The sequence below is a fragment of the Roseomonas sp. KE2513 genome, from assembly GCF_016107305.1.
GTDB lineage: Bacteria > Pseudomonadota > Alphaproteobacteria > Acetobacterales > Acetobacteraceae > Roseomonas.
Genome location: NZ_RCVR01000008.1, coordinates 54,509 through 109,746, shown reverse-complemented (window position 1 = coordinate 109,746; position 55,238 = coordinate 54,509). Strand labels below are relative to the sequence as shown.

The 55,238-nt window shown below is 71.2% G+C and carries 56 protein-coding genes and 1 riboswitch (2 of these 57 running past the window's edge); of the genes, 29 read left to right on the top strand and 27 right to left on the bottom strand.

Annotated features, from left to right (window positions below; all coding sequences use genetic code 11):
* The 5 genes from D9599_RS10455 to D9599_RS10440 form a co-directional block, all read left to right on the top strand.
* Positions 1-808, top strand: partial view of a ring-opening amidohydrolase gene (locus D9599_RS10455; RefSeq protein ID WP_198381173.1) — the 3' portion only. It extends 230 nt beyond the left edge of the window; 808 of the gene's 1,038 nt are visible here — the last part of the coding sequence; its start codon lies beyond the left edge, outside the window; the stop codon is at positions 806-808.
* Positions 808-2,001, top strand: a complete 1,194-nt coding sequence (locus D9599_RS31300; protein ID WP_232480352.1) for a hypothetical protein — start codon at positions 808-810, stop codon at positions 1,999-2,001. Before D9599_RS10455 ends, D9599_RS31300 begins: the two co-directional genes overlap by 1 nt.
* A gap of 118 nt (positions 2,002-2,119) precedes the next feature.
* Positions 2,120-2,788, top strand: coding sequence for an SDR family NAD(P)-dependent oxidoreductase (locus D9599_RS31295; protein WP_309228601.1), 669 nt, complete (start codon positions 2,120-2,122; stop codon positions 2,786-2,788).
* Between the two features lie 58 nt (positions 2,789-2,846).
* Positions 2,847-3,983 carry a hypothetical protein gene (locus D9599_RS10445; protein WP_198381171.1) on the top strand — a complete coding sequence of 379 codons (1,137 nt, stop codon included), beginning with the start codon at positions 2,847-2,849 and terminating at the stop codon, positions 3,981-3,983.
* Positions 3,980-5,248 carry a hypothetical protein gene (locus D9599_RS10440; RefSeq protein ID WP_198381170.1) on the top strand — a complete coding sequence of 423 codons (1,269 nt, stop codon included), beginning with the start codon at positions 3,980-3,982 and terminating at the stop codon, positions 5,246-5,248. Before D9599_RS10445 ends, D9599_RS10440 begins: the two co-directional genes overlap by 4 nt.
* A gap of 14 nt (positions 5,249-5,262) precedes the next feature.
* On the opposite strand, the gene D9599_RS10435 is transcribed toward D9599_RS10440, so the two are convergent.
* The 8 genes from D9599_RS10435 to D9599_RS10400 form a co-directional block, all read right to left on the bottom strand.
* Positions 5,263-6,171, bottom strand: coding sequence for an alpha/beta hydrolase (locus D9599_RS10435; RefSeq protein WP_198381169.1), 909 nt, complete (start codon positions 6,169-6,171; stop codon positions 5,263-5,265).
* Between the two features lie 20 nt (positions 6,172-6,191).
* Positions 6,192-7,178, bottom strand: coding sequence for a tripartite tricarboxylate transporter substrate binding protein (locus tag D9599_RS10430; RefSeq protein WP_198381168.1), 987 nt, complete (start codon positions 7,176-7,178; stop codon positions 6,192-6,194).
* A 52-nt stretch (positions 7,179-7,230) separates the two neighbouring features.
* Positions 7,231-8,223, bottom strand: coding sequence for an ABC transporter substrate-binding protein (locus D9599_RS10425; RefSeq protein WP_198381167.1), 993 nt, complete (start codon positions 8,221-8,223; stop codon positions 7,231-7,233).
* Positions 8,224-8,227: 4 nt separating this feature from the next.
* Complete coding sequence (locus D9599_RS10420; RefSeq protein WP_198381166.1) at positions 8,228-10,372, bottom strand: molybdopterin cofactor-binding domain-containing protein; 2,145 nt, start codon at positions 10,370-10,372, stop codon at positions 8,228-8,230.
* Entirely contained in the window at positions 10,369-10,842 is a 474-nt protein-coding gene (locus D9599_RS10415; RefSeq protein WP_198381165.1) for a (2Fe-2S)-binding protein, read from the bottom strand. Before D9599_RS10415 ends, D9599_RS10420 begins: the two co-directional genes overlap by 4 nt.
* Before the next feature lies 1 nt (position 10,843).
* Complete coding sequence (locus D9599_RS10410) at positions 10,844-11,824, bottom strand: tripartite tricarboxylate transporter substrate binding protein (protein ID WP_198381164.1); 981 nt, start codon at positions 11,822-11,824, stop codon at positions 10,844-10,846.
* A gap of 20 nt (positions 11,825-11,844) precedes the next feature.
* Complete coding sequence (locus D9599_RS10405; protein ID WP_309228600.1) at positions 11,845-12,822, bottom strand: tripartite tricarboxylate transporter substrate binding protein; 978 nt, start codon at positions 12,820-12,822, stop codon at positions 11,845-11,847.
* 96 nt (positions 12,823-12,918) lie between these two features.
* Complete coding sequence (locus D9599_RS10400; RefSeq protein ID WP_198381163.1) at positions 12,919-13,833, bottom strand: fumarylacetoacetate hydrolase family protein; 915 nt, start codon at positions 13,831-13,833, stop codon at positions 12,919-12,921.
* Positions 13,834-13,923: 90 nt separating this feature from the next.
* Here D9599_RS10400 and D9599_RS10395 point away from each other — a divergent pair, with 90 nt between their 5' ends.
* Positions 13,924-14,598 carry a FadR/GntR family transcriptional regulator gene (locus D9599_RS10395; protein ID WP_232480351.1) on the top strand — a complete coding sequence of 225 codons (675 nt, stop codon included), beginning with the start codon at positions 13,924-13,926 and terminating at the stop codon, positions 14,596-14,598.
* 33 nt (positions 14,599-14,631) lie between these two features.
* Here the strand turns inward: D9599_RS10395 and D9599_RS10390 are convergent, their stop codons facing one another.
* From D9599_RS10390 to andAc, 4 genes are all read right to left on the bottom strand, one after another.
* The gene (locus D9599_RS10390; protein WP_198381162.1) at positions 14,632-15,669 is read right to left on the bottom strand and encodes an acyltransferase; all 1,038 of its coding nucleotides are present in this window, start codon (positions 15,667-15,669) and stop codon (positions 14,632-14,634) included.
* Between the two features lie 160 nt (positions 15,670-15,829).
* The gene (gene andAb, locus D9599_RS10385) at positions 15,830-16,138 is read right to left on the bottom strand and encodes an anthranilate 1,2-dioxygenase ferredoxin subunit AndAb (protein ID WP_198381161.1); all 309 of its coding nucleotides are present in this window, start codon (positions 16,136-16,138) and stop codon (positions 15,830-15,832) included.
* 15 nt (positions 16,139-16,153) lie between these two features.
* Positions 16,154-16,633: an anthranilate 1,2-dioxygenase small subunit AndAd gene (gene andAd / locus D9599_RS10380; RefSeq protein ID WP_198381160.1), complete on the bottom strand. Its 480-nt coding sequence runs from the start codon at positions 16,631-16,633 to the stop codon at positions 16,154-16,156.
* The gene (gene andAc / locus D9599_RS10375; protein ID WP_198381159.1) at positions 16,630-17,913 is read right to left on the bottom strand and encodes an anthranilate 1,2-dioxygenase large subunit AndAc; all 1,284 of its coding nucleotides are present in this window, start codon (positions 17,911-17,913) and stop codon (positions 16,630-16,632) included. Before andAc ends, andAd begins: the two co-directional genes overlap by 4 nt.
* A 180-nt stretch (positions 17,914-18,093) precedes the next feature.
* Between andAc and D9599_RS10370 the strand changes: the two genes are divergently transcribed.
* Positions 18,094-18,798 (top strand): PIG-L deacetylase family protein, encoded by a 705-nt coding sequence (locus D9599_RS10370; protein WP_198381158.1) that lies wholly within the window; start codon positions 18,094-18,096, stop codon positions 18,796-18,798.
* On the opposite strand, the gene D9599_RS10365 is transcribed toward D9599_RS10370, so the two are convergent.
* The 3 genes from D9599_RS10365 to D9599_RS10355 form a co-directional block, all read right to left on the bottom strand.
* Complete coding sequence (locus D9599_RS10365) at positions 18,795-19,544, bottom strand: N-formylglutamate amidohydrolase (RefSeq protein WP_198381157.1); 750 nt, start codon at positions 19,542-19,544, stop codon at positions 18,795-18,797. The two genes, D9599_RS10370 and D9599_RS10365, sit on opposite strands and share 4 nt — an antisense overlap.
* Positions 19,541-20,362 (bottom strand): transglutaminase family protein, encoded by an 822-nt coding sequence (locus tag D9599_RS10360; protein WP_198381156.1) that lies wholly within the window; start codon positions 20,360-20,362, stop codon positions 19,541-19,543. Before D9599_RS10360 ends, D9599_RS10365 begins: the two co-directional genes overlap by 4 nt.
* A 65-nt stretch (positions 20,363-20,427) precedes the next feature.
* Entirely contained in the window at positions 20,428-21,357 is a 930-nt protein-coding gene (locus D9599_RS10355; RefSeq protein WP_198381155.1) for a transglutaminase family protein, read from the bottom strand.
* Between the two features lie 181 nt (positions 21,358-21,538).
* Here D9599_RS10355 and D9599_RS10350 point away from each other — a divergent pair, with 181 nt between their 5' ends.
* Positions 21,539-22,507, top strand: coding sequence for a tripartite tricarboxylate transporter substrate binding protein (locus D9599_RS10350; protein WP_198381154.1), 969 nt, complete (start codon positions 21,539-21,541; stop codon positions 22,505-22,507).
* 17 nt (positions 22,508-22,524) lie between these two features.
* On the opposite strand, the gene D9599_RS10345 is transcribed toward D9599_RS10350, so the two are convergent.
* Positions 22,525-24,195 (bottom strand): formate--tetrahydrofolate ligase, encoded by a 1,671-nt coding sequence (locus tag D9599_RS10345; RefSeq protein ID WP_198381153.1) that lies wholly within the window; start codon positions 24,193-24,195, stop codon positions 22,525-22,527.
* A 127-nt stretch (positions 24,196-24,322) separates the two neighbouring features.
* Here D9599_RS10345 and D9599_RS10340 point away from each other — a divergent pair, with 127 nt between their 5' ends.
* Together D9599_RS10340 and D9599_RS10335 are read left to right on the top strand one after the other, a co-directional pair.
* Positions 24,323-25,303 carry a tripartite tricarboxylate transporter substrate binding protein gene (locus tag D9599_RS10340; protein WP_198381152.1) on the top strand — a complete coding sequence of 327 codons (981 nt, stop codon included), beginning with the start codon at positions 24,323-24,325 and terminating at the stop codon, positions 25,301-25,303.
* A 99-nt stretch (positions 25,304-25,402) separates the two neighbouring features.
* Positions 25,403-26,071 carry an OmpW family protein gene (locus tag D9599_RS10335; protein ID WP_198381151.1) on the top strand — a complete coding sequence of 223 codons (669 nt, stop codon included), beginning with the start codon at positions 25,403-25,405 and terminating at the stop codon, positions 26,069-26,071.
* Between the two features lie 41 nt (positions 26,072-26,112).
* Here the strand turns inward: D9599_RS10335 and D9599_RS10330 are convergent, their stop codons facing one another.
* The gene (locus D9599_RS10330; RefSeq protein WP_198381150.1) at positions 26,113-27,225 is read right to left on the bottom strand and encodes a 2-aminoethylphosphonate--pyruvate transaminase; all 1,113 of its coding nucleotides are present in this window, start codon (positions 27,223-27,225) and stop codon (positions 26,113-26,115) included.
* A 94-nt stretch (positions 27,226-27,319) separates the two neighbouring features.
* Positions 27,320-27,982 (bottom strand): DUF1194 domain-containing protein, encoded by a 663-nt coding sequence (locus D9599_RS10325; protein WP_232480350.1) that lies wholly within the window; start codon positions 27,980-27,982, stop codon positions 27,320-27,322.
* A 150-nt stretch (positions 27,983-28,132) separates the two neighbouring features.
* Between D9599_RS10325 and D9599_RS10320 the strand changes: the two genes are divergently transcribed.
* From D9599_RS10320 to D9599_RS10310, 3 genes are all read left to right on the top strand, one after another.
* A complete protein-coding gene (locus tag D9599_RS10320) occupies positions 28,133-29,005 on the top strand; it encodes a tripartite tricarboxylate transporter substrate binding protein (RefSeq protein WP_232480349.1) in 873 nt (290 codons plus the stop codon).
* 107 nt (positions 29,006-29,112) lie between these two features.
* On the top strand, positions 29,113-29,754 hold the full coding sequence (locus tag D9599_RS10315) for an exopolysaccharide biosynthesis protein (RefSeq protein ID WP_198381149.1): 642 nt from the start codon (positions 29,113-29,115) through the stop codon (positions 29,752-29,754).
* A 57-nt stretch (positions 29,755-29,811) separates the two neighbouring features.
* A riboswitch (cobalamin riboswitch) is annotated at positions 29,812-30,036 on the top strand.
* A 139-nt stretch (positions 30,037-30,175) separates the two neighbouring features.
* Positions 30,176-32,143, top strand: a complete 1,968-nt coding sequence (locus D9599_RS10310; protein WP_198381148.1) for a TonB-dependent siderophore receptor — start codon at positions 30,176-30,178, stop codon at positions 32,141-32,143.
* Positions 32,144-32,203: 60 nt separating this feature from the next.
* Here D9599_RS10310 and D9599_RS10305 read toward each other — a convergent pair whose 3' ends face one another.
* The 4 genes from D9599_RS10305 to D9599_RS10290 form a co-directional block, all read right to left on the bottom strand.
* The gene (locus D9599_RS10305) at positions 32,204-32,788 is read right to left on the bottom strand and encodes a helix-turn-helix domain-containing protein (RefSeq protein WP_198381147.1); all 585 of its coding nucleotides are present in this window, start codon (positions 32,786-32,788) and stop codon (positions 32,204-32,206) included.
* A 112-nt stretch (positions 32,789-32,900) separates the two neighbouring features.
* Positions 32,901-33,239, bottom strand: a complete 339-nt coding sequence (locus tag D9599_RS31290) for a Dps family protein (protein WP_232480348.1) — start codon at positions 33,237-33,239, stop codon at positions 32,901-32,903.
* Between the two features lie 118 nt (positions 33,240-33,357).
* Entirely contained in the window at positions 33,358-37,434 is a 4,077-nt protein-coding gene (locus tag D9599_RS10295; protein ID WP_198381145.1) for an ATP-binding protein, read from the bottom strand.
* Positions 37,431-37,805: a response regulator transcription factor gene (locus D9599_RS10290; protein WP_198381144.1), complete on the bottom strand. Its 375-nt coding sequence runs from the start codon at positions 37,803-37,805 to the stop codon at positions 37,431-37,433. Before D9599_RS10290 ends, D9599_RS10295 begins: the two co-directional genes overlap by 4 nt.
* 384 nt (positions 37,806-38,189) lie before the next feature.
* Here D9599_RS10290 and D9599_RS10285 point away from each other — a divergent pair, with 384 nt between their 5' ends.
* The 6 genes from D9599_RS10285 (at position 38,190) to D9599_RS10260 (ending at position 44,017) form a co-directional block, all read left to right on the top strand.
* Positions 38,190-39,011 (top strand): alpha/beta fold hydrolase, encoded by an 822-nt coding sequence (locus D9599_RS10285; RefSeq protein ID WP_198381281.1) that lies wholly within the window; start codon positions 38,190-38,192, stop codon positions 39,009-39,011.
* Between the two features lie 110 nt (positions 39,012-39,121).
* Complete coding sequence (locus D9599_RS10280; RefSeq protein ID WP_198381143.1) at positions 39,122-39,772, top strand: hydrolase; 651 nt, start codon at positions 39,122-39,124, stop codon at positions 39,770-39,772.
* 27 nt (positions 39,773-39,799) lie between these two features.
* The gene (locus D9599_RS10275; RefSeq protein WP_198381142.1) at positions 39,800-40,075 is read left to right on the top strand and encodes a DUF1427 family protein; all 276 of its coding nucleotides are present in this window, start codon (positions 39,800-39,802) and stop codon (positions 40,073-40,075) included.
* Entirely contained in the window at positions 40,075-42,030 is a 1,956-nt protein-coding gene (locus D9599_RS10270) for an amidohydrolase (RefSeq protein ID WP_232480346.1), read from the top strand. Before D9599_RS10275 ends, D9599_RS10270 begins: the two co-directional genes overlap by 1 nt.
* Before the next feature lie 2 nt (positions 42,031-42,032).
* Positions 42,033-42,425, top strand: a complete 393-nt coding sequence (locus D9599_RS10265) for a DoxX family protein (protein WP_198381141.1) — start codon at positions 42,033-42,035, stop codon at positions 42,423-42,425.
* Positions 42,422-44,017, top strand: coding sequence for an MFS transporter (locus tag D9599_RS10260; protein ID WP_198381140.1), 1,596 nt, complete (start codon positions 42,422-42,424; stop codon positions 44,015-44,017). The genes D9599_RS10265 and D9599_RS10260 overlap by 4 nt, the downstream gene beginning before the upstream one ends.
* Here the strand turns inward: D9599_RS10260 and D9599_RS10255 are convergent.
* Entirely contained in the window at positions 43,998-44,930 is a 933-nt protein-coding gene (locus D9599_RS10255) for a LysR family transcriptional regulator (RefSeq protein ID WP_198381139.1), read from the bottom strand. The genes D9599_RS10260 and D9599_RS10255 overlap by 20 nt on opposite strands.
* A gap of 75 nt (positions 44,931-45,005) precedes the next feature.
* Positions 45,006-45,437, bottom strand: a complete 432-nt coding sequence (locus D9599_RS10250; RefSeq protein ID WP_198381138.1) for a DoxX family protein — start codon at positions 45,435-45,437, stop codon at positions 45,006-45,008.
* A gap of 187 nt (positions 45,438-45,624) precedes the next feature.
* Between D9599_RS10250 and D9599_RS10245 the strand changes: the two genes are divergently transcribed.
* The 4 genes from D9599_RS10245 to D9599_RS10230 all read left to right on the top strand — a co-directional run bounded on the left by D9599_RS10245 (position 45,625) and on the right by D9599_RS10230 (position 48,292).
* Complete coding sequence (locus D9599_RS10245) at positions 45,625-46,548, top strand: ring-cleaving dioxygenase (protein ID WP_198381137.1); 924 nt, start codon at positions 45,625-45,627, stop codon at positions 46,546-46,548.
* A gap of 54 nt (positions 46,549-46,602) precedes the next feature.
* A complete protein-coding gene (locus tag D9599_RS10240; protein WP_198381136.1) occupies positions 46,603-47,220 on the top strand; it encodes an alpha/beta hydrolase in 618 nt (205 codons plus the stop codon).
* A gap of 83 nt (positions 47,221-47,303) precedes the next feature.
* Positions 47,304-47,954 carry a response regulator transcription factor gene (locus tag D9599_RS10235; protein WP_198381135.1) on the top strand — a complete coding sequence of 217 codons (651 nt, stop codon included), beginning with the start codon at positions 47,304-47,306 and terminating at the stop codon, positions 47,952-47,954.
* A gap of 167 nt (positions 47,955-48,121) precedes the next feature.
* Positions 48,122-48,292 carry a hypothetical protein gene (locus D9599_RS10230; protein ID WP_198381134.1) on the top strand — a complete coding sequence of 57 codons (171 nt, stop codon included), beginning with the start codon at positions 48,122-48,124 and terminating at the stop codon, positions 48,290-48,292.
* An 18-nt stretch (positions 48,293-48,310) separates the two neighbouring features.
* On the opposite strand, the gene D9599_RS32265 is transcribed toward D9599_RS10230, so the two are convergent.
* Both D9599_RS32265 and D9599_RS10220 read right to left on the bottom strand, forming a co-directional pair.
* A complete protein-coding gene (locus tag D9599_RS32265) occupies positions 48,311-49,756 on the bottom strand; it encodes a sensor histidine kinase (RefSeq protein WP_198381133.1) in 1,446 nt (481 codons plus the stop codon).
* 86 nt (positions 49,757-49,842) lie between these two features.
* Positions 49,843-50,985 (bottom strand): M20 family metallopeptidase, encoded by a 1,143-nt coding sequence (locus D9599_RS10220; protein ID WP_198381132.1) that lies wholly within the window; start codon positions 50,983-50,985, stop codon positions 49,843-49,845.
* A gap of 84 nt (positions 50,986-51,069) precedes the next feature.
* On the opposite strand from D9599_RS10220, the gene D9599_RS10215 reads away from it, so the two are divergent.
* From D9599_RS10215 to D9599_RS10190, 6 genes are all read left to right on the top strand, one after another.
* Positions 51,070-51,519: a MaoC family dehydratase gene (locus tag D9599_RS10215; protein WP_198381131.1), complete on the top strand. Its 450-nt coding sequence runs from the start codon at positions 51,070-51,072 to the stop codon at positions 51,517-51,519.
* Between the two features lie 41 nt (positions 51,520-51,560).
* On the top strand, positions 51,561-52,145 hold the full coding sequence (locus tag D9599_RS10210; protein WP_198381130.1) for a TIGR00730 family Rossman fold protein: 585 nt from the start codon (positions 51,561-51,563) through the stop codon (positions 52,143-52,145).
* 11 nt (positions 52,146-52,156) lie between these two features.
* Positions 52,157-53,086 (top strand): bifunctional riboflavin kinase/FAD synthetase, encoded by a 930-nt coding sequence (locus D9599_RS10205; RefSeq protein ID WP_198381129.1) that lies wholly within the window; start codon positions 52,157-52,159, stop codon positions 53,084-53,086.
* Between the two features lie 174 nt (positions 53,087-53,260).
* Complete coding sequence (locus tag D9599_RS10200; RefSeq protein ID WP_198381128.1) at positions 53,261-53,584, top strand: HU family DNA-binding protein; 324 nt, start codon at positions 53,261-53,263, stop codon at positions 53,582-53,584.
* A 13-nt stretch (positions 53,585-53,597) separates the two neighbouring features.
* Complete coding sequence (locus tag D9599_RS10195; protein ID WP_198381127.1) at positions 53,598-54,296, top strand: DUF2161 family putative PD-(D/E)XK-type phosphodiesterase; 699 nt, start codon at positions 53,598-53,600, stop codon at positions 54,294-54,296.
* Positions 54,297-54,701: 405 nt separating this feature from the next.
* A complete protein-coding gene (locus D9599_RS10190) occupies positions 54,702-55,010 on the top strand; it encodes a hypothetical protein (protein ID WP_198381126.1) in 309 nt (102 codons plus the stop codon).
* Positions 55,011-55,150: 140 nt separating this feature from the next.
* Here D9599_RS10190 and D9599_RS10185 read toward each other — a convergent pair whose 3' ends face one another.
* On the bottom strand, positions 55,151-55,238 hold the final stretch of the coding sequence (locus D9599_RS10185) for a Gfo/Idh/MocA family protein (protein ID WP_198381125.1). It continues 836 nt past the right edge of the window; the window shows 88 of its 924 coding nt (coding positions 837-924); its start codon lies beyond the right edge, outside the window; it ends in the stop codon at positions 55,151-55,153.

Here is a 55,238-nt window from a genome sequence, read left to right as displayed (position 1 = left end):
CATCCCCTGCGTGCTCTCGGGCGGGACGGAGGGGGTGCTCTCGCCGCACTACATGGTCTTCGCTGCCGAACCCGGTGGTGGCGCGGAGGGCTTGGCCATCGGCACCGCCTTCGGCCCGTTCGTCGTGCCGGGGGATGTCGGCAACGACGCCCAGATCGCCCGCGTCGCCGAAGCCACCCGCGCTGCCATGGCCGATGCCGGGATCGACGACGCTGCCCGGGTGGCATTGGTGCAGGTGAAATCCCCTGCCGGCGGGCCGGGCCTGTTGCTGCGCTCCGTCGCCGGCGGCGCCATGGGCGCGGCCCTCGCCCTCGGCGACGTGTCCGCGGGGGCCGCGCGCGGGACGGCGCTGCTGGAGGACCTCACCCTCTTCTCCTCCCGCGTCAGCGCCTCTGCCGGGGTTGAAGTGGTGCGGGACGAGGTGGTGGTGCTCGGCACCGCGCCCGGCTGGGGGCCGGGCCTCACCATGGCCGTGCGCCCGATGGCGGATGCGCTGGATCTCGCGGCCATCCAGTCTGCCTTTCGCGGGGCCAACCTTTCGGCCGATCCGGACGTGCCGCCCGCCCAGCGCCCGCGCATCCGCGCCGTGCTGGCGAAGGGCGAGCCAGACCGAGGCCTGTCCGTGCGCGGCCAGCGGCACACGATGCTCGGCGACACCGACCTCGACGCCCAACGGCACCTGCGGGCGGCGCTCGGCGCGGTGATTGCTTCGGTCGCCGGCGACGGGCGCGTCTTCGTATCGGGCGGCGCGGCCCACCAGGGACCACCAGGCGGCGGACTGATCGCCGTTATCGCGGAGGGTGCGTGATGCGCATCGGAATCATCGGGAGCGGCGTCGCAGGCTCGCTCCTGGCAGAGGGGCTGCTCGGTTCCCCGCATCACGACGTGGTTGTCTTCGAGCGCGCCGCGGCGGGCGAGCACGCGGAGGCCGGCACCGGCCTGAACCTCGGCCCCAACGCGCTGAAGGCGCTGCGCCTGCACGCCCCCGCCCGCCACGACGCCCTCCGCGCCGCCTCCCTCCCCTGGCGCCGCTGGCTGGTGGAGCTGACGGACGGCACGCCGCTACTCGACCTCGACCTGCTCTCGGTGGCGGAGGAGCCGGGGGTGCGAATCCGCTGGTCCGAGCTCTACCGCGCGCTCCGCGCCCCGGTCGCCCATATGACGCGCCACGGCCGCGCGCTGGAGGCGTTGGAGGAGGACGCGGCGGGTCGCCTCGTGCCCGTCTTCCGCGCACCCTTCGGCGCCCTGATCAGGGAGGGCGGCTTCGACCTTCTCATCGGCGGGGACGGCCGCTACAGCCGCCTCCGGGCACTGACCGCGGGGGAGCCGGTGCCGGAGCATCTCGGCCTCTGCATCTGGCGGCTGCTCGTCACCGAGGCGGATGATTGCCCCTTCGACGACTACGGCCAGTGGTTCCGGGGCAGCAACCGCCTCCTCGCCTTCCGCGTGCCGGGTAACGCCGTCTACATCGCCGGCACCTTCCGCCTCGGCGGCGACGTTCCCATCCCCGAGGAGGCCCGGACCGCCGCCCACCAGCGCGCCCTCTTCACCCCCGAGGGCGCCGCGCCCTCCCCCGCCGTCTCCTGGATGCTCGGCCGCATCGAGGCGGACCTCGGCGGCATCCACTGGGCCCGCACGCAGGAGGCGCCGATGCTCCGCCATGCGGCGGGCGGGCGCGCCCTGTTCCTGGGAGATGCCGCCCAGGCCATGGTGCCCACCCTCGGGCAGGGCGCGACCCAGGCGATCGAGGATGGCACCATCGCCGCCGCCATCCTCCGCGCCGGCGGGGATGCAGCGGCGGTCGCGGCCTGGCGCGACCCGCGGGTGGACTTCGCGCGGCGTCTCTCCCTCGCGGCGAGCGACACGATCCTCGGCACCGATCCGGTGGAGGGCACCCTCGAGAAGGGGCGCGCGCCCTTCCTTGCCGAACTGCACCGCCTTTACACGGAGGTGCCTGGACCGGAAGAGCTGGCCCTCCCCGCGCGGGTCGCCGCCGCGTGAGCGGTGCGCCGCTTGCGCAACGGCGCGGCGGCGCAATCTCCCGGCGTATGAGCAGCACCCGCCCTCCCGACGCGCCGGCAGCCCGGCGCGGCCCCTCTGTGTCGCCAGACGGCCGGCGGTGAGCGCGGTCGTCATCGGCGCGACGGGGGGGATCGGCTCGGCCCTCGCGGACCTGCTGGAGGAGCGCGGCACCCCCGTGCTGCGCCTCGGCCGAGGGACGACGCCCCGACTCGACCTGCTGGACGAAGCGAGCATCGCCGCCTGTGCGGCCGCGGCTGGGGATGGGCTGCGCCTGGTGATCGACGCCACCGGCTTCCTGCACGACGCTCGCTTCGGGCCCGAGAAGTCGCTGCGCGCAATCGACCCTGCGGCGATGGCGCACAGCTTCGCCGTGAACGCCACAGGCCCGGCGCTGCTGATGAAGCACTTCCTGCCCCGGCTGGGGCGGGAGGGGCGCGCGGTCTTCGCCACCCTCTCGGCCCGCGTGGGCAGCATCGCCGACAACCATCTCGGCGGCTGGTACAGCTACCGCGCCTCGAAGGCAGCGCTGAACCAGCTCCTGCGAACCGCCGCGATCGAACTCTCCCGCACGCACAAGGAGGCGGTCTGCGTAGCGCTGCATCCGGGCACGGTGGACACCGGACTCTCCGCGCCCTTCGCCAGAGCAGGGCTGGAGGTGCAGTCCCCGCGGCAGGCGGCCGAGCGCCTCCTCGCCGTCATCGACGGGTTGGCGACCCGGCAAACGGGCACGCTGCTCGATCACAGGGGGGAGACGATTCCCTTCTGATAAGTCACATCATCGGGCCGCCCATTCTCTGTTAATCGGTCCGGGCGACACTATTGCCATGTCCGCATCGACCGATGTGCAGCTCTCCCGTTACGCCGTGGAGGACGCGCGCCCCACGACCTTCCTCGAACGGGGGGTAACCGTGCCGTTCACGACGCCGATACTGCTCGGCAGCCGCGTCCGGCCCGCGCAGCGCCGCAACCTCGAGGTTGCCATCCCGAGCCCGGCGGGCGTGCGGGGCTTCTACATCCTGCCGCTGCAGGGGATCTGCGATATATGCGCCCCCACCCTGCACGACCGGCTGATGCTCGATGTGATGGGGAGCCTGTCGACCGTCGCGCCGAACACGATCCTCCGCATCGCGAGGGCGGCCGCGCAGGAGGGCCTGGCCGGCCGCGCCGCTGCCGCGGCAGCACTCGCCGCCGAAAGGACAGTCTCAGGCCAGAAGACGCTTACCAACTACCTTCTCCTGCTGCGTCTCGTCGCTCAGCTTGAGCATCCGTCGGAAGGCTGCGCCTCCCCTGAAAGGGACACGCCGGCGGACGTGCAGGCCCGCGCCAAGCGCGCCGTCGCGCGGCTCGCGCAGTCGCTTGGCCTCACGCCGGAACGGGTCTTCGCCGCACTCGAAAGCCTCGCGGAAGCCTATCTGGACCTCGGGCTGCCGGGCGATCCCACGAAGGCGCGCTATCAGCAGCAGCTCTCCCAGATCGAGGCTCTCTCGGCCGAGGCGGCAAGCTGGGCGGAAACGGCGACCGACGCGCATCTCGCCAGCTCCGCCTCCCTCATCTCGCGCTCGGCCTTCTTTACGCTCAACTGCGGCCGGGTACTGCTGGCGGACCTACTGGCCCTGATCGACGATCTATCGCCCCTCGTGCAGCGCTGGACCGCCAATCCGGACGTGATCCTCGCCGAACTCGGCAAGCTCGCCTGGCTGCTGGATGGCTGGTCGATCATCGCCAGCATTTGGGAAACCGCCGAGCAGATCGGGGTTCCCGCCGCGATCCGGGAAATGTCGGTCATGGTCCCTTCAATGCCGCTCGAGGTGAACCAATGGGTGAGAGGCCCCGAGAAGGACTACTTCGCCGAGGCGCACAGGCGACACAGCCGATTGGTATCGCGGCTGGAGGAATGGCGCACCGGGCGTCTCCTGGAGCTCATCCAGCGCAACGAGATCATCGTGAAGAGCTTCGTTTGAGCACGCCCGGCCTTGCCCATTTCCGCCAGCTCGGCGGCGCGCTGTCGCAGGCCTCGCCGCAACAGCTCGCGCGCGTGATCTCCGTGATTGACGCCCTGCCCGACCGCGCCGAGGCCGACACCATCCTCAGCCGGGTGCGGCCGAGGCTGCGCGGAAAGGGTTTCCCGCGCCCTTTGCGCTTCGCCCGCCTGCTCTTCACGCCGCTGGACGGCGTGATCGTGGCGCCCATGGATTGGCGGCCGGGCATGATCACCGTGCCGCGTTCGGCACTTACTTCCCTGGCCGAAGCGGTGCACCGCTCCCTCGGAAAGTTCGCCGAACGGATCGCGGCCGGCTGCGACGGGCATCAACGGGAGGATTCCGCCACCGTCCTCGAGCTTGGTCGGCAGCTCTGGCCCGCCGCGACCGCCGCCCTGCCCGCAACCCCTCCCGATGGCTGGCGCCGGACGGGGCTGGCCGATAGCGATTACGCGCCGATTCGCGCCAGTTGTGAAGCCGGCTGGCGCCACGGCATCGCCCTCTGGCCAGCCTTGCGCGGCGCTGCCGAGGGCCCGCCCCCCGAACTCTGCCGCGAGCCGCTCATGGCCGCCGCTGCCGAGGGACTCCAGGCTTTCGAGATCGTGCTGCGCCTCGTGCTCATCGACGCGGCGTGCCCGGCCGGCGTAGCCGCCCTGGCAATGGAAATCGCCAGCGGGTGCGGGCACCACCTGGTGCTGGCGGCGCAGCGCGCCACCGATCAGGCACTGGCCGCTTCCATCGCCCGTGTCTCCGCCGCCAGATCCGCCCCGGAGGACGACAAGGGGAATGCCGCCGCGGCTGCCGCGAGAGCCGCCTGGGCGCTCATCGAGGATTTCGAGAGATCGGCCCTGGTGGGGACGCCCCAGCGCCGGGAGAAGCTGCTCGCGCTTCGCCAGGTGGCCGACGAGGCGTGCCGCGCCGGCTTCTCGGAAACGCTGGCGGACGGGTTCCTGACGCCCGTCACGTCCTGGGTCCGCAACATGCCCGCCGACCCCTCCCTGGAGATCGCGAAGGTGGAGGAAGCCGCGCGCTGCCTCCGCCGGATCGAGGCCGCCGGCCGCCGGCTGGGCGGCGCGGAAACCTACGACCGGGCCCTCAGATCTGCCGCCCAGACCGTCATGGAGGAGGCGCGGAGCGGCGGCGAGGCCAGTCCCCTCCGCCGTGCCGATGTCATGCGTCTGGCCGAGATCCTGATCGGTCCCGATGCGGCCGAGCGCCTGTTGGGCGGATTGCGCCCGCCGCGCTGAGTAGCCTCGCCCGCTCAGAGAGCGCGGGCGGGCGGGCGCAGGAACTCCTCCATCGCCTGGAAGAAGATCGCACGGTTCTTCGAGAGATAGGAGACATGCGCCATGCCCGGGATCACCACGAAGCGCCGGTCGTTGGTGCCGAGCTTGGCGAAGTAGTTCAGCAGATCCTCCTCCGTCGCGATGCCGTCGTGCTCGCCGCGCACGATCATCACGGGGCAGGTCAGCTTCTCCGGCGTCACCACCGGCAGGTTCGCGCACATGTCGAGATAGGTGCCGGTCGGCATCGTGTCGCCCAGCGCCAGCTCGTAGTCGGCCAGCGCGTCCGCGATGCCCTCCTCGGAGGTGCCGGGCAGGTCGCGGTTGAAGATGGAGTGGAAGAAGGCGCGGTCCACCTTGCGGATGTGGGAGGACCGCCACTCCTCCAGCCGCTCGCGCCGCTTGATCAGCGTCGGCGCGCCCTCCCCGGTATAGACGAAGGCGTCGAGGATCACGCGTTCGACGCGCTCCGGATGCGCCTCACCGAAGAGCGCCGCCCTCAGGGCGCCGGAGGAGGAGCCGTAGAACATGGCGGAGCGGCGGCCGGTGCGCTCGAACACCACGTCGGTCGCGGCGCGCAGGTCCTCGGCGGCCATGGAGAGGTTCGAGTTCGACGTTGTGCGCGAGGAGCGGCCGTAGCCCTCGAAATCCATCGTCCAGACATCGAAGCCGCGGCGCGCGAATTCCTCCATGAAGGAGTAGCCGGGCTTGCCGGGCACATCGAGGTCGAAGCCGCCCTCGCCGCCGAAGGAGGAGCCGTGGACGAGGAAGAGGATCGGCTGATCCCCCGCCCCCGCCAGGCGCTTGCGATAGACGGCGAGGCGAACGTCGCCTTTCATCGCCCAGTGCTGCTCGGCCTCGATGGTGCCGCCGGTGTTCGTGTCCACGCCCGTTCTCCCGATGGTGCTCATTCGGCCCGGAGGCCCGCGTCGCGGATGAGGTTGCGCCAGCGCGGCACACTGTCCCGCACCAGTGTGCCAAGCTGCTCCGGCGGTCCGCCAACGATTTCGAAGCCGTTCTCCAGCAGGGTCTGCCGCACGGCCGGCTCGGCGAGCGCGGCGTTAGCCCACTCGTTTAGCTTTGCGATGATGGGTGCCGGCGTGCCGGCGGGGGCCAGCAGACCATACCAGTTCGGCACGTCGTAGCCGGGGATCGATACCTCGGCGACCGTCGGCACATCCGGCAGCAGTGGGAAGCGCTGCGGCGTGGTGATCGCCAGCGGCACCACCTGTCCGCCGCGGATGAGGCCGATCACCGCACCGAGCGTCACGAAGGCTGCGTCCACGTTGCCAGCCATGAGGTCGTTCATCGGCGTCGATCCGCCGCGATAGGGGATGACGGACCAGCGCGCCCCCGTCTCGTGCTGGATCACCGCGCCCGAGAGATGCCCGCCGCTGCCGAAGCCGGAGATGGCCACCTGCAACCGGTTGGGGTCGCGCTTGGCGATCTCCATGAACTCCGCGAAGGTCTTCGCCGGGCCGTTTCGATGCGTCACCAGCACGTGCGGGATGCGCGCCATCAGCGTGACAGGCGCGAAGTTCGCGATCGGGTCGTAGCCGGCATCGCGGAACAAGCTCGGGTTCACCGTCAACGAGTCCACGGCCACCAGCAGCGTCTGCCCATCCGGCGCGGATTGGGCGACGAGCTGGTAGGCGAGGTTGCCGCCTGCGCCGGGGCGGTTCTCCACGAAGAAGGTGCCGCGGCCCTTCTTCACCAGCTCGTCCGCGAGCACGCGGCCGATCGTGTCGGTCGAGCCGCCCGGCGCCACCGGCAGCACGATCCGCACGGGACGGGCCGGATAGGCCTCCGCTCCTTGCGCCCTTGCCGCGCGCGGTGCGATCAGCCCCGCCGCGGCCAGCGTCGCGAAGCCGCGGCGCCCCATCCTCTCACGCATGCCCGTTCACTCCCATCTGTCCCGTCTGTCGCGGGTTCGTTCGCCCTGCACATCACGGCACGGCATCCAGCACGCTCGCATGGAAAAGGTCTTCCGGCGCGATCTCGCGCGCGGCCAGGCCGTCGGCGAGGGCGTAGCGGATCATGGCGGCCAGTTCGTCGCGGTTGCGGCGGAAGCCATAGGGCCAGGGATCGCCGCCCATGATCCGCGTCTGCGCCTCCGCCTCTGCTGCGATCCAGGGGAGCGAGGCGCGGAGGACATTCACCAGCGAGAGGTCGGCGACTGCCATCGCCCGCGCGCGGGAGAAGGCGCGGAACAGCTCCAGCGGCAGCCAGGGATGCTCGGCCGCGAGTTCCTTGCGCAGCGCCATGCAGTGCATGATCGGGAAGAAGCCGGTCGCGCGGTAATAGGCTTCCTCCTCCGTCCGGTAATCCGGATAGAGGCGGTCCACCGGGGCGGATCGGTTCAGGAAGCAGGAGGGCGGACGCGGCCCGATGATCGCGTCGATCCCGCCCGAGGCGAGAAGCCCGTTCAGCGTCTCCTCCGGCCCGATCGGCCGCACGTCCAGCTCGGGCGGCAGCTTCAGCGCCACGCGCTCGCTGCCGCCGGTCTCCTCCAGCCCGCCGGTGCGCCAGGCGATGCTGCGCGTGTCCACGCCGTAGTACTCGCGCAGCGCCCCGCGCACCCAGAGCGCCGCGGTCTGCTGGTATTCCGGCAGCCCGATCCGCTTGCCCGCGAGGTCCGCCGCCGTGCGGATGCCGCGGTCCGTCCGCACATAGATCGCGGCGTGGCGGAAGGAGCGGGAGGGAAAGACGGGAATACCGATATAGGGCGCGTCGCCGCGGGCCGTGGTGACGATGTGGCTGCTCATCGACAGCTCCGTCACGTCGAAGGCGCGGTCGCGAAGCGCGCGGCGGAAGATGTCCTCCGGCTCCCCCGGCAGCACCGTGAGCGTGACGCCCGCAACCTCCACGCGGCCGTCGATGATGGGCCGCGTGCGGTCCGAGCTGTGGCAGGCGAGGGTAAGGCGGAGATTCTCGGGCAAGTGTCTATTCCATGGCGGCGGCGAGGTTATCGGGCGTGAAGGGCATGGCGCGTGGGCGGATGCCGAGGGCGGCGTGGATGCCAGCAGCGATGGCCGCCACCGTCGGCCCCAGCGAGGGCTCGCCCGCGCCCAGCGGCGGCGCGTCCTGCGGGCCAATCAGGCGCAGCTCCACCGCCGGCACCTCGGAGAAGCGCAGGATCGGGTAGGTCTCCCAGGAATCGCTGGTCACGTTCAGCCGGTCGAAGCGCAGGGCCTCCTTCAGCGCGATGGAGACCGCCTGAAGCGCGCCCCCTTCGAGCTGGTTGGCCGCGCCGTCGGGGTTGATGATCTCGCCAAGATCGGCCGCGATCCAGAGGTGGCGGCAGCGCACCACTTCGGCCGCCTCCACCTCCGCCGCGACCGCGCACCAGCCGCCCGTGCCCTTGTAGCGGGCGACGGCGATGCCGGTGCCGATTCCCTCCCCCGCCGCGGCGCGCGGCCAGCCACACATGGTCGCCACCTCGCGCAGCACGGCGGCGGCGCGCGGGTCGTCCTCAAGGTGGCGCAGGCGGAAGGCGACGGGATCCTGGCCGGTGCGCGCGGCCAGCTCGTCCATCACGGACTCGGTCGCCCAGACATTCAGCAGCGCGCCCAGGCCCCGCAGGGCGGAGCTGCGAATGGGCATTTCCAGCAGCCGGTGCATCGAGACGTCGAGCGAAGGCACGCGGTAGCCCGGCACCGAGTTCCGCTGCCCCCCGCCCCCGCCGGCCATTGGCGCGTCGATCGCCACCGGCAGCGGGAAGGGCGGGTCGAGATAGCCGGCCGAGAGTAGCGTCGGGTCCTTCGCCCGCCCGGGACGCGAGGAGTGCCCGTTGCCGCGCAGCACCGTCCGCCAGGTGCAGAGCATCCCATCCGCATCGACGGCCGCCTCGATATCGGCGATGGCGGCCGGGGAATGCGGCGACCAGGCGAGCTCCTCCGCGCGGCTCCAGCGCACGCGCAAGGGGCGGCCGGGATACGCGCGTGCTACCAGCGCCGCATCCAGGGCCACGTCGTCCGCGCCGTTATGGCCGTAGCAGCCCGCGCCCTCCATGTGGCGCACGGTGATGCTGGCGGCGTCCAGCCCGAGCACCGTCACGAGGTCGGCGCGCAGGTTGTAGATGCCCTGGCTGTGGGTCCAAATCTCCACCGCCTCTCCTTCCCAGCGCGCGACGGCGCAGGAGGGGCCAATGGAGCCGTGCGCAAGGTAGGGCCGCGCGAAGCGGGCCGATATCGTGTGCACCGCTGGAGGCGACGGGTCGTTCTGGCGGGCGACCTCCGTTCGCTGGGCCGGTGTCGCCTCGATCCAGGCGGGAAGGTCGTTCTCGTCCGGCAGGGATTCGCGCGTCTCCCAGCGCGCACGCGCCGCAACGCGCGCCGCCGCGGCATCCGCCGCCCATTCCTCCGAGGCGACCACGGCCAGGAGGTTGCCCAGGCGCAGCACTGCCGCGTCCCCAGGCAGCGGTCCCTCCCGCAGCTCGGCCAGGGTGGCTACCCGCGCGGGGGGCCGCACCATCCGCGCGTGCAGCATTCCCGGCAGCCGCAGGTCGTGCACGTAGCGCGGCGCGCCGAAGACCTTGTCCGGCAGGTCGAGCCGCGCGGACGCCTGGCCGGCGACGCCGCGCCGCGAAGCCGGCTTCGGCGCCACGTCACCCCGCGCCTCCACCTCCAGCAGCGCTTCCTCCGCCTGGGTCCAGTAGGCGCCGAGCGCGGCACCATCCGGGCCGAGGAAGACGCCGTCCTCCACGCGGATCGCCCCCGGCTCAACGCCCGCGCGCGCCGCGGCGAGGCGAAGGTGGATGGCGCGCGCCTCCGCACAGGCGTGGCGGATGGCCGTGCCGCTCTCCTGGATCGAGAGGCTGCCCGATGTCACCCCCTCGTTCGGGCTGCCGGGCGTGGAGGCCGCGGCGATGCGCACGCGGTCGAGCGGCATGTCCAGCTCATCGGCCGCGATCTGCGCCAGGGCCGTCAAGATGCCCTGGCCGATCTCCACCTTCCCCGGCGTGACCGCGACGGTGCCGCCCGGCGAGAAGCGCAGCCAGTTCGAGAGCCGCGGTGCCGCCCTCAGGCTGCCCGGCAGGTCCGGCGCATTGCCGGCCTGCCCCATAGGAAAGCCGAAGGCGAGGTTCACGCGCTTGCCCCGCTCATGGCTCGCGCCGCGCGCAGCACCGCGCGGATCATCCGGTTATGGGCACCGCAGCGGCAAAGATGCGGCTCCAGTGCCGCGCGCACCGCCGCCTCGTTCGGATCTGGATTACGCTCCAGCAGCGCCGCCGCGCTGACGAGGATGCCCGAGAGGCAGTAGCCGCACTGCCCCGCCTGCTCCTCCAGGAAGGCCGACTGGAGCGGATGTGGCGCTTCCGGCGTGCCCAGCCCCTCCACCGTGCCGACTGCGCGCCCCTGCACCGCTTCCGCCGGCAGGGCACAGGAGGGGCGAGGCTCGCCGTCGATGGCGACGTAGCAGCAGCCGCAGGCCTCCGCTCCGCAGCCGAAGCGCGGTCCGCTCAGTCCCAGAGGCCCGCGCAGCGCGTGCAGCAGCGTCATGCCCTCGGGCGCCTCCACCCGAACGGGCGTGCCGTTCAGCGTGAAGGATACGTCCATTCTAGTTCACCTCTATCTTCGCCATGCGAACGTAGTTGCGCTGCGTCTCCACGTCCTTGCGCAGGAAGGCGTCGAATTCCGCGACCGACATGGGCATGGGCTGAGCGCCCTGCTTCGCCATGGCCTCCCGCGTCTGCGGACGTGCGAGCCAGGCGTTCACCGCACCGTTCAGCTTGTCCACGATCGGCTTAGGCATCGCGAGCGGCGCCATCAATCCGAGCCAGATGGAGGCCTCGTAGCCGGGCACCGTCTCGGCCACCGTCGGCAGTTCCGGCAGCAGCGGGTCGCGCTGCGGGCCGGTCGTCGCGAGCCCCTTGGCCCGTCCGCCCTGCAGGTGTGGCTCCATTGTCGGGATCGCGTCGAACATCATCGGCACCGTGCCGGAAATGACCGCCGTCCGCGCCTCGCCCGAGGAGCGGAAGGGAATGTGCTGGATCTCAATTCCCGTCATTGCCCGGAACACCTCGCCCGCGATGTGATAGGGCGTGCCAGGACCGGAGGAGGCGTAGTCGATCTTGCCGGGCTGCGCCTTCGCCTTCGCGATCAGTTCCGCCACGCTGTTCACGCCGAGTGAGGGATGCACCGCCAGAACGTGGTGCGCGACATTCACCGCAGCCACCGCCGCAAGGTCCCGCATCAGCACATAGGGCCGGTTCGTGATCAGCGTCTCGTTCGCCGTGTGCGTGTTGGACATCATCAGGATGGTGTAGCCATCCGGCGGCGCCTTCACGACGACATCGGTGCCGATCACCGCCCCGGCGCCCGGCCGGTTCTCGATAACGAAGGGCTGGCCGAGCGATCCCGTCAGCGCCTCCGCCACATTGCGCGCCGCGATGTCGGCGGAGCCGCCGGCGCCGAAGGGCACGATGATCCGCACTGGCCGCGAGGGCCATGCGGCGTCCTGCGCGAGGGCGATCGCCGGTGCCGTCAGCCCTCCCGCCGCCAGAAGGCCCAGTCCGCGCCGCGTGATCACGCTCGTCATCTGCCCGTTCCCTCCCGCCCCTAGTCCACCTTGCCGATGCGCTGCACCGCGCGCACCAGCCGCGCGCTGTCCTCGCGGAAGAAGCGCTCGAAGGCCTCGCCGTCCTGGTAGGCAATGGGGCTACCTGCGGCGTCCAGCGCCCGCTTCAGGCTCTCGTCCTTCTCGCAGACCTGGCGCAGCGCGGCGCGCATCCGCTCCTGCACCGGCGCCGGTGTCGCGAGCGGCAGGAAGAGGCCCGTCCAGATGTAGAACTCCACATCCGTGTAGCCCTTCTCGATGAAGGTCGGCACGTCCTCGAAACCTGGGATGCGCTCCCGCCCCCAGCTCGCGAGAGCACGCAGCCGCCCCTCCTTCACATGGGACAGAGCGGGGCCGGGGCCGGAGGCGAGCGAGTCCAGCGTGCCCGAGAGCAGCGCCGTCAGCGCCGGTCCGCCGCCCTGAAAGGGCACGTGCAGCATGTCGAGCCCCGCCGCTGCCGTCAGCATCGCCATGGCGACGTGCAGCGTGGAGTAGTTGCCGGCGGAGCCGAAGGTAATTGCGCCCGGCCGCTTCTTTGCGTCCGCCACGAACTCCTCCAGAGAGTGCCAGGGCGAGTTGGCCGGCACGACGAGCACCGTAGGATCAGCGGTGATGCGCGCGATCGGCGCGAACTGCTCCACCGTATAGGCAGGCACGCGCCCCTGGATGCGCTCGCTCTCCGGCAGCATGGCAAGCGACGAGAGCGCGAGGAGCGAGGTGTAGCCGTCCGGCGCCGCGCGTGCGACGCTCGCGCTGCCGACGATACCGCCCGCGCCCGCGCGGTTCACTACTGGCAGGGGCTGGCCCAGCACTCGCTCCAGCGCCGCCGCCAGCGGCCGGGCCGTCACGTCGGCCTGCCCGCCCGGCGGGAAGGCCACGATCATCTGGATGGGGCGCGTCGGCCAGGACGGCGCTTGCGCTAGGGCGGGCAACGGCGCCAGCGCGGCCAGGGCCCCCATCATGTCACGACGGTGCAGCACAAACTTCCTCCCAAGGGCGAACCGGCGCCGCCCCGCAATCAGTTGCCAACGGGCCACCGCCGGTCTTCCGCCGGCCCAGCACCCTCAAGCAAACCCTCAGGCTGCGCCGCGCAGCGCCGCTGGATCCACCCGCCGCAGCGTGTTGCGGATACGGCCGATGCCCTCGATCGCGCATTCCACTACGTCGCCGTCCCGCAGGAAGCGCGGCGGCTTGAAGCCGATGCCAACCCCTTCCGGCGTGCCCGTCGCGATCACGTCGCCCGGCAGCAGCGCCATGCTGAGGGAGATGGTCTCGATCAGCGTCGGGATGTCGAAGATGAGATCGGAGGTGACGGCGTCCTGCCGCTTCTCGCCGTTCACCGTGCAGGTCACGCGCATCGCCTGGGCGTCCAGCTCGTCGGCCGTCACGATCCAGGGACCCATGGGGCAGAAGCCGTCGATGCCCTTCCCGAGCAGCCACTGCTTGTGCACGCCTTGCAGGTCGCGCGCCGTCACGTCGTTCACGACGGTGTAGCCGAAGACGTGGTTCATCGCGTCGGCCTTGGTGATGCAGCGCCCGCCGCGCCCGATCACCACGGCAAGCTCCGCCTCGTAATCCACCTCCGCGTCCAGGCCGGGCACCATCGGGATGTCGTCCCAGGGGCCGGAGATCGAGGTGAAGGGCTTGGTGAAGATGATCGGCGCCTTCGGCACCGCGTCCGCCGCGCTGGTGGAGGAGGAATCGTAGCCGCTGCCCGCGAATTCCCGCGCATGGGCGAAGTAGTTCTTGCCCACGCAGAAGATGTTGCGCGGCGGGGCCGGCAGGGGCGCGAGAAGCGCCGCCTCGTCCAGCACCTGGCCCTCCCCGCTCGGCGCGGGGATGCTGGCGCCAGAGGAGAGTGCCGCGATCAGAGCCGTCATCTCTCCGGGCAGGCCGGGCGCGAGACTCTCGACCGGCCAGAAGCGGCGGCCGGCATCGTCCACGCGCACCACCTGCGCCCCGCTTCCCGTCCTGACCATCGCGAGCTTCATGCGGCGCCCCTATACCAATTCTGCTTTTCAGTATACCAATCTGGTCTTATGGTCCTCTGATTGGTTGATCCAGTCAAGACATTCGAGGCGATGCCGGAACTCACGGAGCGAATGGGCGCCTCCGCCCTTCAGGATACCCTCTCGCGCGACCTGCGGGCCGACCGCTGGCGGCCCGGCGAGCGCCTGCCCACCGAGCGTGACCTCGGCGCCCGCTACGGCGTCGCCCGCAACACCGTCCGCCGCGCTCTGGACGCGCTGGAGCAGCAGGGACTCATTCACCGCCATGTCGGCCGAGGCACCTTCCGCGCCGAGCCGCCACCTGCCGCGCCTGCTGCCATGGAGGAAAGCCTCAGCCCCTCCGATGTCGTCGAGTGCCGCCTCATCTTCGAGCCCGAGATGATCTCGCTCGCCGTCGCGCGCGCCGACCAGGCGGATATCGCACGCATGGGCGAATGCCTGCGCGGCACCGACGAGGCCGCCGACCTCGCGACCTTCGAGCGCTGGGACGCCGCCCTGCACGACGCCTTCGCGGCCGGCACCCACAACGGCGCCGTCATCGCCATGTCCCGTTCCCTCGCCCGCGTGCGGGAACGGACGGACTGGGGTCAGCTCAAGGCCCGCGGCAACACGGCGGAGCACCGCGCCGTTCTCCAGGCGCAGCACCACGCCATGGTGGAGGCCGTGCGCCGGCGCGACCGCGCGGAAGCCCGCCGCGTGATGCGCGAACACATCCTTTTCGTGCAGGACTACATGTTCGGGGACTGACGGAGGCGAGGGCTCCGGCCGGGGCGTCAGGGTTTAGGCGCGGCGCCCGGAGGCGGCGGGCGCAACGGAGTTCACGGGCCGCCCACGGCCAGCGAAGCGATGCCCGAGGGCGATGAAGCGGCTCTCGAAATGGAAGGTTGAGAGGTGCGCAAGCGCGAAGCTGGCCGCGATCAGCAGCGGCCGCTTGGCGTATTTCACGATCTTGTCGCCCGTGCCGAGCCAGCTGCTCATCAGCATGCCGTGGAAGACGTAGAGCGCGAAGGAGACCTGCGCGACATAGGCCATCGAGCGCGCCTCGAGCACCCGCGCGAGATGCCGGGGCGCCGCATGCAACGTCGACCCCACGAGAGCCATGGCGATGTAGGGCCGGAGATAGTTCAGCGCCCCCGCATCCGCATGGGCGCTCGCCAGGAGCAGCGGCATCAGGAGGTAGGGGTTGAGGCGCCCGAGCCAGCGCGCCGGCCGCTCCCCCAGCCACCCGCTATGGAGAAGCGCGAGGATGCAGCCGGCCAGGATCTCGTCCACCCGCCGCCAGGTCACGAAATCCAGATGCGCTCCCCAGGCGATACGGTGCGCCGTGACCGCGAGGCAGATGACCGGCAACGCGTAGAGCCCGCGCCGCCCGAACAGGCCGACGAGCGCCGCGATGCCGACATAGAACTGGACCTCGACGCACAGGCTCCAGAAGTGCTCGACCTCCGGGATGAGATGGAAGCCCGGCAGGTTCGACAGGAAGAGGAAGTGCGAGGGATAGGCCTCCCACGGCGCCCGGGTGACGATCAGCGCCACGGCCATGGCCAGCCAGGCCAGCGGCAGGATGCGCGCCGCGCGGCGGATGAGGAACCCGGGCACGTCGTCCTTCGCCATCAAGAAGCGCGCGATGAGGAAGCCCGACAAGATGAAGAAGAGCGCCATGCCGCCGGCTGCAACCGCCGCGTTCAGCTTCAGGAAGGAGGGGCCGATCGGCAGCAGGTGCCCTGCCATGACCAGCAGGATGCTCACCGCCCGCCAGCCATCGAGCACCGCCAAGCGGCGCGATGGATTTCCCTCCCCCAGCATCGACCCGCCCATCTTCTCCAATCGTTTCCAGCCTGTACCATCGAGGGGTTCCGCCGGAAAGCAATGTCTTCCGCGCGGCCACGAGATCCCGGCGATGGAAGGCACCCGGGGCGTAGCGCCGATAGATGAAGGTTCGGCTTCCGCCCGGCACCCGGCCGATCAGTCGAGGCCGCTAGAGCTGGACCTCCACCCTTCCGTTCACCTCGCGGGCCGGAATGCTCCGCACTGGCGCGGTGATCGGCGCCGTCCGGGGCTCGCCCGTGCGGATATAGACCAGCCCCTGATGCAGCGGGCACTCCACGCAGCCACCCTCCACATAGCCGTCCGACAGCCGCGCCTGCCCGTGGGAGCAGAGGTCATGCAGCGCGAAGACCTGCCCCTCCACCCGGAACAGCGCGACGGGCACGCCGCCCACCACGCAGCCCAGCACCTCGTTCTCAACCACGGCGCCGGCATCCGCCGCGTCATGCCACTCGCTCATCGTGATTCGGTTCCGTCAGATCGGAAAGGCGAGCAGGGTCTGCACGCGCAGGGTGTCGTAGATGCAGCGCTTCTGGCGGAAGCGCAGGCCCTCCGGGGTGCGCACCACCTTATCGAGGTAACGCCCCGCCTGGTAGATCGTGGACTCGCCCTCGATCGAGGTGTTCACCACGACATAGCTCGATGAGACGGAGAAGCTGCCGTCCTCCTCCGCCTTCCACTCCAGGCCGGAAAGCATGTGCCGGTAGGCCGGCCTCTCGTAGATATTGGCGTGGCGCAGCGCCAGCACGCGGTCCCGCAGCATGCCCGCGCTGTCGCAATACATCACCGGCGCCGGCAGACCTGCCTCCTCGTTCTCACGGGAAACGATCTCGTAGAGGCACTCCTCCGTAAAGAAGCCCGGCCACTCCTCGATGCGGTCGTTATCGATTGCCGCCACGTAGCGGTCCTGGAGCGCCATCAGCTCCAGCCGCAGCATCAGGTCCTCCGCGCTCATTCAGCAGCGGCCGCCTGCATGTCGAAGCCCATCAGCTTGCGATACCCCATCCAGAACTGCCGGATCAGCTGCTCGGAGATGAGCGTGTCCCGACGCTCCGGCGCATCGCGCGACATCTCGATGACCGAGGACTTGTCGGCATCTCGCCGCGTGCCCCGCTGTACCAGCTCTGTCGCTTCCGTGTCCTCCATGGAGATATAGCCGGCCGGCCCCACGAGGTTCGCCTGCTTGATCCTGAGCTTCCGCATCTCCGGCGTGTCGTCCTCGTAGCCGAAGAAGTGGAAAACCAGCTCGAAGTGGTTTGGCCCCTTTGGCAGGATCTGCCGCGCCACCAGCGTGTTGTGGATCTGCTGAATGACGAGTTGCGGGAAGATCGGCTGGATCTGGTTCGTCGCGACCTCCTCGTACTCCTTCTCGAGCGCGAGAATGGAATCGTCTTCCAACCGGAAGCCCTCGTCGTAGGAACGGATCCCCTGGCTCTTGTAGTCGGCCGCGTTCTCCTCCTCGTTCTTCATCACGAAGATTACGCTGTGCATCCCGCGCTGCTCGTCCGGCAGGCAGCGCGCCCTCATGCCCACGCGGAAGATGTTGAAGGTGGTGTGGAACAGGTGCAGCAGGCTGGCGTGATAGGGGTCCTTCACGTTCTCGATGTAGAGCTTCCAGTTGCTGTCCGAGTACTGCCGCGTGCAGCCGAGATAGACGACGGGCTTGTGGAACACGCGATCCACATAGGGCCGCATCTGCGGGCCAATATAATCCGCCAGTGGCTCCACCGTGTCGCTGAAAGTGGCGAAGACGAGGCCGCGGTAGCTCTCCACCCGAAGCTGGCGCAGGTTATGTTGCTTCGGGTCGAAATCCTTCGGCATCCCCGTCGCGTCCTTCTGGCCGCGCCGGAAGGGAACGCCTTGCAGGTTGCCTTTCGCCCCGAAGCTCCACTGATGGTACACGCAGGAATGCGACAGCGCATTGCCCCGTGGCAAGCGGCATACCATCGCGCCGCGATGCGCGCAGCGGTTCACCCAGGCCGCCAGCTCCCCGTCCTCGGCGCGCGTCATGACCACGGGCGTGTCGCCAATGAAGGTGCTCTTGTAGTCGCCAACCTTCGGGATCTCGGCTTCCAGCCCCAGGAAGCTCCAGGTCGGGCCGCGATAGATCCGCTCCTGCTCCAGCGCGTAGATCTCATCGTCGCTGAACACCTTGTAGGGCACGCGAGAGCCGTCGGCGCGGGGGAAGACAGCCAGGGTCTCTGCCGGCGGGCCGCTCGGAAGGGGATGGTCCATGGGGGGCAATCCTCGGGTCAGCGGCGCGGAGGGGTCCGCGCGGGCCGCTCTGGCAGAAGCACGCGAGATGCCATTATTCCGCCCTCCGCAGGTCCTGGCCACCCTTTCCTCCAGGGCGCCCCTTCAAGCCCGGCGCAGCCTGGACTTAGATCGTGGGCCCCAGGGGAGGACCCAAGCCGCATGCCGACCGCGAGCGACCTGCCCGAGGCCGACCTCGGCACCATCATCGGCGAGGAGAACGCGCTCGTCCTCGCCCTTCAGCCGGGTGAGGAGAGCCTCGACTGCGGCGGGCTGATCGCCCTCTCATGCCGGCGCGGGCGCCAGCCCTTCGTCATGGTGCTGCACGACGGCAGCGCTTTTCATCCCGGTTCGGACGCCTGGCCGCCGGACCGCCTGGCGGCCCTGCGCGAACAGGAAACGCGGGAGGCCGTGCGGCGCCTCGGCCTTCGCCCGGAACGCCTGCTCATGGCCGGCCTCTTCGACGGCGAGACGCCAGGGGAAGGTCCGGTCTTCGAAGCGATCGTCCGCGCGGTCTCCCTCGTCACCTGGGCGCGCGACCTCAACCTCATCCTCGCCCCCTGGCCGGGAGAGGCGGACCCCGCGACGCGCGCCGCGCACCGCATCGCGGCGGAGGTCGCGCGCCGCAGCGGCATCGGTCATCTCTCCTATGTCGGCCGCTCTCCGCCATCCCAGGAGGCCGCCGTGGAGGGCTGGCGCCTGGAGATCTCACCCTACTTGGGGGCGAAACGCGCGGCCATCGGCGCTCATGTCTCCCAGACCCGCGGATTCTTGGAGGGCGGCCCAGCGTCGCGCTTGGACGCCACCCTCCTCCCCTTCGAGACCATTCTGCGTCCGCCCCCATCGCCGAAAGCGGCGCAGCGCTAGGCCAGCCGCCCCGCCGCCACGCCGAGAGCAGAGACGAGCCGCAGCGCCCACTCCTCGATGCCGGCCTCGTCGCCCAGCAGATCCTGCCGCACCTCGATCAGCACGGCCTCAGTCCCCCTGGAATCGCCGTGCACGGGCACGGTGTAGTCGTGCAGGCCGGGCTCGATCCGGTAGGGCTCGTTCTCCCCCACCAGCAGGGCGGGATCGGCCGCGAGGGCGGCAGCCAGGGCGCGGCCGAAGCCCTCCGCCCCCGCGAAGAGCACCCCTGCGTGCCAGGGTCGGTCCACCTCCTGGAAGCGCGGCGTGAAGCTGTGCACCCCGACCACGATCGTCGCCGCCCCGGCCGCCGCGCGCCGGTCCAGCACGGCCGTGACAGCGTCGTGGAAGGGGTGGAACCAAGCCCGCTCCCGCGCCGCCCGCTCCTCCGGCGAGATGTCGGCATTGCCGGGGATGATGGTGTCCTCGCTCCGCTCCGGGATGCTCGTCGGCACGCCCGGCGGGCGGTTGAGGTCGATCACCAACCGCGAGACGGCCGAGAGCAGCAGCGGCGCGTCCAGCAATGCCGAGAGGCGCCGCGCCAGCGAAGCCGCCCCGATGTCCCAGGCGATGTGCCGCGCCAGTTCCTCCTCCGGCAGCCCGAGTGCGCCGTAGCGGGCGGGGATGTGGTTGGAGGCGTGCTCGCAGAGCAGCACGAAGGGCGAGGCGCCCTCCGCGTTCAGCACCTCGACCGGCACGGGATCACTCATGAGTCCGCGCCCGGCTTAACCTCGTCGGTCACCACGTTGAAGCCCGCCAGCCGGCAGGATCCGAAGGTGGTGGCGATCGCCACATCCGTTGCGTCGCGCCCGCGCGCCATCAGGATGCGCCCGATTCGCGGCGTGTTGTGCCGCGCGTCGAAGGTGTACCAGTGCCCGCCGAGATAGGCCTCGAACCAAGCGGAGAAATCCATCGCCGCGTCCACCGGCGGCACGCCGATATCGCCGAGATACCCCGTGCAGTAGCGCGCCGGAATGTTCATGCAGCGGCACAGCGCCACGGCGAGGTGCGCATAGTCGCGGCACACGCCCACGCGGTCGTTGTGGCCGCTGAAGGCGGTGCGATAAACGTCCGCATGCTCGTAGCCGAAGGCGATGCGCTCATGCGCGTAATCGCAGATCGCCTGCACCCGCGCCCAGCCCGGCTCCACGCCGCCGAAGAGCGACCAGGCAAGGTCCGAGAGCCGGTCCGTCTCGCAGTAGCGGCTGGCCAAAAGGAAGACGAGCGCGTCGTCCGGCAACTCTTGCACAGGAATCTGCCGCGCCTCGGGCACCACCGCGTCCGGCGTGCCGGGGTCGAGCACGTCGAAGCGGCTGGAGATCGTCAGCCGCCCCGCGGGCGCGACGATGCGGTGGCAGATGTTGCCGAAGCCGTCTCGGTACTCGGTCGCGCCGATCGGCGGGTCGAAGGTGATCCTGTGCGGCCCGATCACGTCCGCCATGCGGGAAGGATGCACGCTAAGCGCGAGCAGCATGGGCGTCGGCTGCGCGCATTCGTAGGCAATATCGTAGCCGGCATGAATTTTCACGGGTGCTGCGTCTCCGGTGCGGTTGGAAGGGGTCGTTCGCTCGGTCGAGGGGTTGGCACGGGCGCTCAAGCCCCTGACATGGCGGAGAGAGGGCGTGCCTCGGGCATGGGGTCGCCGCCTTCGGTCACCTCGACGGAAACCTCCATGCCCAGCGCATCGTCCGGAAAGCCCTTCCAACGCCCGTGCAGCGGCACCGCCTGCGAGGGCTCGCGCGCGACGGCCACGCGGATAAGGTCGCGGTTGCCGAGGATGCCGTTGGTCGGGTCGAACTCCACCCAGCCGGCGCCAGGCAGATAGACGCGCACCCAGGCATGGGTGGAGCCGCCGCCGACATGGCTTCCCTCCCGCTCCCCCTGCATGCCCGGGGAGTAGAGGTAGCCGGACACGAAGCGCGCCGCGAGGCCGAGCGAGCGCACCGCCTCCATCATCAGCAGCGCGAAGTCGCGGCAGGTGCCGCTGCCCATCTCCAGCGTGTGCCAGGGCTCCTGGATGCCGCGGACGGAGCGGGCGATATAGGTAAAGTCCCGTTTCACCGCCCGCGTCATCGCCTCCAGCAGCTCCAGCGTGCCGGTCGGACCATCGCGCCGCATGAAGCCACGCGCCCAGCGGTCCACGGCACGGTCGGGGTCCGGCACGTGCCGCTCGATGGAGCGGGCGAGGTCCGGCATGTCCTCCGATGAGTAGGAAAAGGGCAGGCTGCGAGCGTATTCCTCCAGCCGGTAATCGAGCGCCTCCACCGGGCTGTGTTCCAGCCGCATCGTGCTATCGAAGCGCAACTCCCGCGCCCGCGTGTCGAAGCGGGCAACGCCGACGCTGTTCCCGAACACGTCGTGCACCCACCAGAAGTCGGCGGGCTCGGGCAGGATGGCGATCCGCGCCTCCAGGAGCCGCTGGTCGTGCCCGGCACGCGGCCGCAGCATCATCCGGTGCTCCCCGAAGGAGACGGGCTGGCGGTAGCGGTAGGTCGTAACGTGTCGAACAGTCAGGATCGGCATGGGGGCTGCCCGAAGGTGACGCATCCCGACGCAAAGAACGGGCCGAAGGCGGCGGGAAGGGTTCCCGCCGCCTCCGGCCCGTTCCTCCGGCGGGAGCATTGAGGGCCGTAACGCCGCGGCCGCCCCCTTGTTTCACCCGCGGCGCCATTCCAAGCCGCGCCCGTCCTGCCATGATGCGGGAATGCGCCGACGCCCCTTTTTCGCCACCCTCCCGGTCCTCGCGGCCCGTCCAACACGGGCGCAGGAGGCTTGGCCCGGCCGCGGCATCACGGTCCTCGTCGGGGTCGCGCCCGGCGGAACCGCCGATCTCGCCGCCCGCCTCCTGGCCACGCACCTCTCCCAGGGAATTGCCGCCGGCCGCCCCGTGGTGGTGGAGAACAAGCCCGGCGCCGCCACCCAGCTGGCGACGGCCGAACTCGCCCGGAGCGCGCCGGATGGTCACACTCTGCTCGTGGCCGGCGCCCCCTTCGCCATCAACCCCGGCCTCTTTCCCCGCCTGCCCTATGACAGCCGCGCTGATTTCGCGCCGGTCGCCATGCTCGTCCGCAACGGATTGATCCTGATGGTGCCCGCCAACCTCCCCGCGCGGGACGTGCCGGGGCTTCTGGCCCTCGCCCGTTCGCGCGGGGGCATCAACCTCGCCTCCGCCGGCAACGGCTCGATGAGCCACCTGGCGATCGAGATCCTTGCCCAGCGCAGCGGCGCGCCGCTCACCCACGTGCCTTACCGCGGCACCGGTCCCGCCCTGCCTGACCTGATCGCCGGCAACGTGGAGGCGATGTTCGACAACCCCTCCTCCGCCCTCCCCTTGGTGCGGGAGGGCAAGCTACGCGCCCTGGCCTATACCGGCGAGGCGCGCAGCCCCGCCGCCCCGGATATCCCCACCTTGTCCGAGGCCACGGGAATGCCGGGACTGGCGGCGGAGAACTGGTTCGGCCTCTTCGCCCGCGCCGGCACGCCCGCGCCCATCCTGGACCGGCTTAACGCCACCGTCCGCGCCATGCTGGAGCAGCCCGCCATCGCCGAGCGCCTGCGTCGCGACGGCACCGAGCCCGCGCCGATGGCCCGCGCCGATTTCGCCGCCTTCATCGCGCGGGAGATGGACGACTGGGCGGGCGTAATCCGGGAGCGCGGAATCCAGCCGGGATAAGGGCGGATGCGCGACCACTAGAAAAGCCCCTCGATCCGGCCCTCCGCGTCCAGCCCGATCATCTCCGCCGCCGGGTGGCGCGGCAGGCCCGGCATGGTCATCACGTCGCCGCAAACCGCCACCACGAAGCCTGCCCCAGCCGAGAGCCGCACCTCCCGCACCGGCAGCACATGGCCGCTCGGCGCGCCCAGCAGCGCGGGATTGGCGGAGAAGGAGTACTGCGTCTTCGCAATGCAGACTGGCGCACGGCCGAAGCCCGCCTCCTCGAAGCGCCTCAGCCGCGTGGCGATGGCGGGCGGCAAAGCGACCTCCGCCGCGCCGTAAACCTCGCGAGCGATGGTGCCGATCTTCTCGGCCAGCGGCATATCATCGGGATAGAGCGGGCGGAACCGCGCGCTGCCCTCCGCGATCAGCCCCTGCACGGCGCGCGCGAGATCGGCCGCGCCCGCCGCGCCGTCCGACCAGTGCGTGCAGAGGATCGCGCGCGTGCCGAGCGCCGTCATCGCCTCCTCCACGGCTGCGATCTCGGCATCGGTATCGCTCGTGAAGCGGTTCAGCGCGACCACCACGGGGAGGCCGAACTTGCCCATGTTCGCCACGTGCCGCTCGAGGTTGGAGAGGCCGCGCCGCACCGCCGCCACGTCCTCGGTGCCGAGCGCCGCCTTGGCCACGCCGCCATGCATCTTCAGCGCGCGCACCGTCGCCACCACCACGCAGGCGGCGGGCGAGAGGCCGGCCATGCGGCACTTGATATCGAGGAACTTCTCCGCGCCGAGATCCGCGCCGAAGCCGGCCTCGGTTACTACCACATCGGCCAACCGCAGTCCGAGCCGTGTCGCGATCACGCTGTTGCAGCCATGCGCGATATTGGCGAAGGGTCCACCATGCACCAGCGCGGGGCTACCCTCCAGCGTCTGCACGAGGTTGGGCGCCAGAGCGTCGCGCAGCAGCGCCGCCATGGCACCGTCCGCCTTCAACTCATGTGCGGTCACTGCCCGTCCGTCCCGCGCCTGCCCGATGATAATCCGCCCGAGCCGCGCGCGCAGGTCGTCGAGGTTCTTCGCAAGGCAGAAGATCGCCATCACCTCGGAGGCCACGGTGATGTCGAACCCGTCCTCCCGCGGGAAGCCGTTGGCGACGCCGCCGAGGCCGAGCGCCGCCAGCCGCAGCGCGCGGTCGTTCATGTCGATCGCCCGCCGCCAGGCGATGCGCCTGACGTCTAGGTCGAGCGCATTCCCCCAGTGAATGTGATTGTCGATCATCGCGGAGAGAAGGTTGTTCGCGCTGGTGATCGCGTGGAAGTCGCCGGTGAAATGGAGGTTGATCTCCTCCATCGGTGCCACCTGCGCCCGCCCGCCGCCGGTGGCCCCGCCCTTCACTCCGAAACAGGGGCCAAGCGAGGGCTCGCGCAAGGCGATTATCGTGCGCGTTCCGAGCGCGTTGAGCGCGTCGCCCAACCCGATGGTCGTGGTGGTCTTGCCTTCCCCGGCCGCGGTCGGGCTGATGCCGGTCACCAGCACCAGCGCCCCCTCGGGCCGGCCCTCCTGCGCGCGCAGGAAGTCGGTGCCGATCTTCGCCTTGTAGCGTCCGTAAGGCTCCAGCGCCTCCGCGGGGATGCCCGCACGCGCCGCGATCTCGGCGATGGGGCGCAGCGTGGCGGCCCGCGCGATCTCCAGATCCGTGTTCATCCGTTCCCTGCCATCCCGTCTCTCCCGGGTTACGGCAGGCCCGGCGCCTGGGCAAGCAGGGGGCGCTTGGCCGTGGCCGCAGGGAAGTGCCATGCTGCCCGCAAAACAAGCCAGGGAGTGAAACCAGATGTCCCGCCCCACCCGACGCGCCCTGCTGGCCGCCCCGACCCTGCTGCTGGCGCCGGCGGCGCGCGCCCAGGCGCCGGACTCCTGGCCAAGCCGCCCCGTCTCGGTCCTGGTGCCCTTCGTCGCCGGAGGCCCCTCCGACATCGTGGCCCGTGCCGCCGCCAACCGCATGGCACAGGCCCTTCCCCAAGCGGTCGTCGTCGAGAACCGCCCTGGCGCGAACGGGGAGGTCGCGGCGCGCGTGGTGATGCGGGCGGCGCCGGACGGGCACAGCCTGATGGTCGGCTCCATCGGCGTCTGGGCGATCAACGCGGCGCTGCGCCCGAACCTCGGCTACGACCCGTTGCGCGACTTCACGCCGCTCGTGCTCGCCGTCACCACGCCGAACGTGCTCGTCGTCAACGAGAAGCACCCGGCGCGCGACATGCCCTCGCTCGTCGCCTGGCTGCGCGAGCGCAACGGCCGCGCCTCCTACTCCACCTCCGGCGTCGGCTCCTCCGACCAGATGACGACGGAGCTGTTCAAGCTGCGCACGGGTACGGAGATCACCCACGTGCCCTACACCGGCGGCGCCGCGGCCGCGACCGACCTCATTGCCGGCAACGTGGACATCTCGTTCCAGAACCTCGGCACCGTCGCGGGCCACATCGCCGGCGGACGCCTGCGCGCGCTGATGGTAACGAGCGACAGGCCCCACCCCGTGCTGCCGGGCGTGCCGACGTCGAAGGAAGCAGGGCTGGAGGATTTCGTCGTCACCTCCTGGCAGTCCTTCATGGCACCGGCCGGCATGCCGCTGCCGCTGCGCGACCGCGTGGCCGGTGCGCTGCGCGACGCACTGCTCCACCCCGAGGTGCGCCCGCGGCTGGAGGCGATCGGCTTCGACGTCGTGCCCACCACGCCCGAGGACTACGACCGTTTCCAGCGCGCCGAGATCGAGCGCTGGCGCGACGTGGTGCGCCGCGCAAACATCACCGCCGGCTGATCCATGACTCTTCATTGATTTGAATCAAGGTGGAACGTTCGGCCGGGGCGTAGCTCGTGTCGGTGGCGGCGACCTGCTGCCCCTGGAAACGAGGACGCTATGACCACACGTACCGGTGCCCTGGCCGCGGCCCTGCTGGCCTGCACCGCGCTGGCCGCCACCCCGGTGGCGGCTCAGGAATTCGGCAGCCAGCCCGTTCGCGGCAAGAGGGCCGGCGACATCGTGCTCGGCGCCGGCCTCATCGGCGTGCTGCCCGAGGGCGAGGGCCGGGTCAGCCTCATCGGCGGCAAGCCGGAGGCGAGCGACACCGTCACGGGCCAGCTCGACCTCACCTACTTCCTCATGCCGCAGCTCTCGCTGAACCTCATCGCGGCCACCACGCGCCACGACGTGCACGTACGCAACAGCGCGTTCGGCGACGTGGACCTCGGCCGCGTCTGGGCCCTGCCGCCCACGCTAAACTTGCAGTTCCATCCCTTTCCCACGGCGCGCTTCAGCCCCTATATCGGCGCGGGCCTGAACTACACCGTCTTCTACGGCGAAGGCGGCGCACGCACCTCGCCCGTGAACAAGGTCGCGATCGACAACGCCTTCGGCTACGGCATCAACTTCGGCCTCGACGTGGAGGTCTCCTCACGCTGGCTCGTGAACGTCGATGCGAAGAAGCTCTGGCTGCGCCCGGATGTCAGCGTAAACAGCGGCCTGATCACCGGCCATGCGAACATCGATCCCTGGATCGTCGGCGCCAGCGTCCGCTACCGCTTCTGATAGGAAGGGCCGGGGGATGTGTCCACCCGGCCCCTTCGCGTTCAGGCCGCCTTGCGCGCGGCGCCCAACTCCTCCAGCGCCTCCCCCATCGCGCGCAAGGCTACCCGCATGTCGTCGGCCGTGACGGCGCCGATGCAGCCGATGCGGATCGTCGGCGACTGCGTCGTGAAGAAGTTGCTGATCATCACCCCGCGCCGCTTCAGCGCGTCCACGAAGTCCTGCAGCGTGAAGCCGGGCGTCTCCGGCTGGTGCAGCGTCAGGATGATCGGCCCCTGGTGCTCGGCGTCGAGATACGGCACCAGCCCCAGCGCCTCCGCCCCCGCACGCAGCACGCGCATGTTCTCGGCATAGCGCGCGAGCCGCGCGGCCTGCCCGCCCTCCTTCTCATATAGGTCGAGCGCCACGGCGAAGGCGTGCAGCGCCTGCACCGGCGGCGTGAAGCGAAAGGATCCCCAGCCCGCACGCTCGGCATGCTTCAGCACGTCGCCGAGGTCGAAGCACCAGGATCCCGCCTGGCCTGCCTGCCCGCGCGTCCGGTCCATGGGGCAGACCGCGAAGCCGATCCCCGGCATCCCCTCCAGGCACTTGTTGGAGGTGAACAGCACCGCGTCGCATTCGGGCTGCGCCTTGAGGTCGAAGGGCAGCGCGCCGAAAGCCGAGACGGCGTCCAGGATCAGCCGCCGCCCTGCGGCGCGCACGGCGGCGCCCACGGCCGCGGGGTCGTTGACGATGCCGCTGCCCGTCTCGGAATAGACCATGCAGACGTGGGAGATCGTCTCGTCCGCCGCCAGCGCCGCCGCCACCTCCTCGGCGCGCACGCCGCGCGTGTCGGGCACGGGCAGCGCCACCGGCTCCCGGCCGGCCTCGCGCGCCAGGCGCATCATGCGGTCGGCATAGGTGCCGTTGCTTGGCACGAGGATCCGCCCGCCAGCGGGCACGAAGGTGCGGATCGCGGCCTCCACGAGGAAGTGCCCCGCGCCCTGCAGCGGCAGGGTCGCGTGCACGCCGGGCAGGCCGCCCGCGATGTCGCGCACGCGGTCACGGATGCCGGCGTATTCCGGCCCGAAGTCGCGGTCCCAGGGAGCGATATCGACCGCCATGGCCGCCCTCGTTTCTGGGCGGGTCTGCACGGGGCCGGGGGTGAGGAAAATCATGCCGGTGGCCTTGGGCGTTGAAGGGGCGCGAGCCAAGCTGCACCCGCGCACCGCGGCGGGACAACCCGCCCCTGTCACATTGTCACTCGATTCCTCAGGCGGTGAGCGCCCCGCGCAACTCGCGCACCAGCTTGCGCCGGATCGCCTCCGTGAATTCGGCATAGTCGCGGCATTCCAGGACGAAGGAACCGGGACCGCCGATCACCTCGGCGGCGTAGTAGGCGGGCAGGTCCGGCTCCTCGTTCACCACGGCCAGCCCGTTCACCGTCACCCCCGCCCGCACCGCGGCGTCCCGCACGGGGGCGGAGGGGATGCCGGCATTCCCCGCTCCATCCCCGGAAACGTCGATCACCAGCCGCGCCGCCTGCCCCGGAAAATCCGCCAGCAGGGCGAGCGCCGCCCTCATCGCCTCCCCGAGCGCCGTCGCCCCGGGCGGGACGAGCCGCGGCACGGCGTCCAGCGCCTCCGCCAGCGCCGCCGCCCCGGGGTCGTCGGCCACCAGCATCCATGGCACGGCCAACTCCTGCGTCACGGACCACAGGATTACGGAGACCGCGGCCGCCTCGCGCGGTCCGCCCGTGGCCGCCGCAGCCACCGCCGGATCCCGGAAGGCCTCGGCCAGCCCGCCTATCATCAGCCCGAACTCGTCGTGATCCACCGAGGAGGAGGCGTCCACCGCCAGGCACAGCGCGATGTCCACGTCCCGCATCCGCCGAAGGTGGCGCAGCGCCCGCCCGGGCGAAAGGGCCGCTGGCATGGCGGGCGCGTTGCGGGGCAGGATCAGCTGGTCCCTTGCCGGTGGAGGCCATCCGCATGATGAAACGCCGTTCCGTCCTCGCTGCTGCCCCCCCTCCTCGCGGCGCCCGCGCTGCACGCCCAGGGCGCCTGGCCCAACCGCCCCATCCGGATGGTTGTCCCCTACACCCCCGGCGCCGCCACCGACGCCATGGCACGCCTGGCCGCCCAGAAGATCGGGGAGCGGCTGGGCGTTCCCGTGGTGGTGGAGAACCGTGCGGGCGGCAACGGCGCGATCGGCAGCCTTGCGGTGCTGCAGGCGCCGGCCGATGGCTACACCATCCTCGGCTCAGCCAGCGTGCACCCCATGGCGCGGCAGGTGATGAAGGCCGCGCCCTACGACCCCGTGGCCGATTTCGTCCCTCTCTCCCGCACCGCCCGCGGCCCGCTGGTGCTGGTGATGGACCCCCGCCGCCCCCAACAGACCCTGCCTGAGGTGGTGGAGGCGGCGAAGCGCGATCCCTCGAGATGGAGCTTCGCCGTCTCCTCCCTCGGCGCCGCCGGCCATCTCAGCGCCATCGAATTCAATCGCGTGACCGGCGCGCGGGTGGAGATCGTTGGCTATCGCGGCACCGCGCCCGCCCTGTCGGACGTCGCGGCCGGCAACGCGCAGCTGATGCTCGACGCGGTGCTGGCGATGCTGCCGATGGTGCGCGGCGGGCAGGTGCGCGGCCTGGGCATCGCCACCCCGGCCCGCACCGCCCTCGCGCCCGAACTGCCGACCCTGTCCGAGGCCGGGTTGCCCGGCTTCGAGTTCTACTCCTGGTACGGTGTCTGGGGCCCGCGCGCCCTGCCCGCCGAGATCGTCGCCCGGTTCCACGAGGCGGTGACGGAGGGCATGCGCGAGCCCGAGACGGTGCAGCGCCTGGCCAGCCTCGGCTTCGAGCCGGTCGTGGAAAGCCAGCCCGCGCTCGAGTCCTTCATCCGCGACGACGTGGCCCGCAACGCGGCCCTGCTCCGCCTCGCCGGATTCCAGCCGGAATAGGCACGGGCCGCCTCGCCCATGGACGGGCGCGCGGGCGCCGGGCAGAAGGGCCCGGGGCGGCGCGGCATGGAAGACGCCCCGCCACGCGAGGGAACAGGACGCCGCCGATGGATGCCCCGCCGATCCCGCCCCCTCCCACCCCGCCGGAGGAGCGCGAGGGTGCCCCCATCTCCCGCATCATCGCCGAGGTCGCAGCCGCCTGCCCTGGCGAGCGCATCTCCCTCGGCGAGATGTCGGAGGCATTCGGCGATCGTGCCTTCGGCCTTCTCATCCTCCTGCTCCTGCTGCCCTCGCTCCTACCGGGCATGGCCACCGTCTTCGGCACGCCCATGTTGCTGCTGGGGGCGCAGATGGGACTCGGGCGCCGCGTGCCACGGCTGCCGGTCTTCATGGCCCGCCAATCCATCAAGCGCGACGACCTGCTGCGCCTGGCCGGCGCCTCTTCCAAGTGGTTAAGCAAGATCGAGCGCTACGTCCGCCCCCGCCCCGGCCCCTTCACCACCCCCTTCGGCGACCGGCTCTTCGGCTGGCTGACGGTCTATGTCGCCGTCATGCTCATCCTGCCCGGCCCGGGCACCAACGGGCCGCCCGCCTTCGGCAACATCGTCATGGCGCTCGGCCTGGTGGAGCACGACAGCAAGACCATGGGCTGGGGCATCCTGCTCACCGTGCTCGGCTGCGTCTTCGCGACGGGCGTGCTGGCGGTGATCGGCTGGATGAGCGTGCGGGCGATCGGCTTCGTGTTCTGAGGAACACAGGCGCGCGGCTTCCGCCACACCCCCTCCCAGCCCCGCCCGTCGCGCGCTAGAAGCCGGCCATGCGCCGGTGGCCCGAAAGGGCTGAAACGGGAATGTGCGACGCGCCGCGGGTCCTTTGGGCCCGGGGCGCCCATCCGCAGCTGCCCTCGCAACTGTAGGCGGCCCTTTCCGGCCCCCAATCGCCATTGCCACTCACGGGTGTCGAGAAGGCGGGGGCCGGTTCCGAAAGGGGGGCCGCGAGCCAGGAGACCGGCCGGCGCAGAGCTGTCTCGCGCGTGCCGGGCGAGGTGCACCGGCGCAACGGACATACGGGGGGCGATCCGCCCCTTCCGCATGCGGGAACCGCGTCCACCGTCGCGTGGCCCTTTCGGGGTCGCGCGGCAGATCGTGTCCGCTCGCCTGGGGAACCCCGATGCGACGTCTCCTGCTTCTCTCCTTCACCGCCCTCGCCGCGCCCGCCGCCCTGGCCCAGCCGACGCCTCCCGTGACGCAGCCCAGCGCCGCGGTCACGGAAACCGTGGTCACCGCCACCCGTATCCCGACGCCCATCGAGCGCGTGCCCGGCAGCGTCACCGTCATCGACCGACAGACGATCGAGGAGCGCGGCTACCAGACGCTGGCCGAGGCGCTCGTCTCCGTCCCCGGCCTCTCCCTCATCCAGTCCGGCGGCCTTGGCCAGCCGTCCAGCGCCTTCATCCGCGGCACCGCCTCCCGCCACGCCCTCGTGCTGCTGGACGGCGTGCCCGTGAACGACGCCTCCGAGCCCAACGGTGCCTTCAACTTCGGCAACGACCTGCTGGGGCTCGAAGTGGAGCGGATCGAGGTCCTGCGCGGCCCCGCTTCCTCCCTCTACGGATCGGGCGCCATCGGCGGCGTGGTGAACATCGTGACGCGCCGCGCCCCCGCCGACCGCGCGATCGAGGCATTCGGCGAACTCGCGGGCGGCAGCAACCGCACGCTGCGTGGCGGTGGCGGCATCGCGGGCACGGTCGGACAGTTCGACTACCTTCTCTCGCTCCGCAGCCTCTCCACCCGCGGCACCGACGCGACGCCCGGCCGCTTCTACGCGAACACCGGAGAGCGCGACGGCTTCCGCGGCCTCACCGGCACCGCCCGCCTCGGCTGGACGCCGAGCGAGCGGCTTCGCGTCGAGGGCCTGGCCAATTGGCGCGACAACTACGGCGGGCTCGACAACGTCCCTGACGACGACCCCAACTACTCCTTCAACGACCGCCGCTTCACCGGCCAGCTCCGCGCCGAGGCGCGCCCGATCGACGCCTGGACCACCGGCTTCCGCATCGCCCAGACCCGGGACCGCCGCCGCTACACGAACCTGCCCGACAGTCTCTCCTCCGCCACGACCGACGACCTCTATCGCGGCGAGCGGACGGCCTATGACTGGGGCAACCAGCTCCGCCTGCCCGATGCCGGTCCCTTCGACGCAAGCCAGCTCGCCTTCGGCCTGACGCATGAGCGCGAGGAGGTGCGCCAGGCCTCCGGCGGCAGCTTCTTCCGCACCACGACGAACGCTGCGGCCAGCAACACCGCCATCCACGCGGGCTATCAGGTGCGGCTCCTCCGCCGCCTGGACCTCACCGCCGGCATCCGCAACGACGACGCCGAGGATTACGGCAGCCACGTCACCTACCGCCTTGGCGCCGTGCTGGCCCTGCCAGAGATCTCTGCGCGCATCCGCACGGCCTATGGCACTGCCTTCAAGGCGCCCTCGCTCTACCAGCGCTACGGCGTCATCACCGGCTTCTTTCAGGGCAACCCGAACCTCCGCCCCGAAACCTCCGAGGGCTGGGAAGCGGGCATCGAGTTCGATGTTCCCTTCGGCGGCCAGCGCGACCTTGCGACCCTCGGCGCCACCTATTTCGCAAACCGCATCCACGACCTCATCAACTACGACGCCGCCTTCACCTCGCTCGAGAACGTGGATCGCGCGCGCGTCAAGGGAGGGGAGTTCACGGCAACGCTGCGCCCCACCCGCTGGCTGACCGCCAGCGCCGCCTATACCGTCACCGACGCGCGCGACGCCCGCAGCGGCGAGCGCTTGGCCCGCCGCCCGGAGCAGCAGCTCGCGCTCAACGCCAGCCTGCGCCTGGCGGATACCGTGACAGTCGCGCCCGAGCTGATCCTCTACGGCCGCTCGCGCGAGGGCGCCTTCGCCTCCTACCGTGACAACGGCAGCGCCTATACCACCGCGCGCGACAACAAGGCCGGCACGATCTTCAACCTGACGGCCACCTGGCAGGTGACGGAACCCGTCGCACTCTTCGCGGAGGGCCGCAACCTCACGAACAGCCGCTTCGAGCCCGCGAACGGCTTCGTCATCGCGGGGCGGACGGCACTGGTGGGAACGCGGTTCAAGTTCTGACCGCCTGCCCCGGGCCTGTTGCCCGGGGCGAAGCACCCTTTCCAGCGGTGAGTGAGGGATCTAGCGCCGCGGCTCCTCGCCCGCTCGCCGCCCCGGCGCCGGCTGGTGCTGGCGCCGCCAGGCCAGCGGCGTGCTGCCGGCGATGCGTCTGAACACGCGCGAGAAATGCGCCTGGTCCGATAGCCCGCAGGCGAGGGCGATCTCGCAGAGCGGCGCGCTTGTGCGCAGCATCAGGCCCTTCGCCCGCTCGATCCGGCGCTCCATGACGTAGGTATGCGCCGTGCGGCCGAAGCTCTGCTTGAAGGCGCGCGCGAAGTGGCCGCTGCTCAGCCGGATCTGGGAGGCAAGCGCCTTCTGCACGATCGGCTGGTCCAGATGCGCCTCGACATAGTCGGTCAGCCGGATCATCTGCCAGCGCGCCAGCCCTCCGGGCACGACGACCGGCACGCTTGCCGCGACTGTCGTGGGGCCCGCCACCGGCGCGTCCAGCAGGCGGGAGGCGCGCAGAAGGGTGAGCGCGGCGGCCCTGCGGTCGTGGGGCAGCAGGTCGCGCGCGTCCTGCATCAGCTGGGACACCGTGGCGGCGATCGGCCCCGCCGCCACGGCACCCGGCACGGCGTGAAGCGCGGCGTCTCGGCTCTGCATCGTCGTCATCCTCCGTCGGAAGTCCGGTCTGGACGGGGACAGACTGACGGGATGCCGGGCCTCTCTCCACCAGGCATGAATTGAAGGAGGCGAGCCTTTCCGGTCACGCGCCCTATACCTGAGTATGATTTGTGTCCACGTGCGGCAGCGCCTCGGCCACTCCCGCGCCGCCCGGTCTCGAAGAGAACCAGACGCGGCCCTCGCCCTCGTCGATCAGGTTCTCCAGCAGGCTCGCGCTGGTGACGGCGCCGTGCTCCTCGCAAAGCGCCCGCAGCGCGCGCATGCGGCCCACCAGGGCGCCGTTGTCATCGCGGAGCTCGGCCAGCATGTCCTGCGAGCCCACATACTGGGCATCGTTGTCCAGCAGCCGCTGCAACCGCACGACGTGCTCGACCCAGCGGATGGTGGTGCCGCCCAGCTTGCGCGCGCGCTCCGCGATCGGGTCCGCCATTGCGTGTCGCTTCCTCAATCCGGGTCCAACCCGGTCCCGGAGGCGGCCCTCTGGCCTCGCGCGCCCCTGTTCTTGTCCGCCGGAACCGGAATGGGACGATCCTGCGGTGCCACCCCCTTCAGGAAGCATCGAGCGGCCGTGCGGGAAGACGGAGGAGGAAGCGGGTTCCCCCAGGACCGGTCGACGCGCATTCCAGCCAACCGCCATGCGCCTCCACGATCGAACGGCAGATCGCGAGGCCCATGCCCAATCCTGTGGGCTTGGTCGTGAAGAAGGGATCGAAGATCCGCGCGAGGCTCGCCTCGTCGATTCCCGGCCCGGTGTCCTCCACCGCGACCTCCACGGCACACGCTGCGGCGTCGTGGCGGGAGGTGATGACCACGCGGCGCGGCCGGTCGCGCACCGCCTCCATCGCGTCCGAGGCGTTGACGATGAGGTTGAGCAGCACCTGCTCCAGCTGCACGGGATCTGCGGCAACGACCGCATCCGGCGCGGCCAGGCGCTGCCCCACCGTCGCACCCTTCAGCTCCACCTCCGCCGAGACGAGGGCCGCCACCTTGCGCACGAGGCCGTCGATCCGCACGTCGCGGCGCTCGGGCGCGGTCTGCCGCGCCAGGGCGCGCAGCGCGCGGATGATGTCGCTTGCTCGCTCCCCGTCGCGGAGGATGTCGCGCAGCCCCGCCAGCGCCTCGCCGATCTCGGGCACGGGCCGGCCGAGCCATCGCTGCGCCGCGCCCGCCTGGGCGACGATGGTGGAGAGCGGCTGGTTGATCTCGTGCGCGATGGAGGCGGCCAGCTCGCCCATGGTCACCGCCTGCGCGGCGCGGGCCAGCTCCGTCCGCGCGTTGCGCAGCGCCGCTTCAGTCGCACGCCGCTCCGTCACGTCCGTCAGCACGCCGACGAAGACTTCCGGCCCCTCCGGCCCGAGCAGCAACTCGACATGCTGCACCGCTCTCTCCGGCCCCGCGGGGTCGACGATGCGGAAGGCGTGCGGGCCCGATATCTCGTTGGCCCAGGGCTTCGCGACCAGGGCGTCGATGCAGGGACGGTCCTCGGGATGGATCCGAGCCAGGATGGCCCTGATCGGAAGAGGTCCGTCCGAGGGATCCACGCCCCAGACGGCATAGAGCCCGTCCGACCATCGGTGCTCATCCGTCGCGCGGTTCCAGCGGAAGCTGCCGGAGCGGCTGATCCGCTGGCCGAGGGCAAGGGAGGCCTCGCTCATCCGCAGCGCGGCGTAGAGGCGCGCGTTCTCGAGCGAGATCGCCGCCTGGCTCGCGATCAACTCCAGCAACACCTGCCGCGAGCCGTCGAAGGCATGGGCCGCTACCTCATTCTCGAGGTGCAGAACGCCGAGCAGCGCGTCCCCCTTCACCAGCGGCAGGGAGAGGAGGGAGCGGGGCGCATGGGCCGCGAAATAGCCGTCGAAGCCGTGCTCGTGCGGCTCCGACAGGTCGGGGATGGATACGGCGCGGCGCCGCTGGATCACGCCGTAGAGCACAGAGAGCGGCAGGTCTCGCGCGGAGGGCGCGGTGCGCAGGAAGCGCACGTCGATGCGCCCTCCCTCGCCTGCACGGCCCTCCTCGACCGTGCCGAGCGCTTCCACCGTCGTCCGCCCTTCGCCGGTCAGCACCAGGGCCGCGCGGCTGGCGCCGCCCACCGTCATCGCCTGGCCGAGCAGCCGCTCGACGAGGCGCTCGGCGTCTATCTCCCCCGAGAGGCCCTGCACGGCCGCCATGGCCGCGCCGAAATCGAGGCGGTCATGCCCCTGCGCGAGCGGCGGTGCCTCTCGCCTGCCCCGCCCCGCCGAGAGGAAGGGATGGCGCGCCGCCAGCCGCGCGGCCCGCGCCGTGGCGCCCCAGACCTCGTACTGAGCATGGGCGCCGCGCAAATGGTGCCGGGCTGCCCCTTCAAGCCCGTGCGCGGCGTAGCAGGCGGCGGCCCGCTCATGCGCGATCGCGCGAACCTGCGGGCGGTCCCCGGCCGCGGCGGCAGCGACGGCGTCCTCGTAGAGGGCGAGGGCGCGCAGCGTGTCCCCTTCCAGCCGCGCCGCCTCGGCCTCCAGCAGCAGCGCCTTGTCCCTGAAATTCCCAGGGTTGAGCCCGGCCCAGCCGCGCATCCGCGCCAGATGCGGCGCGAGCCCCGCCGCGTCGCCCTGTGCGGCGCATACAAGCCCCGCGAAGAGGTGGATGCACATGACGTGGATATGCGCGGGCGTGGACCAGGCCAGCGCGCCGGCGCACGCCAGGCATTCCCCCGCCTCCTCGGCATCGTCCTCCGTGAAGGCGACGATGCCGCGGAACAGCCAGTACCAGCACAGCAGCGGCGTCATCGCGCTCGCGGGCGGGTGATCCGGCAGGGCGCCCGTCCCGCGCAGGGCCTCCACGAAGCCCCTCTGCACGCCGAGAACGGCCTCCACATCCCCGAAATGCGCGCCGCGCGCGAAGTCGATCCCGCTGGCGATCTCCTCCGCCACGCGCGCGAGCGGCACGCCCATGACGAGCAGGTCCGAGACGATGTGGTTGCAGGCGTAGCAGGCCATGGCGACATCGCCGCCGTCCCGGCTTTCCGCCAGCGCGGCGCGCGCACAGCCGAGCGCGAAGTCGAAGGGCCGCGTCCAGGCTCCCACCTGGTCGAGCGCGACGAGGGTGGCGCTCCGCACCTCGCCGCTGCCGGAGGCCTCCGCGATGCGCGCGCCCGCCTGCGCGAATTCCAACCCACGCCCGTACTCGCCGAAATGATGGGCAAGGGCGACGCCAAACCACGCGATCCCCTGCGCCGAGGCGGGCGCGATGCCGTGCAGCGCGGTGAGCCGCACCTGCTCGCACAGGATCACGAACATCAGCCTGTCATCGACGAAGTTGGCGGGAATGGCGAGGCTGGCGAGCAGTTCCATCCCGTCCCGCAGGCGCGGGTCCTCCATGCACGCCGGCCCGGACAGCGCGGCGGGCCCGCGCCCGCCCATCGCTGCCCGCAGCCGTCCATAGGCGGCCTCCGCCTCCGCGACTCCGGGCGCTGCCGGCAGCTGAATGCCAAGGAGCGGCAGCGCCTCCGCCCCGGCGCGAATCGCCCCCGCAAAATCCGAACGCAGGCTCCGCAGCCGGATATCGAGCCGCAGGGCCGCGATGCGCTCGGCCTCGTCCTCGGCCGCGCGCGAGAGACAGGCGATCGCCGCCTCCGCCTCCTCGAAGCGGCCCGCCAGGATCAGCCGCTCCACCTCTGTCTGCACGCGGGCGGAGGTGGCGCCGCAAGGGCTCTGGGCGGCACCGGCAAGGGCAAGGCAGCCCGGCACCAACAGCGCGGCGCGCTCCACCTCTCCCAATCCACCGGGTGTGAAAGGTTCAATGCGCCCCGTGCGTTCCCATTCCATCAGGCAGCGCCGCAGGTCGCGTTCCAGCGCGGCGGCCGAAGGGTAGCGCCTGGTTGGGTCCTTCTCGATCAACGTCAGCAGAAACGCGTCGAGCATCGCCGGCACCCCTGCGCGGAAGCGGCTGGGTGGCGGAGGCCGCCGCGCGGCATGAGCGTGGATCCAGCCTAGCGCGTCCTCCGCCTCGAAGGGCAATCGCCCGGCGAGCAACGCATAGAGCGTCATGCCGAGCGCGTAGAGGTCCCCTCGCGCGTCGCTCACAGCATCGGCCCAGCGCGCCCGCTCCGGCGGCATGAAGGCGAGGGTGCCGACGATGCCGTCCTCCGCCGGGTCCGGTTCGCCCTCCAGCAGCGCCATGCCGAAGCCGCTCAGCCGCACCGCGCCGCCGGTGCCCTCGAAGAGGTTCACGGGCGTGATGTCGCGATGGAGCAGTCCCGCCGCATGCGCCTCGCCCAGAGCATGGGCCGCCCCCGCCGCGAGACGCAGGAAGGACGCGATGTCGCCCGCGTCCAGGCAAGGCGGCGCAGCGCCGTCGTCGAGCAGCACCAGCACCGGCCCGTCCAGCGTCGCGATGAGGTGCAGCGGCAGCACCGCCCAGTCCGGCGAGAGCGCGCCGCGCAGGGCAAAGGTGCGCCGCAGCCGAGCCTCGGCGCGGGGCTCGTCGGGCCGCACGGCGCGACAGATCAGCCAGCTTTCGTCGGTCGCCGGGCAGCGCGCGCGCAACGTCTCCAGCAGCCCGTCCGTCGTGACAGGCTCCGTCGCCAGCCCCGCGAGCCAGTGCGCGTCCCGCACCGCATCCGGCGCGAGGGCGGCAGGGGCCGCGATCAACCGCGCCCTCCCGGTTCCATCGCCTCCGCAAGGCTCGTGACGAGCAGGTTGGGGTTGCACGGCTTCTCAAGGAAGAAGCGCGCCCCGCCGCTGATCGCGCGCTGCTCCACGCGCTCGTCCGGGAAGGCGGTGATGAGGATAACCGGCAGCTCGGCGCGGCGCGACCGCACGGCGCGCAGCAGGTCGAAGCCCGACAGCTCCGGCATCTGAATGTCGGAGACCACGCAGTCGAAGAAGGAGAGATCCTCGGCCAGGAAGTCCGCCGCCGAGGCATAGGCCTTCGTCCGCAACCCCGCCGAGCGCGCCAGGCTCGCGAGCGCTACCCTGACGCTGTCGTCGTCGTCCACGATGGCGATGAGTTGGTCTCGCAAGCCGCCCGCCTCCTTAGAACCGCTGACGGGCAAGCCGGCCCGGATGACAGCCATACCGCCGGGCCATCCGCGGCAACACTATACAATAGTTCAGGAACCGGGCCGCGCGACCGCCGCGCTCATGTCCGGATCGTCCAAATTCGTCAGCGCCCGACAAGAAGGCCCTTTGGCGCACCGCTAGCTTCCGCCGTGTCCAAGGGCCCGGCGCCCGCAGGCAGCAGGAGACGCGGCATGAATGACCCCTCGCCCCCTGGCAACGCGTCCCGCCGCGGCCTCATGGGCAGCCTTGTCCTAGGCGGCCTGGGCACCGCGTCCATTTCCGCCGACGCGCAGCCCGCGCCGCAGGCCAGCCCCACCCCCAACCGGCATCCGGAGCATCGCAGCATGGCCACCTTCACCACGCGGGACGGCACCTCGATCTACTACAAGGACTGGGGCAGCGGCACGCCCGTGGTGTTCAGCCATGGCTGGCCGCTGAGCAGCGACGCCTGGGAGGCGCAGATGATGCACCTCTCCTCCAACGGCTTCCGCTGCATCGCGCATGACCGCCGCGGCCACGGGCGTTCCTCTCAGCCCTTCGCGGGCAACGACATGGACACCTATGCGGACGACCTCTACGCGCTGATGGAGCACCTCGACCTCCGCGGCGCGATGATGGTCGGCCACTCCACCGGCGGCGGCGAGGTGGTGCGCGTCGTCGGCCGCCACGGCACGTCACGCATCGCCAAGGCCGTGCTGGTCAGCGCCGTCGCGCCCTATCTGGTCAGGAACGAGGGCAGCCCGGAGGGCGTGCCGCTGGAGGCGCTCGACGGCCTGCGCGCCAGCATGCTGAAGGACCGCTCGCAGCTCTTCCAGGACTTCACCACGGTCTTCTTCGGCGCGAACCGCCCGGGCGCGCAGGTCACGCAGGGCATGCGCGACAGCTTCTGGTTGCAGGGCATGATGGGCGGCCTGAAGAACGAGTACGACTGCATCAAGGCCTTCTCCGAGACCGACCTGACGGAGGACCTGAAGCGGATGAACATCCCCGTACTCGTGATCCACGGCGATGACGACCAGGTGGTGCCGATCGCGGCCGCCGGCATGCGCTCCGCGAAGATCGCGCCGCAAGCCACGCTGAAGATCTATCCGGGCGGCGCGCACGCCCTGACGGACGTCGCGCGCGAGCAGCTCAACGCCGACCTGCTGGCCTTCGCCAGATCCTGACCGGCGCACCCGATTGCAAGGCCGCAAGCATAACCTTGCAGAATGCGTCATGGCCTTGCACCCCCGCCTCCACGATCATCCCGCCATCCACTCCGCAGGAAGCGACCGAGATGCCCACCGCCACCGCCACCCCCGGCAAACTTCTGCTCAGCCCGGCCGACCACACCCTCATCATGATCGACTTCCAGTCGCAGATGGCCTTCGCGACGAAGTCGATCGACCCCGTGGCGCTGCGCAACAACGCCGCCCTCGTCTCCGCCGCCGCGGCCGGCTTCGGCGTCTCCACCATCCTCACCACCGTCGCCGAGAAATCCTTCTCCGGCCCGATGTTCGAGGAGGTGACGGCGCCCTTCCCCGGTCAGAAACTGCTCGACCGCACCTCCATGAACACCTGGGAAGACGCGGCCGTGATCGAGGAGGTGAACCGCATCGGCAAGCCCCGCATCGTGCTGGCGGGCCTCTGGACCGGCGTCTGCATCGTCGGCCCCGCGCTCTCCGCACTCGACCAGGGCTTCGAGGTCTATTTCATAGCCGATGCCTGCGGCGACGTGTCGGATGAGGCGCATGAGCGCGCCGTGCAGCGCATGATCCAGGCCGGCGCGCGGCCGATGACCTCGCTGCAATATCTGCTGGAACTGCAGCGCGACTGGGCGCGCGGCGAGACCTACGAGATGACCACCGGCATCGCCAAGAAGTACGGCGGCGGCTACGGCCTCGGCATCATCTACGCAAAGACGATGTTCAACGCCCACGAGGGCTGACCCGCCGCGCACCCGCCGGAGGATGCGATGAAGCCCTACCTGCTCTCCCTCGGCGCCGGCCTTCTGGCCGGCGTCGTCTACGGCCTCCTCGGCGTGCGCTCCCCGGCGCCGCCGGTGATCGCGCTGCTCGGCCTCCTCGGCATCCTGCTGGGCGAGCAGGTCGTGCCGGTGGCCCGGCGGCTGCTGGCCGGCCATCCCCTACCCGCCACCATGACGCATGAGAGCAACGCCCGGCACGTCTTCGGCCGGCTTCCTGGCCACGGCGCTACGGCGCAAGGCAACCTCGAGCGAGGGCACAGCTGATGACCGACCTCACCCGCCGCCGCATCGCCACCGGCGCCACCGCCCTCGGCCTCGCCATCCTCAACCGGAGCCCCGCCATGGCCGCATCCGTCCCCGACCTCATCCTGCACAACGGCCGGATCACCACGCTGGACCGCGGCAACCCCGCGCCGGAGGCCGTCGCGATCGCGGGCGGACGCTTCTCCGCCGTGGGCGACGCGAGCGCCATCCTGCCCTCCGCTGGCCCGGGGACACGGGTGATCGACCTCAAGGGCCGGCGCCTCATCCCCGGCCTGATCGACAACCACCTGCATGTCATCCGCGGCGGCCTGAACTTCAACATGGAGCTGCGCTGGGACGGGGTGCGGTCGCTCGCGGATGCGATGAACATGCTGCGCGCCCAGGTCGCGGTCACGCCGCCGCCGCAATGGGTGCGCATCGTCGGCGGCTTCACCGAGCACCAGTTCGCCGAGAAGCGCCTGCCGACGCTCGACGAGATCAACGCCGTCGCGCCCGACACGCCCGTCTTCATCCTGCATCTCTACGACCGCGCGCTGCTGAACGCCGCGGCGCTGCGGGCGGCGGGCTACACGAAGGACACGCCGAACCCGCCGGGCGGCGAGATCCAGCGCGGCCCTGATGGCACGCCGACCGGCCTGCTGCTCGCGCGGCCGAACGCCACCATCCTCTACGCGACGCTCGCCAAGGGCCCGACCCTGCCCTTCGACTACCAGCTCAACTCCACCCGCCACTTCCTGCGCGACCTGAACCGCCTGGGTGTCACCGGGGCGATCGACGCGGGCGGCGGCTACCAGAACTATCCGGACGACTACAAGGTGATCCAGAAGCTGGCCGAGGACGGCGAGCTGACGGTCCGCATCGCCTATAACCTCTTCACCCAGAAGCCGAAGGCGGAGAAGGACGACTTCCTTCGCTGGACAAGCTCGGCGAAGTACCAGCAGGGCGACGACTACTTCCGCCTCAACGGCGCGGGCGAGATGCTCGTCTTCTCCGCCGCCGATTTCGAGGACTTCCGCGTGGAGCGGCCGGAGATGCCACCCGAGATGGAGCCGGAGCTGGAGGAGGTGGCCCGCATCCTCATCCAGAACCGCTGGCCCTGGCGCCTGCACGCCACCTACGACCAGACCATCGACCGCGCGCTGAACGTGTTCGAGAAGGTGAACGCCGAGATGCCGATCGGCGACCTTCACTGGATCTTCGACCACGCGGAGACGGTCAGCGAGCGCAACCTCGAGCGCATCGCGCGCCTCGGCGGCGGCGTCGCCGTGCAGCACCGCATGGCGTATCAGGGCGAGTACTTCGTCGAGCGCTACGGCGCGCGCGCGGCGGAGGCGACGCCGCCGGTCGCGAAAATGCTTGAGATGGGCGTGAAGGTCTCGGCCGGCACGGACGCCACCCGCGTCGCCTCCTACAACCCCTGGGTCGCGCTCTCCTGGCTCACCACCGGCAAGACGGTCGGCGGGCTCCGCATCACGCCCGAGCGCAACACGCTCGACCGTGAGACGGCGCTGCGGATGATGACAGAAAAGGTCACCTGGTTCTCCAACGAGGAGGGCAAGAAGGGCCTCATCGCGGAGGGCCAGCTCGCCGACCTCGCTGTGCTCGACCGCGACTACTTCGACATTCCCGGCGACGAGATCGGGGACGTGACCTCGCTGCTGACGGTCGTCGGCGGGAAGGTGGTGCACGGCGCCGGCGACTTCGCCCCGCTCGCGCCCCCGCTGCCGCCCGCCATGCCGGACTGGTCGCCCGTGCGCCGCTTCGGCGGCTATCAGAACCGCCGCGCGGAGGCGCCGGGCGCGAAGGGCGCCTTCGCGCGGGCCGTCGCCCGCTGCTGCGACGCCGCCTGCGGCGTGCACGGGCATGACCACGCGCGCGCCTGGGCCGCCTCTACCCCGGCCGGCAACGACGGCGGCTTCTGGGGCGCGCTCGGCTGCTCCTGCTGGGCCTTCTGAGCATGAGCCCAGCAGCGCGGCGCGCCCTAACCCTTCTCGGCCTGACCGGACTCTGCGCGGCCTATCTCCAGGGCGGGCTAAACAAGCTGCTCGACTACCCAGGCGCCGTGGCGGAGGCCGCGCATTTCGGCCTGCCGCTGCCGCCCGCCACGGCCGCCGCCGTCATCGCGGTGGAGCTCCTCGCCAGCGCCATGGTGATCACCGGCCGCCTGCGCTGGCTCGGCGCGCTGGCCCTGATGCTCTTCACCCTCGCCGCCACCGTCGTCGCCAACCGCTATTGGGAACTGCCGCCGGGGATGGAGCGCTTCATGACAGCGAACAGCTTCTACGAGCATCTCGGCCTCGCCGGTGCCTTCCTCCTCGTGTCGCTCCGGCATCGGGAGCTCGCGGCATGACCGGCCCCTCCCCCGCCACCGGCGCCTTCGCGCCCCTCCGCCAGACCACCTTCGCGGTGATCTGGGCGGCCACCATCCTTGGCAACACCGGCAGCTTCATGCGCGACGTCGCCAGCTCCTGGCTGGTGACCGACCTCGCGGCCGGTCCCGCCGCCGTGTCGCTTATTCAGGCGGCCGGCACGCTGCCGATCTTCCTGCTGGCGATCCCGGCCGGCGTGCTGTCTGACATCCTCGACCGTCGGCGCTTCCTCATCGCCGTGCAGGTGCTGCTGGCCGCCGTCAGCGGAACCCTGGTGCTCCTCTCCTCGCTCGGGCTGATGACGGTCACCTCGCTCGTCGCGCTCACCTTCGTCGGCGGCATCGGCGCGGCGCTCATGGCGCCGGCCTGGCAGGCCATCGTGCCGGAACTGATGCCGGCGAAGGACCTCAAGGGCGCCGTCGCGCTCAACTCGCTCGGCATCAACATCGCGCGCTCCATCGGGCCGGCAGCGGGCGGGCTGCTGCTCTCGGCCGCGGGCGCCGCGGTCACCTACGGGGCGGACGTGCTGAGCTACGTCTTCGTCATCGCCGCCCTCCTCTGGTGGAAGCGCCCCGAGAAGGCCGAGGACGCGCTTTCAGAGAACTTCGGCGGCGCCTTCCGGGCCGGGCTGCGCTACGCGCGCGCCAGCCGGGAACTTCACGTCGTGCTGCTGCGCGCCGCCATCTTCTTCGCCTTCTCCAGCGCGGTCTGGGCGCTGCTGCCGCTGGTCGCGCGCAACCTGCTGGGCGGCGACGCCGGCTTCTACGGCCTCCTGCTCGGCGCGGTTGGGCTCGGCGCCATCGGCGGCGCGCTGCTGCTGCCCCACCTGCGCACCCTACTGGACGCGGACGGGCTGATGCTGGCGGCCAGCCTCGCCGCCGCCGCCGTTATGGCCACGCTCGCACTCTCGCCGCCGCGCTGGCTGGCCATGCCCGTGCTGCTGCTGCTCGGCATCGCCTGGATCGTCGCGCTCACGACGCTCAACGGCGCGGCGCAGTCCATTCTGCCGAACTGGGTGCGCGGGCGGGCGCTGGCCGTCTATCTTACCGTGTTCAATGGGGCCATGGCGCTCGGCAGCCTCGGCTGGGGCGCGGTGGCGGAGGCGACCGGCGTGCCCGCGGCCCTGCTGGCCGGCGGCGCCGGCCTCGCGGTGGTCGCCTTCGTGCTCCACCGGGTGAAGCTGCCGGTGGGCGAGGCCGACCTCGTCCCCTCCAATCACTGGCCAGAGCCGCTGACGGCCGATGCCGTGCCGCACGACCGCGGCCCCGTGCTCATCCTCATCGAGTACCGTGTGGAGCGGGCGCAGCGGGCGGAGTTCCTGCGCGCGCTGCACGGCCTCTCGGCGGAGCGGCGGCGGGACGGCGCCTATGGCTGGGGCATCACCGAGGACGCGGCCGACCCGGAGAAGTTGGTCGAGTGGTTCATGGTGGAATCCTGGGCGGAGCACCTGCGCCAGCACCACCGCGTCTCCCGCGCCGATGCGGACGTGCAGCAGGCGATGCGCGCCCTCCATACCGGGCCGGAGGCGCCCGTGGTGCGGCACTTCCTGGCGATCACCCCCGCCCGGAACTGACGGCGGGCGCTTCCTGTGGCGAGGTGCCCTCGATCAGGCCGCGCTTCGCCGCGATCGCCTCCGCCAGATGATCCATCAATGCCCGGACCCGCGGCGTGTGCCGCAGGTCGGGATGGGTGAGGAGCCAGAGGTCGGAAGCATAGGCCGGATCGGGCGGCATGAGGCGCGTCAGCCCGGGCCAGCTATCCCCGATGAAGCAGGGCAGGTGCCCCACCCCGATCCCCGCCGCCACCGCATGCGCCAAGCCAAGCACCGTGTCGAAGCGCGCCGCCAGCCGCCCCGGCGCAACCACGGCCTGGGCGAAGCGCACCACCTTCAGCCCGGAGAGGTTGTCGCCGAGGCAGACCCAGTGCGCGCTCTCCGCCGGATCCGCCGAATGCTCCACCCAGGCGGCGCCGTAGAGCGCCCAGGCGATCCGCGCCGCGCGGCGGCCAACCAGCGTGTCGGGCGGCGCATCCGTCGCGCGCACCGCCACGTCCGCATCACGGCGCGAAAGGTTGAGGGCGGCATTGCCGGTCACGACATCCAGCCGGATCGCTGGATTGGCCGCGCGGAACCGCGCGAGCATCGGCATCAGGAGGTCGGAAAGCAGGCTGTCGCTGGTCGCGATCCGCACCTCGCCTGAAGGCGCCGGCGCTTGGCCCGCCAGGCGGCGCGTGACGGCCGTGATATCCTCGTCCACACGCGCGGCCAGCGCGGCCATCTCCTCGCCCGCGGGGGTCAGCGTGTAGCCGCTGCGGTGCCGCTCGAAGAGGGGTTGGTCGAGCGTCGCCTCGATCGCGTTCAGCCGCCGGAAGACGGTGGAATGGTCCAGCCCCAGCCGCCCGGCGGCGGCAGGCAGGCTGCGCGTGGCGGCCACCGCGTCGATGAGGCGGAAATCGTCCCAGGCAAGGGTGCGGGCAGGTTCCTTCACGGGCCTCCTCCGGACGCGCGAAGCCGGCGGCACGGGGATCCGTGCCGCCGGCAGTTCGCGCGGATGCTAAGCGGTTCAGGCCGCGGCGGCGAGGGCCGGGCGGGCGGCGCCGACCCGGGTGGGGCGCAGCGCCAGGGCGCCGTCGCCCGCCAGGGCCTGCACCAGGGCGCCGACAATCAGAAAGGCCGGGTATTCCCAGCCGCCGTTCGGCGCATTGAACACCCAGCCGTTGCCGGCATGCACCATCAGCGCGCCGAGCAGCACCGGCAGCAGCGCCACCGATACGGCGCGGGCATAGAGGCCAAGGACGAGAGCAACGCCGCCGACCGCCTCTGCCACGATGACGGGTAGGGCCAGGGAGGCGGGGAAGCCGGCGCCAGCCATGAAGGCGCCGAAGCCCGGCACGGTGAAGACGGCCACCTTCAGCCAGGCATGGGCGATGAACATTATGCCCAGCGACAGGCGCAGCAGGGTGAGGCCGTAGGGAGCAAGACGAGGGTCGATCATCGGGGATCTCCGTTGCGATCGGTTGGATGCGGCGCAAGGTGGCGGCCCCATCGGCGCAACGCCACGACGGATGTGGCAATGACAGGATTGCATCCACGCAATCACTTCGGCCTGTTCAACCGCCGCCCCACGGCACAAGTCTGGGGCCACCGGAGCCACGGGGCTCCACCTCGAAGGGATCCATCCCATGGCCACCAACGGCATCCACCACGTCACCGCCATCGCCGGCAGCGCCCAGCGCAACCTCGATTTCTACACCCGCACCCTCGGGCTGCGGCTGGTGAAGAAGACGGTGAACTTCGACGATCCCGGCGCCTACCACTTCTACTACGGCGACGCGGCGGGCAGCCCCGGCACCATCCTCACCTTCTTCCCCTGGGAGCACGCGGCCGAGGGCCGTGCCGGCGCGGGCGAGTTGCAGGAGACCGCCTTCCGCATCCCGCAATCCGCGATCGGCTACTGGACGCAGCGCCTGGTGAACCAGGGACTGGAGCGCACCACCCGCTTCGGCGAGACCGTGCTCACCTTCCGCGACCCGGACGGACTGCGCCTCGCGCTGGTCGGCATCCCCGGCATCGAGGCCGAGCCCGCCTGGGACAGCGGTGAGGTGCCGGCCGAGAGCGCCATCCGCGGCTTCCACGGCGTCTCCCTCATGCTCGACCGCACGGAGGCCACGGGCGCCATCCTCACGGATGTCTTCGGCTTCCGCGAGGTGGCGCGCGAGGGCGACACGACGCGCTACGCCGTGGAGGGCACGACGATCGGCGGCATCGTGGACCTGCGCGCGGTCGGCGGCTTCCTGCCGGCCCGGCTCGGCCGCGGCTCCGTCCACCACCTCGCCTTCCGTGCGGCGGACGACGCGGCGGAGATGGAGATGGTCCGCAAGCTCGCGGCCAACCACGGCCTGCGGACGACGGAGCAGAAGAACCGCGACTACTTCCGCTCCGTCTACTTCCGCGAGCCCGGCCACGTGCTGTTCGAGATTGCGACCGACATCCCCGGCTTCGACGTGGACGAGCCGGCCGAGAGCCTCGGTAGCGCACTGAAGCTGCCCGCCTTCCTCGAGGGGCATCGCGCCCAGATCGAAGCCGCCCTCCCCGTCCTCGCCTGACAAACCCCACGGGCCGCGCCACCCCGGCGCGGCCCGCCCTCGGGAGACCCCGCCGTGAGCGACACCGCCCCCACCCTCGTCCACCGCTTCGAGCCCGCCACTGATACCGCGCGCCCGCCGCTGCTGCTGCTGCACGGCACGGGCGGGGACGAGGACGACCTCATCCCCCTCGGCCGCCGCGTCGCGCCCGGCGCGGCCCTTCTCTCGCCCCGCGGCGCGGTGCTGGAGAACGGCATGCCCCGCTTCTTCCGCCGCCTGTCCGAGGGTGTCTTCGACGAGGAGGACCTGCGCCGCCGCACGGACGACCTTGCCGCCTTCATCCGCGATGCCCAGGCCCGCCACGGCATCGCGGCGCCGGTCGCGCTCGGCTTCTCCAATGGCGCGAACATCGCGGCGGCCCTGCTGCTGCGCCACCCCGGCCTGCTGCGCGGCGCGGCGCTGCTGCGGGCCATGGTCCCCTTTCAGGAAACCCCACCCGCCCGGCTGGACGGCACGAAGGTGCTGCTGCTCTCCGGCACAACCGACCCGATCGTGCCGGCGGCTAACAGCGCGCGGCTGGCCGCGATCCTGCAAGGCGCCGGCGCCACGGTGAAGCACCACGAGCTGCCGCTTGGCCACGGGCTCTCCCAGATGGATGTCGCCCTCGCCACCGACTGGATGGCGGGCTTCTGAAGAGGGGGTCCGCGCGTCCAAGTTGCCGCCTGGCGCCGGGCCCCGCTATGCATGCCGCGGCTCGGTTACTCTTCGAGGATTGGATGCAGCAGGGCAGGACGGCGGAGGAGGGGCATGATCAGCCCCTCGTTCTCGTGGTGGACGACGACGACCGCGTGCGCCACGCGATCGACAGCCTGCTCCGCTCCGTCGGCCACAGCACCCTTCTCTACGAGGTCGCGCACGAGATCCTCGACGCGCCTCTGCCCGACCGCGTCGGCTGCATCATCATGGATGTCCGCATTCCCCGGATGAGCGGCCTGGAGTTCCAGGCGCGCCTGGCCGAGCGCGGCGAGCATCCGCCCATCATCTTCGTCACCGGCTACGGCGACGTGCCGATGAGCGTGCGAGCCATGAAGGCCGGCGCCGCCGACTTCCTGATCAAGCCCTTCCGCGACCAGGACATGCTCGACGCCGTGGACGCCGCGCTGGAACGCGACCGCCAGCGCCGCCGCGCCCAGGGTGCCGCGGCCGCCGCGCGCTCCCGCCACGCGACGCTCACTCCGCGCGAGGCGCAGGTGATGGCACTCGTCGCCTCCGGCCTCATGAACAAGCAGATCGCCGGCGAACTGGGGCTGAGCGAGATCACGGTGAAGCTCCACCGCGCCAACGTCATGCGGAAGATGGAAGTTCGAACCCTCGCCGACCTCGTGCGCACGGCGGAACTGGTGGGGCGCGACCCGCAGCGGACATAAAGCGGCCAGACGGGGAGCCAAGGGCCTCAGGCCCTTGGCGGGTGAGACGCGGAGAGGGCGGCGCCCTCCCCGGCACCGCAAGAACGGACAAGCGTGGACACTCGCGCCGCCCTATCAACGCCCCAGGCGGATCATCGCCGCCGGACACCCCCGCGAGGACAGGACCCATGCCCCCCACCAGGAAAGACACGCCGGACATCAAGGCCCCACCGCCGCCTGTGGAGGACAGCACGGGCCTCGACGAGGCGCTGGAGGAGACCTTTCCCGCCAGCGATGCCATCAGCACCGGTGCCCCCGAGGGTTTTGACCCGCCCCCGGCCAAGCCGTCACCGGGATAGGCCGCTGCACCGCACCTGCTAGGCCGCGGCGGGCAGGGCGAAACGGAAGGTTGCGCCCGCGCCCGGCTCCCCCGTGGCCGAGAGGCGTCCGCCATAGGCCTCGACGCAGCTGCGGCAGATCGCCAGCCCCATGCCCATCCCGCCCGGCCGGGTGGAGTAGAAGGGCTCGAACAGCCGCGGCAGCTGTGCGGGGTCGAGGCCGCGCCCGCGGTCCTCCACCTCCGTCACCACCTCGCCCTCAGTGTGGCGGATCCGCACCGTCAGATCGCGCGGCCCCTCGACCGAGGCCATCGCCTGCGCCCCGTTGAGCATCAGGTTGACCAGCACCTGCCCGATCTGCACGGGGTCGGCGAGGACCGGAGGCAGCCCCGCCTCTGCGTCGAGATGGACCGAGATGCCGCCCGCGCGCATCTCCCGCTCGATCAGCAGGATGGCATCCCGCGCCGTCACGGCGAGATCCACCGCCTCGCTGCGGCGCGGCGCGTTGCCGAGGAAGCGGCGGATGCGGGAGACCACGTCCCGCGCCCGCAGCCCGTCGCGCACGGCACTCGCCATCGCGCTCCGCGCTTCCTCCAGGTCGGGCTCCGCCCGGTCCAGCCAGCGCTGCGCCGCCTCGGCATGGCTGAGCACCGCGGCCAGCGGCGAGTTCACCTCATGCGCGATGGAGGCCGTGAGCGTGCCGATGGTCGTGATGCGCGAGGCCCGCGCGATCTCCGTCTCCATCTGCGCGACCCTCGCTTGCGCCGCCTTGTAGCCAGAGACATCGATGGCCGTGACGATGATGTCGCGGAAGCCCTCCATGCTGTCCGGCAGCTCCGCGGTGAAGAGCACGTCGAGCACGCTGCCGTCCGGCCGCGTGATATGCGCCTCCGATCGGTAGAAGCGCTCCCCGTTCGCGATGGCCAGCAGCCACTGGTCGAAGGTCTGGTCGGTGTTCGGCAGGATGCGCGCAAGCGAGCCGACGAGCGCCTCCTTGCCGGTGACGCCCATCATCCCGACGGTGAAGGCGTTCACGTCCTTGATGATAACGCTCTCGCGCAGGCCCCGTGCGAGGTCCGGCCGCGCGACATAATAGGCCAGCACGTCGTCCACGCCCGCCCTGCGGAGGGCAAGGATCGCCTCGCCGACCGCGGACCAGTCCTCTCGCCAGAGGGAGATGCCCGCGCGCTCGAAGAGGGCTTTCCCGCTCCGCTCGGCTTCCTCCACCGCGAGGCTCGTCCGCCAGGCGAGCGCGGCCGCTGCCGCCAGTAGTGCGCAGGCCGCAATCCAGCCGAAGGGGCCTGCCGCCAGTGCAATGCCGGCAAGCAGCGGCAGGAGAAGAAGCAGCGCCAGCCCGCCGATCCTTGCGGGCGGGAACCGCCCTCGCCCGGGCTCCGCCGACCGGGCCCAGCGCGGCATCCCGCCCGTGCCAGGTTCCCGGTTCACCGACGTGCCAGCCGGCCAGAGAGAGAAAACCTGCTTCACGCCCCCTCCGGCCACGCCCGCATCGGCCGAGCCTGCCGGCTCACCGGAAGGGGTGCAAGCCGGCTGCCGGGCAGGGAACCAGCGGATCAGAGCGTCTCCAGCAGCCCCGCGATGACCTGACCCCGCGGTGCGAGGTCGCGCCACAGGATGTGCTCGAAGGGCGCATGGGCCCCGGCACCGGTGCAGCCCAGCCCGTCGAGCGTCGGGATACCCAGCGCCGCCGTGAAGTTACCGTCCGAGCCGCCGCCGCGGTGCTGCTTCGGCAGTTCGTAGCCGGCCTCCCGCGCCAGCGTCCGCGCGCGCTCGTAAAGGTGGAGGATATCCGGGTTCTCCGCGAAAGAGGGACGGTTCATGCCGCCCTCCACGGCAATGGTGATCCCGTCCTCGCTGCCTGCCAGCGCGAGGATCTCCCGCTCCATCCGCTCCCCGTCCTCAAGGTTGGCAACGCGAAGGTCGATCTCGCAGCCGGCCTCGGGCGGAACCACGTTCGGCCGCGTGCCGCCCCAGACGGGCGCGACATTGGTGGTGGTGCCCGCCGCCAGGTCCACCATGGCGTGGACCTTCTGGATCACTCCCGCCAGCGCAACCACCGCGCTCCGCCCCTCCGACCAGTTGCCGCCGGCATGGGAGGAGACGCCCTGGATGCGCACGGTGAAGCGCCCCACGCCCTTGCGCGCCGTCACGCAGGCACCGCCCGGATTGCCCGCAGGCTCAGGGATCAGTACCGCGCTGGCGCCCCGCGCCTCCCGCTCGATCAGCTCGCGGGAGGTCGGGCTCCCCACCTCCTCGTCGGGCGTAAGGAGGAGGGTGATGGGGCTGTTCGTCTTCACCCCCTGGCGAAGGATCTCCCGCAGGGCGTGGAAGGCGAGGAAGGAGCCCGCCTTCATGTCGTAGATCCCCGGGCCGAAGGCTTTCTCCCCCTCCACCTTCCACGGCATGGAGGAGGCGAGCGTCCCATGGTCCCACACCGTGTCCAGGTGCCCCGCGATCACCACCGGCTTGCGGTTGCCCGTGGAGGGCGAGGGCGGCGTGCGGGCAATGAGGTTGTCGCCGTAGCCGTCGCGGCCGGGAATGCGCGTCACCTCGGCGCCGGCCTCGCGAAGGGCGGCCTCGGCGCGGTCCATCAGCCCGTTCACGGCGGCCGCGTCGGTGGTGGGGGTCTCGTGCAGCACCCAGCCGCGCAGCTCCTCCAGCAGTTCCTCGCTCGTGCCGATCCGGGTTGCCGCCATGGTGCCTCTTCCCTCTCAAATGCGCCGGGGGTTCTCGCGCCGGGGTCGGGACTTGTCCATGCTGACACCGCAAGGAGTGGTCACATGGACGGGATTCGATTCGAGGACCTATCACTGGGCCAGTCGGCCCGCTTCGCGAAAACGATCACGGAGGCCGACATCCTCCTCTTCTCCGCCGTCTCCGGGGACAACAACCCCGTCCACCTCGACGCCGAGGCCGCCGCCGCCTCCTTTTTCGGGGAGCGCGTGGCCCATGGGATGCTCACCGCCTCCCTCATCTCCGGCCTTCTGGGTACGAAGCTGCCCGGGCCGGGGGCGGTCTATGTCTCCCAAACCCTCCGCTTCCGGGCGCCGGTCCGGATCGGCCAGACAGTGGCCGCGGACGCGGAGGTCACGGGCCTGGACCCTGAGCGCCGCCGCGCCACGCTGCGCACCACCTGCACCGCCGCCGGGGTCGTCGTGCTCGAAGGGGAGGCGGTCGTGATGATCCCCGAAGCCGCGCAGGGCAGAAATGAAACCCCGTCGGCTGGATAGCCGCGTGCTGCGGTGCCACATTCCATTCCATGAGCATTGAGATGAAGCGGGTCTGCGTCTTCTGCGGCGCGAACCCGGGCAACAACCCCGCCCATGCCGAAGCCGCCCGCGCCCTCGGCCTTGCCATCGCGGATCGTGGCCTCGGCCTCGTCTATGGCGGCGGCAAGGTCGGGCTGATGGGCATCGTCGCCGATGCCGCGCTGGAGGGCGGCGCCGAGGTGGACGGCGTGATCCCCGAGCACCTGATGCAGCGCGAACTCGGCCACGGCTCCGTCACCCGCCTGCACGTCGTCGCCTCCATGCACGAGCGCAAGGCGATGATGGCGGCCCTGTCGGACGGCTTCGTCGTGCTCCCCGGCGGCTTCGGCACGTTGGAGGAGGCCTTTGAGGTCCTCACCTGGTCCCAGCTCGGCCTGCACCGCAAGGGCACCGTCTTCCTCGACGTGCAGGGTTACTGGAGCCGGCTGAACGGCATGCTCGACGCCATGGCGGAGGAGGGCTTCGTGAAGCCCGAGCACCGCGCCATTGCCCTGACCGCCGCCGAGCCCGCGGAGGCGCTGGACCTGCTCGCCGCCTTCCGCCCGCCGGAGGTGACGCGCTGGATCGAGCGCGTGGCCCAGGCCTGAGCCGCCGCTTCGTGGACTGCCGGGTCTGGACCGACTGGCACGCCCTGCCGGAGGCCGCGCGCGGCGGCACGGTGGCGCTGGGCAACCTCGACGGCGTGCATCTCGGTCACCGCGCCGTGCTGGCCGCCGCCCATTCTGCCCGCCCTGACCTGCCGCTCGCCGCCCTCACCTTCGAGCCGCACCCGCGCGAGCACTTCCGCCCGCAGGACCCGCCCTTCCGCCTCACCTTGCTGCCGGCCAAGGCGGCGGCCTTGGCCGCGGCCGGCTGCGCCCACGTCCATGCCGTGCCCTTCGACGCCTCCCTCTCCGCGATGGAGGCCGAGGCCTTCTGCGACACGGTCCTGCACGACGCGCTCGGCGCCCGCCACCTCGCCTGCGGCGCGGACTTTGCCTTCGGCCACCGTCGCGGCGGGGACGCGGCCTTCCTCTCCCGCTGGGCCGAGGCGCGCGGCATTGGCCTGACCATCGTGCCCGCCGTGTCCGACGCCGCCGGCCCGATCAGCAGCACCCGCATCCGCCGCGCGCTGCAGGACGGTTACCCCGAGCGCGCCGCCGCCCTGCTGGGCCGGGACTGGGAGGTGCGCGGCGAGGTCTTCCACGGCGACCGCCTCGGACGGGAGCTCGGCTGGCCCACAGCCAATGTCTGGCTCGGCCGCCACCTTGAGCCCGCGCGCGGTGTCTATGCCGTCGTCGCCGCCCTGCCGGACGGGAGCCTTGTGCCGGGCGTTGCCAATGTCGGCCGCCGGCCAACCCTCGGCGGTGATCCGGAGACGCGGCTGGAAACCCACCTCTTTGACTGGTCCGGCGACCTCTACGGCCAGGAGATCGGCATCCGCCTGCATCGCTTCCTGCGCGAGGACGCGACCTTCGACGGGCTGGAGGCGCTGAAGGCCGCCATCGCGGACGACGCGGCCCGCGCGCGCGCCCTGCTGCGGGCCTGATCAGACAGAAGCCTTGCAAGGCCGCGGTCATGTCGTAAGCGCAACACATCCGCGTTGATCGGTGCCGCTGCACGGCACGAAACAGGCGGTCCCGCCTTCACAAGCAGGGTCCAGGGCCCCTAAGAGCAGCGCGCGCCAGCGACCGCGCCGCCCCAGAAAAGGATTCCCTTTACCGTGTCGAAGAAGTTCCTCACCGACGTCATCCAGAACTCCACCGAGATGACCGGCGCCGCCGCCGGCCGCCTGGCGGCTGACCTGATCGCCGCCATCAAGAACGAGATCATCGAGAACGGCCGCTTCTCCCTTCCCGACTTCGGCTCCTTCACCGTGCGCGAGACGCCCAAGCGCACCGCGCTGAACCCCCGCACGGGCGAGAAGGTCGCCGTGAAGGCCGGCGCCACCGTGCGCTTCAAGGCCAGTCCCTCGCTGAAGGTCGCGGCTTTCGCCGGCGCGAAGAAGGCGAAGCGCAAGGCCGCGAAGTCCGCCAAGGCGGGCTGAACCGCAACCGCTCATGCCGCGCCGCCGGCGCCGCGCAACGCCGCCCACCGCCCCGCGTGCGGCGCCGGAGACGACACTCTACGCCGCGGTGAAGGCGCATCTGGAGGGGCTCGGCTACGAGGCGAAGGGTGAGGTCTGCGGCTGCGACATCGTCGCCGTCCGCCCAGGCGAGCCGCCTTTCCTCGTCGTCACCGAGATGAAGATGGGCTTCACCCTGGAACTCCTCCTCCAGGGCGTGGACCGGATGGCGGCGGCGGACGAGGTCTGGCTCGCCGTCCGCGCGACGACGCGCGGGCGGGACGCGGACCGGCGCGTGCGCAAGCTCTGCCGCCTGCTCGGCTTCGGCCTTCTCGCGGTCGATCCGGCCCGGACCGCCGTCCAGGTGCTGGCCGAGCCCGCGCCCTATCGCCCGCGCGGCAATCCGCGCCGCCGGGCACTCCTGCTGCGCGAGCACCGCCGCCGCCGCGGCGACCCGAACAAGGGCGGCGCGACGCGCACGCCGATCATGACCGCCTATCGCCAGAACGCGCTCGCCCTCGCGGCCGCCCTGCGCGAGGGTCCGCGCCGCCCGCGCGACCTGGCCCCCGAGGTGCCTGAAGCCGGCGCCATTCTGCTGCGCAACGTCTATGGCTGGTTCGACCGGGTGGAGCGCGGTCTCTACCGCCTATCGCCCGCGGGCGAGGCGGCTCTTCTCCTGGCCGAGAACGCCTAGGGCGCCCTCCCGCTTTCTTCCCAAGCCTTCCAGTCGCTCCATCGCAAACACGAAGAAAATTTCTCGACCCGTTACCAAAGGTTACTGCATTCCTTCCGAGAGCTTCTATGTCTTTGCTGTGGCAGCGGCGACCGTTCCGACATCACGGTCAGCGGCGGAAGATCGCCCGTGTCCACATTAGTTCTGGCTAGCTGCCTCCGGGCCAGCTTCCTTCACGGCGCCGCAACCCCGTGCTTGACGAGGGGCGACCAGCCGTCGCGGCACGCCGCACAGCCTGCGCGTCCGCACTTCGCAGCCCGCGCGCCGCATCCGCCGGGGATGTGGCCAACACGGCCCCCGATCCCAGCAATCCCGCGCGCTCGAGCCCATCGGGTTCACCGCGCACAGACCTATTGGAGATGTGCCATGCGCAAGATCTTCACGGTCGTCGCCCTGACAGGCGTTCTGATGGGCGGAGCCATGCCAGCCCAGGCCGACGGCAATGACGCAACGGGCGGGCAGACCAGGGTTCAAAGTTGGAAGCAGCCCGCCGGCCCGGCCCCACGTGCGGACACCGCCGCGGTAAAGTTTATTGGCGGCGAGGACCAATACCTCGTCGCGCCCACGCGGTCGCCGACCTGGTCACAACCCGCCGACAAGCTGACATGGCCGATGCAGGGCCGCCGCGACGCCGGCCCTGCCCTGAGTGACTTCTTCGCCAACCAGAGCGGCTAACGCTTACCCCGCCATTGCCCGGCCGCATCCATGGCGGCCGGGACCGCCACGTGCCGGCGGCGAACTGCGGTCCCCTCAGGAAGCGACGCCTGCCCTGAGGGGACCGGTCAGCCGCCGGCACCATCCGTCGGGGCCGAGTACTAGAGGGGCTCCCCCCCGTGCTCGACGGCGGCGATCGTCATCGCGTCCTCGATGATCCGCAGCTCCCGCTGGCTCACCTCCGACCGC

Bases quoted from the DNA above. Each gene is read 5' to 3' on its own strand.
- D9599_RS31300 (WP_232480352.1), top strand. From the start codon at position 808: ATGCGCATCGGAATCATCGGGAGCGGCGTCGCAGGCTCGCTCCTGGCA.
- D9599_RS10445 (WP_198381171.1), top strand. From the start codon at position 2,847: ATGTCCGCATCGACCGATGTGCAGCTCTCCCGTTACGCCGTGGAGGAC.
- D9599_RS10430 (WP_198381168.1), bottom strand. From the start codon at position 7,178: ATGCGTGAGAGGATGGGGCGCCGCGGCTTCGCGACGCTGGCCGCGGCG.
- D9599_RS10415 (WP_198381165.1), bottom strand. From the start codon at position 10,842: ATGGACGTATCCTTCACGCTGAACGGCACGCCCGTTCGGGTGGAGGCG.
- D9599_RS10410 (WP_198381164.1), bottom strand. From the start codon at position 11,824: ATGACGAGCGTGATCACGCGGCGCGGACTGGGCCTTCTGGCGGCGGGA.
- D9599_RS10400 (WP_198381163.1), bottom strand. From the start codon at position 13,833: ATGAAGCTCGCGATGGTCAGGACGGGAAGCGGGGCGCAGGTGGTGCGC.
- D9599_RS10395 (WP_232480351.1), top strand. From the start codon at position 13,924: ATGCCGGAACTCACGGAGCGAATGGGCGCCTCCGCCCTTCAGGATACC.
- D9599_RS10390 (WP_198381162.1), bottom strand. From the start codon at position 15,669: ATGGGCGGGTCGATGCTGGGGGAGGGAAATCCATCGCGCCGCTTGGCG.
- andAb (WP_198381161.1), bottom strand. From the start codon at position 16,138: ATGAGCGAGTGGCATGACGCGGCGGATGCCGGCGCCGTGGTTGAGAAC.
- andAd (WP_198381160.1), bottom strand. From the start codon at position 16,633: ATGAGCGCGGAGGACCTGATGCTGCGGCTGGAGCTGATGGCGCTCCAG.
- andAc (WP_198381159.1), bottom strand. From the start codon at position 17,913: ATGGACCATCCCCTTCCGAGCGGCCCGCCGGCAGAGACCCTGGCTGTC.
- D9599_RS10370 (WP_198381158.1), top strand. From the start codon at position 18,094: ATGCCGACCGCGAGCGACCTGCCCGAGGCCGACCTCGGCACCATCATC.
- D9599_RS10365 (WP_198381157.1), bottom strand. From the start codon at position 19,544: ATGAGTGATCCCGTGCCGGTCGAGGTGCTGAACGCGGAGGGCGCCTCG.
- D9599_RS10355 (WP_198381155.1), bottom strand. From the start codon at position 21,357: ATGCCGATCCTGACTGTTCGACACGTTACGACCTACCGCTACCGCCAG.
- D9599_RS10350 (WP_198381154.1), top strand. From the start codon at position 21,539: ATGCGCCGACGCCCCTTTTTCGCCACCCTCCCGGTCCTCGCGGCCCGT.
- D9599_RS10345 (WP_198381153.1), bottom strand. From the start codon at position 24,195: ATGAACACGGATCTGGAGATCGCGCGGGCCGCCACGCTGCGCCCCATC.
- D9599_RS10340 (WP_198381152.1), top strand. From the start codon at position 24,323: ATGTCCCGCCCCACCCGACGCGCCCTGCTGGCCGCCCCGACCCTGCTG.
- D9599_RS10335 (WP_198381151.1), top strand. From the start codon at position 25,403: ATGACCACACGTACCGGTGCCCTGGCCGCGGCCCTGCTGGCCTGCACC.
- D9599_RS10330 (WP_198381150.1), bottom strand. From the start codon at position 27,225: ATGATTTTCCTCACCCCCGGCCCCGTGCAGACCCGCCCAGAAACGAGG.
- D9599_RS10325 (WP_232480350.1), bottom strand. From the start codon at position 27,982: ATGCCAGCGGCCCTTTCGCCCGGGCGGGCGCTGCGCCACCTTCGGCGG.
- D9599_RS10320 (WP_232480349.1), top strand. From the start codon at position 28,133: ATGGTTGTCCCCTACACCCCCGGCGCCGCCACCGACGCCATGGCACGC.
- D9599_RS10315 (WP_198381149.1), top strand. From the start codon at position 29,113: ATGGATGCCCCGCCGATCCCGCCCCCTCCCACCCCGCCGGAGGAGCGC.
- D9599_RS10310 (WP_198381148.1), top strand. From the start codon at position 30,176: ATGCGACGTCTCCTGCTTCTCTCCTTCACCGCCCTCGCCGCGCCCGCC.
- D9599_RS10305 (WP_198381147.1), bottom strand. From the start codon at position 32,788: ATGCAGAGCCGAGACGCCGCGCTTCACGCCGTGCCGGGTGCCGTGGCG.
- D9599_RS31290 (WP_232480348.1), bottom strand. From the start codon at position 33,239: ATGGCGGACCCGATCGCGGAGCGCGCGCGCAAGCTGGGCGGCACCACC.
- D9599_RS10285 (WP_198381281.1), top strand. From the start codon at position 38,190: ATGGCCACCTTCACCACGCGGGACGGCACCTCGATCTACTACAAGGAC.
- D9599_RS10280 (WP_198381143.1), top strand. From the start codon at position 39,122: ATGCCCACCGCCACCGCCACCCCCGGCAAACTTCTGCTCAGCCCGGCC.
- D9599_RS10275 (WP_198381142.1), top strand. From the start codon at position 39,800: ATGAAGCCCTACCTGCTCTCCCTCGGCGCCGGCCTTCTGGCCGGCGTC.
- D9599_RS10270 (WP_232480346.1), top strand. From the start codon at position 40,075: ATGACCGACCTCACCCGCCGCCGCATCGCCACCGGCGCCACCGCCCTC.
- D9599_RS10265 (WP_198381141.1), top strand. From the start codon at position 42,033: ATGAGCCCAGCAGCGCGGCGCGCCCTAACCCTTCTCGGCCTGACCGGA.
- D9599_RS10260 (WP_198381140.1), top strand. From the start codon at position 42,422: ATGACCGGCCCCTCCCCCGCCACCGGCGCCTTCGCGCCCCTCCGCCAG.
- D9599_RS10250 (WP_198381138.1), bottom strand. From the start codon at position 45,437: ATGATCGACCCTCGTCTTGCTCCCTACGGCCTCACCCTGCTGCGCCTG.
- D9599_RS10245 (WP_198381137.1), top strand. From the start codon at position 45,625: ATGGCCACCAACGGCATCCACCACGTCACCGCCATCGCCGGCAGCGCC.
- D9599_RS10235 (WP_198381135.1), top strand. From the start codon at position 47,304: ATGCAGCAGGGCAGGACGGCGGAGGAGGGGCATGATCAGCCCCTCGTT.
- D9599_RS10230 (WP_198381134.1), top strand. From the start codon at position 48,122: ATGCCCCCCACCAGGAAAGACACGCCGGACATCAAGGCCCCACCGCCG.
- D9599_RS10220 (WP_198381132.1), bottom strand. From the start codon at position 50,985: ATGGCGGCAACCCGGATCGGCACGAGCGAGGAACTGCTGGAGGAGCTG.
- D9599_RS10215 (WP_198381131.1), top strand. From the start codon at position 51,070: ATGGACGGGATTCGATTCGAGGACCTATCACTGGGCCAGTCGGCCCGC.
- D9599_RS10210 (WP_198381130.1), top strand. From the start codon at position 51,561: ATGAAGCGGGTCTGCGTCTTCTGCGGCGCGAACCCGGGCAACAACCCC.
- D9599_RS10195 (WP_198381127.1), top strand. From the start codon at position 53,598: ATGCCGCGCCGCCGGCGCCGCGCAACGCCGCCCACCGCCCCGCGTGCG.
- D9599_RS10190 (WP_198381126.1), top strand. From the start codon at position 54,702: ATGCGCAAGATCTTCACGGTCGTCGCCCTGACAGGCGTTCTGATGGGC.